The following is a 57671-nucleotide window of genomic DNA, read 5'->3' as shown; positions in this document are numbered from 1 at the left end:
TCGTGGTGATCTTATTTCACAGCTCTACCAATTCAGTAGTGTATTGGAACAAGAGTATGAAGAAAATGAAGCCATCATCAAAGTAGAAATCAATGCTGCTGATTATGAAAAGTACGGTTATCGCTTACAAGAATATGAAATAAAGTGACAAAATTACGACAATTGTATAATAGACTTCCCTTCATCCTACCGTTACGTGTAAAATATGAAGCGCGAAAGTTTATATTTTAAACACTAATATTGTTGATATTGAATATAAAGTGAGCTTTGATATCATTATGAATAATTAGATATGAAATTTGTGGAAGCCCGCCAGCGCTTAATACGGCGGGCTATCACTATGGGGAGAGACAACGTATGGCAGTTTTTGATACACAGATTCAAGCGTGGTCAGAACAAGCACAACAAATGATTGGATCGGCGATCCAAGCGGTAGATCATATCGTAGATGCCAACCAATGGAAAGTTATAGAAGCTTTTCAAAAATATCGGGTTAGTGATTATCACTTTGCAGGTTCGACAGGCTATGCGTACAATGATAGAGGTAGGGAAGTTCTAGAAAGTGTGTATGCTGAAGTATTTGGTAGTGAAGCTGCTTTAGTTAGACCTCATTTTGCTTCTGGAACGCATACGATAGCTACAGCAATGTTCGGTATTTTACGTCCGGGCGATGAACTACTTTACATTACAGGTAGACCTTATGATACGTTACATAAAGTCATTGGCAAGCCGGGAGATGGTACAGGGTCTTTAGCTGATTTTGGAATTACTTATCAAGAAGCAGCATTGGATGAATTAGGACAAGTGGATTGGGACACCGTTCAATCACTGGTGCATAATAAAACCAAAATGATTGGGATTCAGCGCTCACGTGGCTACGATTGGCGTGCTTCTTTTACTATAGAAGAGATTGCAGATATGGTTGTTCAGATTCGTAAGATTTGTCCGCAAGCCGTTATTTTTGTAGATAACTGTTATGGTGAATTTACAGAGACTCGTGAACCGACTGATGTTGGAGTCGATCTCATGGCAGGTTCGTTGATCAAAAATCCAGGTGGTGGCTTAGCTGAAACAGGTGGTTATATCTGTGGCAAGCAAAAGTATGTTGATCTGGCAGCTTATCGTCTGACTGCACCCGGTATTGGCGGCGAAGTAGGCGCAATGCTGGGTACGACTCGCAGTATATATCAGGGATTGTATATGGCGCCTACGATTGTAGGACAAGCCGTTAAAGGGAGTATCTATGCCGCAGCGATGTTTGAATTGGCTGGCTTTAACAGCAAACCTGCATGGCAAGAGAAACGTACCGATCTTATTCAAGCCGTTTCTTTTAAAGACGAACATCAATTGATCGCTTTTGTACAAGGGATTCAACGTGCAGCAGCTGTAGATAGTCATGTCGTGCCGGAACCATGGGATATGCCAGGATATGATCATCCCGTTATTATGGCGGCAGGAACCTTTATTCAAGGGGGTAGCTTAGAATTGTCAGCAGATGCTCCAATTCGTGCTCCTTATATCGGATATATGCAAGGTGGACTGACCTTTTCTCATGTGAAGCTAGGGGTACTTATGGCGTTACAGACAATGCATGAGCGTGGATTATTATAAAACAACTTATATTGATATCATGTAAAAAAGAGACATGTTATTCAAGAAGTTTGTAAAATATAGTGTCTGCAAAGTGCTATTATCATGGAGATGTTAGTGTTTTATAAAATTATTGTAAGTTAAGTTAACATGTTATTGACGCTTTATATCAGGATATGTACAATAGGTAACAGAATAGTGAATAGATTAGTGGAAGGTTGATGAATATATGGGTGATGAAATTCGGAGAAATATGGCGCTGTTCCCTATAGGGATTGTTATGAAATTGACGGATTTGTCGGCAAGACAGATTCGCTATTATGAACAGCATAATTTGATCGTACCTGCACGTACTTCAGGTAATCAGCGTTTATTTTCTTTTAACGATGTAGAACGGTTACTTGAAATTAAAGCTTTAATTGAAAAAGGCGTGAATATCGCTGGGATCAAGCAAGTGATGAATCCGGTATCGAAAGAATCGGAAGAAGCAACTGTGATCACAGCCGATACAGAAGAACGTCGTAGGGAATTGTCAGATTCCCAACTTCATCGTATGCTTAAGCAGCAGCTTGTCACAGGCAAACGCCCGGGACAAGTATCGCTTATCCAAGGGGAATTATCCCGATTCTTTAACAAAAAATAAATAGCGTAAAGAGGAGAGGGTAGCGTGAGTTACAAAAGTTATACAAGAGAAGACATTTCGCGCATAGCGAAAGAGGAAAATGTACGATTTATCCGTCTGCAATTCACCGATTTGATGGGCACAATCAAAAACGTGGAAATTCCAGTGAGTCAATTGGAAAAAGCATTGGATAACAAAATGATGTTTGATGGTTCTTCTATCGAAGGTTATGTACGTATTGAAGAATCAGATATGTATCTGTATCCTGATCTAGACACTTGGGTTATTTTCCCTTGGGTGACTGAAAATCGTGTAGCTCGTCTGATTTGTGATGTATACATGCCAGATGGTACACCATTCGCAGGAGATCCGCGTGGTATTTTGAAACGCAATCTAAAAGAAGCAGATGCACTTGGTTTTACAGCAATGAACGTTGGACCAGAACCTGAATTTTTCTTGTTCCGTACCGATGCGAATGGTAATCCTACAGACGAATTGAATGACCAAGGTGGATATTTTGACTTGGCTCCAATGGATCTAGGAGAAAACTGCCGTCGTGAGATCGTTATTACTCTTGAAGAAATGGGCTTTGAAGTTGAAGCATCTCATCATGAAGTAGCTCCAGGACAGCATGAGATTGATTTCAAATATACCAATGCTCTTCAAGCAGCAGATCAAATTCAAACGTTCAAATTAGTTGTTAAAACGATCGCTCGTCAACATGGACTACATGCTACATTTATGCCTAAGCCTTTGTTTGGTATGAATGGATCAGGTATGCACTGTCACCAATCGTTGTTCCAAGGTGATGTTAATGCCTTTTATGAAGAAAGTGATGAGTTGGGCTTAAGCCAAACTGCACGTTATTACATGGCAGGTATTCTGAAGCATGCTCGTTCTATGGCAGCGATCACGAATCCTACAGTTAACTCTTACAAACGTCTTGTGCCTGGTTATGAAGCACCTTGCTATGTAGCTTGGTCAGCAAGTAACCGTAGCCCGATGATCCGTATCCCGGCTTCACGCGGTCTAAGCACACGTATCGAAGTACGTAATCCAGATCCAACAGCTAACCCTTACCTAGTATTAGCGGTAATGTTGAAAGCAGGTCTTGATGGTATCGAGCGTAAGTTGAACTTGCCGAAGCCAGTAGATCGTAATATCTATGTAATGTCTGAAGACGAGCGTATTGACGAAGGTATTCCTAGTCTTCCAGGCGACTTGAAAGAAGCATTACACGAATTATTGCGTGACGAGATCGTTGTCTCTGCACTAGGCGAACATGCTCTTGCTCATTTCTATGAATTAAAAGAAATTGAATGGGATATGTATCGGACTCAAGTGCACCAATGGGAACGTGACCAATACTTGACGATGTATTAAGATAAGTAAGCCCTTGGCGCTCTAAGCGTTAAGGGCTTTTTTTATTTTGTGTAAGAATAAATTATGTTAACCATTTTCATGCAATGCCCACAAAACACCCACAAAATGATAGGTCTCACCTCACTCAACAAGTCGGTAATTGACACTCTTCCTACGTTTTTTTGAGTTTACTCATTTGTGGAAAACCAATAACCTTAGAGTATAAGTTATAACTTGTATCAAAAGGATACCACGGTGGCCACCGTATTTTGAAAGCGCTCTATTTGATGATTAGATTTCAAAATACAACTAGAAAAGGTGATGACATTTGAAAAAGTTAGCTGTTTTATTGAGTGGAGCATTATTACTTACTGTTTTTCCTGTTACCCCTGCGCCAGCTACTGCTGCCGTACCTGCATCATTTACTGTAGATTTGGCTAATCAATATAGACCGGTGACCCATGTGGCTTCGGGTTCATTGTATGGATTAGCAGAAGAAGGTAGACCGGCTGATCATCTTATTGCTCCCACAAAGCCTAAAATGTTTACACAAATGGCTCCAAATGGAGGACAATTGCCGAATGGAGAAACAACACCTATCGGTGATGCCTTAAAAGTCGCTCTGATTGCTGAACGGAATGGAGCACAAGTGACGATACGAATGCCAGATATTTATCCAAATTTCCCTTATAAATGGGTAGGTTGGGACGATTGGTATAAGAAAGTAGATAGTATCGTAGATGCTAGATTGAAGTCAGGTGCAAAGAACATATACGGCTATGAATTATGGAATGAACCAGATGGAACATGGAATACAGCAGCCGCAGGATCATTTAATGAAGGTTGGAAAAAAACATATCTACGCGTCAAAGCTAAAGACAAAAATACTAAAATTATAGGGCCAAGTATTACTAATTATAACGAAAGTTGGCTGAGAGACTTTTTAACTTATGCACGAGATAACAATGTATTGCCAGATATTATATCCTGGCATGAATTGGGAGCACCTGAAGGAGAATATCTAGATGGACCTGCACCACAGTACATTTCGAATCATATGAAAGCTTATCGTGCTTTGGAAACAGAGCTAGGGATTAAGCATGTGCCTATTAGCATTAATGAATATGGTGTAGTTTCAGAACAAGCAGTTCCAGGCAATATGTTGCGGTATATCGCTGAATTTGAACGTTCTGATGTAGATACAGCTAATATTGCATTTTGGTTCCGTCCAGGTCGTCTCAGTAACCTAATTACAGATACAGGTGCTGCCAATGGAGCATGGTGGATGTATAAATGGTATGGTGATATGTCTGGTCAGATGGCGATGACTACACCTGCTAATCCAACAGCTTTAGATTTGGATGGTATTGCCAGTGTAGATCATACGAAGCAAGAAGCAGATGTAGTATTGGGTGGGGGAAATGGCAATCGTAATGTAGTCGTCAAAGGATTCCAAGCGCTCCCTTACTTCTCTGGTACAGCTCATGTCAAAGTAGAAAGTACACCGTGGTATGGAGTAGATACCGCAGTAAGTCAACCAACAAATGAATTTGAAGGTAACTTTACGATCAAAAATGGTCAGATCTCGGTACCCGTAAGCAATTTGAAAGAATCTTCTGCTTATCGATTGGTGATTACTCCAGGAAATCAATCTTCTATTAGCCGATATGAAGCTGAAAATGCAGATGTTCATGGAGCCAATGTATTTAATAATGTTAATGCTTCAGATAGCAAATATGTAGGTCAAATAGACAACCCAGATAGCTATGTTCAATTTAAAGTAAATGTTCCAGCAGCAGGTAATTATCGCCTGAATATTGGGTATGCCAACGGAACTCAAGCTGTATCTACGCAGCAATTAACTGTAAATAATCAAGCGAACACAACTGTTCAATATCCAACAACAGGTGGTTGGTTATCTGAAGGAAATAGTAATACAGCTCAGACTCAAATTTCTTTGCAAGCAGGAAGTAATGTATTGAAACTTAATAAAGGCACAGTAGGTTCTGCGGAGCTAGATTATATTCAATTGCAGCCTGTAGGTGATTTTAAAGTAAGAGTCGAAGCAGAAGATGCCAAAATCAATGATGCTAGAGTGGCAAGAAGTTCATTTGCTTCTAATCGCCAGTTTGTAGGAAATATAGATAATCCAAATAGTTCGGTGACTTTCTCTGTATATGCTCCAAAAGGTGGAACGTATAAGATGGAAGTAGGTTATGGTAATGGAACAACAGGCGATTCTACGCAAAATATATCTGTTAATAATCAAGCATCCACTACCATTACGTATCCAAAAACAGGAGGATGGATCGCTAATATTCCGAATATAGGAACACGCAAAGTCATCACTGTTCCTGTAACGTTGAAACAAGGCGAAAATACGATTGCATTCAATAAAGGTACAGGATATGCAGAACTGGATTATATTGAAGTTAAATAGTCTAATCTTACATTGATAAAAAACGTGCTTCCCATATTCGAATGTAGAATAAGGGTGAGCACGTTTTTGTCTGTAAGTTATATTTATTTTTTCTATAAGTTATATTTATTCTGTTAAAAGATGCTTTGGAATAGGAATATCAGGGTCTACGGTTACAGTATTCATGTAGGTATTGGTATAAGTGTCACGGAACTGAGTAGGCGTCATCCCAACATAATTTTTAAACAACTTCATCAAGTACTTTTCATCCCGAAAATGCAATTGATACGCAATCTCTTTGATCGACGCATTGCTGGTGCATAATAACTCTTTGACCAGACTTAACTTGAGTGTATTAATATAACGGATCGTACTCATTCCTAGATTTTTCTTAAATAAACGAGTTAAATGATCGGCGTTAAAACAAAATGTATCTGCTACTTTCTGTACAGTGAGATCATGATAAATATTGACTCGAATCCATTCTAAAATCTGCATAAATTTCTGATTGTATTCTTTGTGTAGAAGCTCATTATGAATAAGAGGTTGCAAGTACTTGTCAGTCAGTTCAATCATCAGTTCAGTTACTAGATAATCTACTGCGTACGTGCTGTAGTAAGAAGTATTAGACGTATCCAAAATCTGCTTCATCAAGATAATAGGTTTATCGAGATACGGTAGTGAGAAGAAATCAGGTAAGCATACATAACGATTAATCTCATTTTTCTGTTCTGTCAGTAGGGTACTAAATAGATGACTGATAAACTCATCGCCTGATTCTGTTTGAGTTAGATCACGAGGGAAGAAGTGTAGCCAGAAGAAGCTAGCCCCTGCTTTGGAAGCGGTATAACCAAAGTATTCTACGTCAGGCTTAATAAGTAATACATCGCCGTGCTTGATTTCATACTGTGTGTCTCCTACTTGAAGGTAGATCACTTCTTTTAAGCCAATAATCACTTCATAATCTTTTTCTAGCTTCATTCGTTTATGTTTCCAACCTTCATCGCTTACAAACTGCCCACATTTAAAATAAGCAAGCGGCCGTTCAATGTTTATTTTGGAGATCGGTTTTACTAACATATGTAAACACTCCTTATTCAAAAGTCAGTTTTGGATATTAAAAGTCGGATTTGTATACTTATTTCATGTGTTTGCTAAATACTTTGTACTTTGAGGGTAGTATAGCACAACTATGTATACAAATACCTAATTTTTTAAATATAATATAAAGTCGGAAATAGATACCTTTCCTACGAAATCATAAGTTTATCTTACATACGTAAGCGCTTACTATTAGAGAAGGAAATCGTTGTTATTTGATTTGACTCAGGAGGCTATATTATGGAATCTACTTCCCAATCTTCGCCAGAGCATCAGTCTACTCTTCTAGATGATAAAGTTCCTTTTCATCGTAGAATCAGTTATGCGCTCACAGATACAGGCGGTAATTTGTTGTACAGCATTATAGGTGCCTACTTACTTTATTTCTATACCGATGTGTTTGGTTTATCTGTAGGCATAGCAGGAACATTATTATTAGTTACTCGGTTAGTCGATGCGGTAGATGCTCCGCTTTGGGGCATTATCGTAGACCGAACAAAATCCAAATATGGACAAAGTCGACCTTACTTTTTGTGGTTATGTTTTCCATTTGCTGTGTTTACCATATTGACGTTTACAACGCCCAATTTGGATGGAACATCGAAAGTGATCTATGCGGCAGTCACTTATATTTTAGCAGGGATAGCCTATACCGGAATTTCAACGCCGATCACTTCTATTTTACCTAACTTAAGTAGAAATCCAGATGAACGAGTTGTTTTGAATTCGTTTCGAATGGTGGGCGGAAATGTAGGTAACTTTGCAGCCGTAACATTTACTTTACCGTTAGTGGCTTTTTTCGGAGCAGGTAATGATCAGAAAGGCTTTTTTTGGACGCTGTGTGTATTTGGAATCGTTTCTATTATTATGTTTTTGATCGCTTTTGCAGATCTTAAAGAAATAAATACAGAAAAAATCAAAACGATTCCTTTCAAATCAAGCTTTAAAGCAATGAAAGGCAACTGGCCATGGATTATTTTAGTGATTGCTAATCTATTGTTTTGGATTGCATTAACGATTCGTACATCTACACTGGTTTATTATTTTGAATACAATATTGGTCATAAAGAGTTGGTTCCTTTAATCAACGGAATTTCGATTATTCAAGTGATTGGTATGATTATGATTCCGTTTATTGTAAAGGTTTCGAATAAATATTCAACGATGATTTTTGGATTTATATTAGCAGTCTGTGGACAAGTGGTTCTCTTTTTTGCAGGGGATCATATTAGCATATTGATTGTAGGCTGGATTGTAGCTTGTATAGGTTCAGGAATTGCTTGTTCTATGCCGTTTGCTATGTTGTCAGACACAGTAGATTATGGCGAGTGGAAATCAGGTCTACGTGGAAGTGGCATATTGACAGCGATAGGTAGTGCTTTTTGTATCAAAGCAGGATCAGGACTAGGTGGATTTATTCCTACACAATTTATGTCCTCGTTTGGGTATGTACCGAATGTGGCTCAAAGTACACAATCATTATCCGGTATTCAGTTCGTCTTTATCTGGTTACCCGCTATCGTATTTGCTTTAGGTATTATTCCGATGTTATTTTACCGACGCTTTGAAAAAAATGAAGGTTATATCCGCAGACAATTATTAATTAAAGAACATCATACTAATACGTAAATACAAAATGATGGATAGGTCGATCACTATAAATACTGTACAACATGAGAGGAGACATACGATGTCTTTACAATTAAAATCACTTACGATTACCGATCCATTCTGGTCTCATTATCGAGAACTTGTACGTACAGAAATGATTCCTTACCAATGGAATGTATTGAACGATAATGCGAATATTACGATTGAAAAAGAAAGAAACGATAATAGTATTCCTTCTGAAAAAAGTCATGCGATAGAGAATTTCAAAATTGCTGCTGGATTGAAGCAAGGTCATCATTATGGTTGGGTTTTCCAAGATAGTGATGTGTACAAATGGCTTGAAGCGGTTGCTTACTCTTTATCGATTCATGCGGATACAGAGTTACAAGAATTAGCAGATGGCGTGATAGATCTGATTGCTTTAGCACAAGAGGAAGATGGATACCTCAATACGTATTTCTCAATCGAAGAACCAGAGCGTAGATTTAAAAAATTAGCAGAAAGTCATGAATTGTATTGTGCAGGTCATTTTATTGAAGCAGCTGTTGCTTATTATGAATCGACTCACAATGAAAAAGCATTAACGATCGCTTGTCGATTAGCAGACTGTATAGATGCTCATTTTGGCAAAGAAGAACATCAGATTCAAGGCTATGATGGTCATGAAGAAATAGAGCTAGCATTAACCAAACTGTATTCATTGACTGGAGAGCAACGTTATCTGGAGCTTAGCCGTTATTTTCTGTATGAGCGTGGAACGGATACAACATTTTTTGCCAGACAACAAGCAGCAGATAATGGTCACAAAGCTGTAATTGAAGGTATGAATCATCGTCCTTTGGAGTACTATCAAGCACATCAACCGATTTTAGAACAGCAGACCGCAGAAGGTCATGCCGTAAGATTAGTCTATATGTGTACTGCTATGGCAGATGTTGCTTTATTAGCAGGGGATAACGCGATGTTAGAAGCTTGTCGTCGTCTTTGGAAAAATATAATCAACAAGCGCATGTATATTACAGGAGGAATAGGATCAACAGTAGATGGAGAAGCATTTACACTCGATTATGATTTACCTAATGATACGATGTATTGTGAGACTTGTGCTTCGATCGGATTAATCTTTTTTGCCTTTAATATGCTCAAAAATGAAGCGAGATCTGAATATGCAGATGTGCTAGAACGTGCCTTATACAATACTGCTATTGGTGGTATGGCACTGGATGGTAAGCATTTCTTTTATGTCAATCCGCTAGAAGTGCATCCAGAAAGTAGCCGTCATGATCCGGGGAAAAGTCATGTGAAATTTACAAGACCAGAATGGTTCGGTTGTGCTTGTTGTCCGCCGAATCTAGCTCGCTTATTAACATCACTTCACAAATATATTTATACTGTTCAAGCAGACACAAATACGATATACACTCATTTATTTATGACCCATACAACAGAGTTAGAGATCAATGATCATCCTGTGCAATTGGAGCAAATTACTAATTTGCCATGGGAAGGTGATGTTTCTATAGTCACACAGATGAAGCAATCCACTTCGTTTACATTAGCCATTAGATTGCCATACTGGGCTGAACATTATTCTTTATTGTTAAATGGTAATCCTATAGATGCAGACCCCATCAACGGATATATACACATTGATCGAATCTGGCATAGTAATGACAAGCTAGAATTGAAGTTACCGATGGAGATTAAAGAATATACCGCTCATCCATTAGTACGGGCGGATATAGGCAAAGTTGCTATAGGTCGAGGGCCATTTATATATTGTGCAGAAGAGGTTGATAATGGAGAGCATTTGCATTTGGTTCAGTTAACGCAAGATCAGACATATGAGTATGAATTTGATGAACAATTATTAGGTGGAGTAGGCACGATTAAAGTAGAAGCTCGAAAAAGAAATATAGAACCAGAGTGGGAAGATGTATTATATGCTTCTAAAGCTCCTCAAACGTATAAGTCTACAGCGTTACGTCTAATTCCTTATTACTGCTGGGCGAACCGACAAATAGGCGAAATGCGTGTATGGCTTAATAAAGCTTAATAAACATTCAGAAAGGAGAATACACAATGAAATCCAAAATGAAAATTGATCCCCAAAAATTTGCATACACTGTGATTTCAAGTTATTCATCAGATAAAGAGAATGCAGAAGCGATTGCCAAAGATCATCTGAGCGTATTTTTGAATGCTTATTTTGTAGCAGAAAAATTCAATATATTAGAATCTCAATTAGCAGAAAAAGCAGAAAGTAAAGATTTCAAAGCATTATTAGCTAAATTAATGGATACTAAGCTTTTTGGATAAGGTAGAACAAGATATTAGTTGGAAAAATATAATAGTAAGAGGAAATAAAAGGTATTCATTCTCTCAGATTAGGTTATGATGAAAGGGTAATTTAACTTATGAGAGAGGTGAGGTTATGGGTTGGATTGAGTCTGCGGCAATACGTGCGCGAGAAGAGAAAGTAGAGAAGGAAAAAGCTCATACCTATTCTTTAGAAATCCACGAACATTTTTTGGAACACTGCGAAGATTTATGGATGAAGTTTTCTACGATTTTAGAAGAGATCCAAGAAAATTTCAAAGAAGATTGTAGTGTTCAAAAAAAAGATGGAACTCAATTAGTCATTACAATCGCTCTCGTTGTTATTACGATCAATGCCGTGAAAAAAAATCTGACTGAGCACTATCATGGAGAAGCTTATATAGAATATAGTTGCTCACACAATCCAGGAAAACCTCAACTTGCTGTAGAATCATTATATTTAAATCCAATCGATCATCCTGTGTGGATGTATAAAATGGAGCAGAATGGAAAAGAAGTAGATGTTCCTTTTAGTGAGATCGAAGCTGAAGATGTTATTAAAACGGCTCTATGGAAATATATACAATAAATATGTAATAGTAATAAACTACAAAAAAGACCACTACCGATTAAGATAGTGGTCTTTTCTTATGATACATATGATTTAGTGCAGATTACGGAACAAACCTACAACTTTACCCAAAATCGTAACATGCGTCAGACGTAGTGGCTGATACATAGGATTTTCAGGTTGTAGACGAATATGGTCTTTTTCTTTGTAAAAAGTTTTGACCGTTGCTTCATCGTCTTCTGTCATAGCGACAACAATATCGCCATTATCAGCGGTTTGTTGTTGACGTACGATCACGTAATCACCATTATAAATCCCTGCTTCAATCATACTGTCTCCAACTACAGAAAGCATAAATACTTGTCCTTCACCTGTAAAATTCTGTGGTAGAGGGAAGTAATCTTCAATATGTTCTGTAGCTGTAATCGGAACACCGGCGGTTACTTTTCCAATAATAGGAACACGAGATACCGTTTGAGCGAAAAGAATATTACTTTCAGACTCTTCTTGACCCAACAACTCGATGGCACGAGGTTTGGTCGGGTCGCGTCGAATCAGTCCTTTTTTCTCCAAACGATCCAGATGACCATGTACAGTAGAACTAGAAGCAAGACCTACAGCTTCACCAATTTCACGTACAGATGGCGGGTAACCTTTAAGTTTGACTTCATTTCGGATAAATTCCAAAATGGCCTGTTGGCGACTTGAAACTTTTGACATACCTTATCAACCCCAATGCTAGTAACGTTTGGCAAAATTATAACATAGAACTACCGTTCGTACAAACATAAGTTCTAAAATTTGTATATTTATTTGTTATTTGCTTATTTTCGTAGTCTATTCATCATCTAAATAGCATTATCTATAGTCCAAAAGTTGCGATAAAAAACACGAACGAAAGTTCGTAAAAAACTATTGAGTAAAACATATGTTCGTGTTATAGTGAATTTGAGAAAACAAGAACAAATGTTTGGAGCGTGATGACAATGTTAAAATATACTACATATCGTAGCATCCACAATCAGTCTGAAGAGGATGAACAACAGATTGATACATCAGGATCAGATATACATCATACATCAACAGGTTATTCGGAAAAACAAGCACAACAAGAAGCTATTCATGCTACACGAGCGGACAAAGATGTAGTTGTGGATGAATGGACTTACGTACCTACCGTACAGAAGATCCGTAAGCCGATTCAACCAAAAGGCAAAAAGACGTTACGTCAAAAAACACTTCATCTTATCCAAAGCACAGCGCAAAAAGTAAAATGGAAATCAGGCGGACGTTTGATGGTATGTTTTGTTTTTGCAGGCGTATTGTTATACGGTGGAGTTATTCATAATTTCGTAGTTGCAGACAAAGTAGAAGGCCCTACACAAAAAGTAGTGGTACATGCAGGGGACAGTCTATGGAGTATTGCGAAAGAATACAAATCTGTACAGACAGATACACGAGATTATATTGCTCAGATTCGTAGTGAGAATCAATTGGATTCAAGCGAAATCCAAGCAGGAGATGTGTTGGTTATTCCTTACGATTAATACACTATACTAAACTTAATATATACATGACTTATGGATACATGTATCGCAGGTAGTTTGTGTATGGGATAACGTCATCCGTTTATGAATATTGTGATCGAACGATCAATATCGTCAAAGTTTGTTGAGATCTATAGATCTTGACAAGCTTTTTTTTACATGTCAAAGTTAGTGGGGCAAAAAGCACACCGATCACATGGAGGTTAATTATGGATATCGATACACTGATTACACGCATCAATGAATTAGCTCGCAAAAAGAAAAGTTCAGGTCTTACAGCAGAAGAAACGATAGAGCGTGATGAATTACGTGCTGTTTATTTGAATAATATTCGTAGTAATTTCCGTCAACAATTAGATACAATTGAATTTGTAGAAGATACTGAACCATCGGATAACACCAAAAATAGTCAGAAATAAGAACATATAATAGCTTCAATCTACAAAAGAAAAATGAACGATAGTAAGGGTGCTCTAGCCGATCTGGAACAGAGCATCCTATTTTGCTATAGAAATTTGGGGCTTGTTCTGGCATGATAAGATAGAAGGAAGTCTTCTGCTTTTATTGTAAGGCTTACATTATCTATTAGGGGGAAACAAAGTATGTCCCGTTCCTGGGAAAGGCAAGTTCGACGTAACTCAAAGCAAGTCAATGCTACACGTAGAAAACAAGGTCAGACTTCTATCGGTGGCAAAACCAGTATTTCCGAATATACGGCATATAAAGGAAGAAATATTGTTTTTCCAGCTGCTCTAGTGATATTGGGAATTATTTATGCTGTTATGGGTATTATGTATCCAACAGCTGATGGATTTAGTGCGATCTTTATCATTACTGTCGCATTGTATATCTTACTGGGTGTTATGCTTTATTTCCGCAAACCGTACTTGAAAATTGGTAGAGATTCACTGATTACAACCAAATTTAATCGTGATCGTCTGATTTCTTCATCTCAAGTGAAAAGTATCCGTCTTCAAAAAGGATATGTTGTTATTGAACATAGCTCCAAAGGTGGAAGCTGGGTATTCTCTCGTACTCTAAACCGTTATGATACAGATGCAATGAGCGAGCATTTGCGTACATTTGCAGCACAACACAAAATTACGATTCAAGAAAAAGCGTAAGCTTTTTGGAGAATGATTGGCATATAGCATCTATATCTGAGCAAGCCATCTAGTTCTAGTATAGTCAAAGTAATCATTATCGTTGAGGAGGTACAGGCAGTGAGTATTGAAGCCGTGTTGTTTGATCTAGATGATACGTTATTATGGGATGAACGCAGTATAGAAGAAGCTTTTGCAGAGACTTGTCGTGTGGCTCAGGAAGCGACAGGGGTAGATCCTATCGCTTTGGAAGAAGCTGTACGTAGAGAAGCAAGAGCACTTTATGAATCCTATGAGACTTTTCCATTTACACAATGGATAGGAATTAATCCGTTTGAAGGCTTGTGGGCTCAATTTTCCGCAGGTGAACAACCAGAATTCCGTCAATTGCAAGCAATTGCACCGACTTATCGCAAAGAATCATGGCGTAACGGTCTAAGTGCAATGGGGATCGAAGATGAAGCTTTGGCACTACAACTGTCTGATCGATTCGTTCAAGAACGACGTAACCGTCCTCATATCTACGAAGAAACATTTCAGATTTTGGATGAATTACAAGGTAAAGTGAAGCTATTGTTACTGACCAACGGTTGCCCTGCTTTGCAACAAGAAAAGTTAGACGGTGTGCCCAAATTAGCTCCTTATTTTGATCAGGTGGTTGTATCGGGTGCATTTGGCAAAGGGAAACCGAATGCTGAGATCTTTGAGCATGCGCTTGGTTTGTTGGGAGTACAACCTGATCATGCACTGATGATCGGGGATAAGCTTACTACAGATATCAAAGGCGCACTTGCAGCAGGTATTAAGTCTGTCTGGGTGAATCGTAATGGTAAAGTCAATGATAGTGAGATCAAGCCTGATTATGAAATTAAAAGCTTAACTGAGATCCATCAGATTACAGCTCAGTTGGTGTAATAGACTGATCGGTTACGTACTAATAGTATCAAACACATCACAAAAATCCCTTACCCGATCAAAGCGGTAAGGGATTTTGTATGTGTATACTTATGCTTTTTGGAAAGAGCTATCTTCAAACGGAACAGCAATCCAACCGTCTGTTTCGACAAACAAACGAACAGCTACAATTTTACGATTGTCAACAAGTGTAAAGAAGTGAGGTGTATTCTCAGGTACAGAAATAACATCGCCTGGTTCTAACTCAACATCGAAATATCCATGCTCAGGGCTTTTGATAATAAAAATACCGTTCCCCGATACGATCGCACGAATTTCATCTTCTGTATGTGTATGAATCTCTTCGAATTTAGCTAACTTCGCTTCAAGATCAGGTGTAGACTCAGATAATGTAATCACGTCCCAAGTACGGTAACCACGACGTGCTGAAAGGTCTTTGATTTCTTCAGCATACGTATCCAAAACCGCTTGTTTTTGCTCATCTGTTAAAGTGAAGTTATCTTGCAATTCAGGAGCTAATTTGGAAGCATCCCATTTTTCATATACCACTTCATGTTTGTTCAAAAACTCCAGAACCTTGTCATCTCCAGCAATTCGTTCGTTGGTATTTCTAATTCTGATTTCAGCCATCGGATTACCCTTCTTTCAATGTTTTTATGTTGTATTATAAAAGAAAAAGCATTTTTTGTCGATACTTTCATAGAAACTTCATCCTGTGTGTAGATAAAGTTGGTCCCTCTCATTATAAGCATAATATATCGATACATGACAAATAAGATTCTTTTCTAGTTAAAAGGTTTCTGTTAAACTAAAGCCTAACGTTTTGCGGGGAGGATCGAATAGATGAAGAAGCCTGACCTACAAGAAAGACTTGAACAGCGTATTCTGATTTTGGATGGCGCTATGGGTACTATGATTCAACAAAGAGATTTAACAGCTGATGATTTTGGGAGCGATGATCTGGACGGTTGTAATGAAATATTGGTTTTAACACGTCCCGATGTTATTCAAGAAATCCATGAACAATATTTAGCTGCAGGTGCAGATTTGATCGAAACGAATACATTTGGTGCAACATCAGTCGTTTTAGCTGAATATGATATTCAGGATCAAGCACGAGAATTGAATCTAGCAGCAGTAAAGCTTGCCAAAGCTGCTGTTGATAAATACAGCACTGCTGAACGCCCACGCTATGTTGTAGGCGCTATGGGACCCACTACCAAAACATTATCGGTTACTGGCGGAGTGACTTTTGATGAGCTGGTGGATAGTTATCAGGAACAGGCTGTTGCTTTGATAGAAGGCGGTTCAGATGTACTTCTATTAGAAACCTCGCAAGATACATTGAACGTGAAAGCAGGGAGTATCGGTATCCGTAATGCGTTTGAACAGACCGGTATTCATCTCCCTCTAATGATATCCGGTACAATTGAGCCCATGGGTACGACACTTGCCGGACAGAACATAGAATCTTTTTATATTTCTTTAGAACATTTGAATCCGATTTCAGTAGGTCTAAATTGCGCGACAGGGCCTGAATTTATGCGTGATCATATTCGTTCTTTATCTGAAATGGCAGGAGCCGCAGTAAGTTGTTATCCTAATGCAGGTTTGCCGGATGAAAATGGGAATTATCATGAATCTCCAGAATCACTAGGGCGCAAAATGGCAGCTTTTGCTGAACAAGGTTGGCTCAATATCGCAGGTGGCTGTTGCGGAACAACACCAGAACATATTCGAGTGATGGATGAATTATTATCCCAGTATCCACCTCGTCCTATGATCGGCACACATCCGCCTGCTTTATCTGGAATCGAACCTGTTTATATTGAACAAGATAATCGTCCTTATATGGTTGGTGAGCGTACCAATGTGCTGGGGTCACGTAAGTTCAAACGACTGATTGTAGAAGGCAAATACGAAGAAGCTTCTGAGATTGCTCGTGCTCAAGTTAAAAATGGTGCACAAGTGATAGATATTTGTGTACAGGATCCCGATCGAGATGAAACCTATGATATGGAGAAATTTTTAGATTTGGTTGTCAAAAAAGTAAAAGCTCCATTAATGATCGATACAACCGATGTTGCGGTGATTGATATTGCTCTTCGTTATTCGCAAGGTAAAGCGATTATCAATTCGATCAATTTAGAAGATGGTGAAGAAAAGTTCGAAGATGTCACACCACTGATTCATAAATACGGCGCTGCTGTAGTGGTAGGTACAATTGACGAACGAGGACAGGCAATAACCGCGCAAGATAAATTAGAAGTAGCTAAGCGTTCACAACAATTGCTTGTTAATAAATATGGGCTCAAAACAGAAGATTTGATTTTTGATCCGCTTGTTTTTCCAGTGGGTACAGGAGACGAACAATATATCGGCTCTGCTAAAGAAACGATTGATGGGATTCGCTTAATTAAGCAACAGGTTCCAGGCTGTCATACGATTCTAGGTATCAGTAATATATCGTTCGGATTACCTGAAGCAGGACGGGAAGTACTGAACTCTGTATTTTTATATGAATGTACCAAAGCAGGATTAGACTATGCGATTGTGAATACGGAGAAATTAGAGCGATATGCTTCTATTCCTGATCATGAGCGTCATCTTGCAGAAGAATTACTTTACAACACCAATGATGCAACACTGGCTGAATTTGTTGCTGCTTTTCGGAATAAGAAGGTAGAAAAGAAAGTTCTCGATTCTAATCTTACTGTTGAAGAACGATTGGCTTCTTATGTAGTTGAAGGAACCAAAGAAGGCTTACTTCCAGATTTGGAAAAGGCACTTCAAAAGTATTCCTCGCTAGAAGTTATTAATGGTCCGCTTATGGCTGGTATGGAAGAAGTCGGACGATTGTTTAATAACAATGAACTGATTGTAGCTGAAGTGTTGCAAAGTGCTGAAGTGATGAAAGCATCTGTTGCTTATCTGGAACAATTTATGGAGAAAAATGAATCGTCTGTAAAAGGTAAGATTTTGCTGGCAACTGTTAAAGGCGATGTACATGATATCGGTAAAAATTTAGTAGAGATCATTTTATCCAATAATGGTTATAAAATTATTAATCTAGGCATTAAAGTACCACCTGAACGTATTATCGAAGCATACCGTAATGAAAAAGCAGATGCTATCGGGCTATCAGGGCTATTGGTCAAATCAGCTCAACAAATGATCACCACAGCTCAAGATCTGCGAAGTGCAGGTATTGCGATTCCGATTCTAGTCGGTGGAGCTGCCTTAACTCGTAAATTTACCAAAAACCGTATACGACCTGAATATGATGGATTGGTATTATACGCCAAAGATGCAATGGATGGTCTTGATATAGCCAACCGTCTGATGAATCCTGAAAAACGGGCAGTGATCGAAGCTGAAGTTGCCGCTGAAAATGAGATTGATACAGCAGTAGCGGTAGAAGTTGCGCCATTACCTGTACTGACTCGTGCGGTAAAATCAGATATTGATCCTAATGTACAGATCTATATTCCGCCTGATCTAGATCGTCATGTATTGCGTAATTATCCGCTTGGTCATATTTTGCCGTATGTGAATATGCAGATGCTTCTAGGACATCATTTAGGGCTTAAAGGTTCTGTAGAGCAATTGTTAGCGAAGGAAGATCCGAAAGCAGTACAGCTCAAATCGGTAGTAGACGAAATATTGCAAAAAGCATTGACCGAGCATATTATTCAGGCTCACGGTATGTATCGCTTTTTCCCTGCTCAATCCAGTGGAAATGATGTCATCGTCTATGATCCAGAAGATCACAGCCGAATCTTGCATACATTTACTTTCCCTCGCCAACAAGTCGAGCCTTATCTCTGTCTCGCTGACTTTTTGAAGTCTGTAGAAAGTGGTATGATGGATTATGTAGGATTTATGGTAGTCACTGCCGGTCAGGGGATTAGTGCACTTGCTTCAGAGTGGAAAGACAAAGGCGATTATCTACGTTCCCATGTTCTTCAGGCTGTAGCTCTAGAGACCGCAGAAGGACTTGCAGAACGTGTTCATCATATGATGCGTGATAGTTGGGGATTCTCTGATCCAGCCACCATGACGATGAAGCAACGCTTAGGCGCACGTTATCAAGGGATTCGGGTATCATTTGGTTATCCTGCTTGCCCTGATTTGGAAGATCAAGGTCCTTTATTTGCTTTATTAAAACCTGAAGATATCGGTGTTGAATTAACCGAAGGATTTATGATGGAGCCAGAAGCTTCAGTATCAGCGATGGTATTCAGCCATCCACAAGCTCGTTATTTTAATGTCGATAAGGCGTAACTATAGATTGAGTTGTATCATCTGTTATTATTGCAGAATCCTCCGACCCATCGGGGGATTTTTGTTACGGAACTTGGCGAACACAGAAGGAAGGTAGAGAGAGATGGAATTGTATTTTTTGGGAACCAATGCAGGGGTCCCTACACTTCAGCGTAATGTGACCTCTATTGGATTGCGAATGTATGAAGAACGCCGTGCCTTATGGTTATTTGATTGTGGAGAAGGTACTCAGCATCAAGTATTACGTTCTTTACTCAAATTAAGTAAATTAGAAAAGATTTTTATTACTCATTTACATGGTGATCATTTATTCGGTCTTCCGGGATTATTATCCAGTCGTGCTTATCAAGGAGGAGTGACTCCGCTGACAGTGTATGGTCCTGTAGGATTAGAACGATATATTCGTACCACACTCGAACTCAGTCAATCACGTATTGAATATGAGTTGAATATTGTGGAACACGAAGGCGGCGTAGTCTTTGAAGACGAAATGTTTCGCGTAGAGTCTGCATTATTAGAGCATCGTATTGATAGTTACGGGTATCGTATTATTGAAAAAGATCGCCCGGGACAATTGAATTTTGAAATATTAAAACATCATGGGATTAAGCCAGGACCTCTCTACGGGCAGTTGAAAAACGGAGGTAGTATCCAGTTAGCAGATGGACAAACATTACACTCTCATCAAGTCGTAGGAAAACCGAAAAAAGGAAAAATAATTACGATTCTAGGAGACACAAGACCTTGTCCTAATGTAAGTCTGCTGGCGCAAGATGCAGATGTATTGGTGCATGAAGCTACTTTCTTGCAAGATATGGAAGAAACTGCTCATAATTATTATCATAGTACTACATTACAAGCGGCACATGCAGCTAAAGAAGCGAATGCACACGAATTGATTTTGACTCATTTCAGCTCCCGTTATAAAGATCGTGAGCAACTTGAGCCTTTGCTTCAAGAAGCCAAAAGTGTGTTTGAAAATACTTTGTTAGCAGAAGAACATGTACTATTTCCGATCACTTCTAAGTCGGTTTGAAGTATTTTTGTTGCGGCAATATAAGGATACCGTTTGCCTTATGCCGCAACTTTTTTTACAATGAAGATTGTGAGTGATAGAAAGGGTGTCTATATGACAACAAATCGTAAAGGATTGCTAATTGATCTGGATGGTACATTGTATCATGGTGATACCGTGATCGAAGGAGCAAGTGCTTGGATAGAAGATTTACAGTCGAAGCAGATTCCTTATTTATTTGTTACCAATAACTCTTCACGTACGCCGCAAGGAGTCGCAGATCATCTGACTCATCTAGGCATACCTGCTAGTGCTGAACAAGTATGTACTTCGGCTATGGCAGCGGCTCATTATATTGCAGAGCAGTCACCTACTTCCAGTGTATATGTCATTGGAGAAGATGGATTGAAGCAAGCCGTAACAGCACACGGATTACAATTAACAGAGGAACAACCGGATTATGTCCTTCAAGGGATTGATCGTCAATTTACATATGAAAAGCTGACCAAGGCATTACGCCTGATCGCAAGTGGAGCTCAGTTTATTCTGACGAACCCCGATCTTCAGCTTCCTTCACATGATGGTTTGTTGCCAGGAGCAGGTACGATTGGCGCATCCATTGCTGCCGCTACAGGTGTAGAACCTGTTGTGATAGGTAAACCATCAGCTATCTTGATGGAATATGCATTAGAACGCTTAGGACTACCTGCAAGCGATGCGATTGTAGTAGGTGATAATCTATTAACAGATATTGCTGCTGGTGCGGCAGCGGGTTGTGTAACAGTACTGGTCTTAAGCGGTATTACAACAACAGTGAATATGTCTATACATGAAGCCAAAGCAGGGGTCAAAGCAGATATCATATGTCAGAATCTTGCCGAAGTCAGTTCGGCACTTGGATTCCAGTCATTATCCCATTAATTGATATAGAGAGAGGAAGAATTCTTATGCCAGAATTGCCAGAATTAGAAAACTATAAAGTGCAATTAAGCAATTACATTTTAAATGTACCGATTACTCAAATTGAGGTTAAGCGTGCCAAAGCTGTTAATCTCGAATCCGAACAAGTAAATCGTCAAATTGTAGGCGAACGAATTGCTTTTATCGAACGTCGCGGCAAATATTTAAATTTGCATACCAACAATGGACAACGTCTGCTTTTAAGTATTGCAGCAGGTGGTTCTTTATTTTATGGCAAAACAAAAGACAATACAGATCGTGTATCTGATGTTGAAATTCAATTCGAAGATCACAATTCTCTTTACTTTACCGGTGCACGTCAAGGGATGTTCTATGTGTATACTGCCAAAGAAGCAGGCGCTAAATTAAAAGATTTAGGTCCTGAAGCAACCGATCGCAAATTAACGGAAGAACAGTTCATCAAATTATATAAAGGTCGTCGCAGTTCTCTTAAAACGGCATTGACCAATCAAAATCTAGTAGCAGGTATTGGAAGCTACTATGCGGATGAGATCGCATTTACAGCTGGATTATTACCATCTGCCAAAGTACAAGAACTAGAAGATGAAGCATTATCTCGTCTTTATGTCGCTATGCAGACTGTACTAGAAGAAGCGATTCAAACAGGTGGACATCTTGCGGGTCAACCTTTAACAGTAACGGATTCGTTAACAGGTGGATTCCATGAACTTCGTCGTGTATATGAGCGTGAAGGTGAACCTTCTGTACGTTCTGCCAAAGACTTAATTGTCAAAACCGAAGTCTCAGGTAAAAAAGCATATTACTGTCCAGCTACACAATTTGAAAAATAAAATCAAGCCATAGGAACCGAGGAGGCAGTATTTATGATCAATCTTTATTTGGATGATTATCGTCCTTGCCCCAAAGGTTTTGCTCTAGCGAGAGACGGAGAAGAATGTCTGATGATGCTCAGAGAGAGCGAAGTTCATATTCTTTCGCTAGATCATGAGCTTGGTTTTGGGCAAATGGATGGAACAGATGTAGTCAAAGCGATGGTGCATGAAGGTCTATTTGCTAATGAAATTTATTTGCATACTTCAAGTATGTCAGGTCGCAAGCGAATGTATGAACTGTTGTATCAAGCGAAGCCTGAACATGTGATTCTGCATGATGGTGCTATGCCTGCGGAACTTCTGAGTGATATCGCTAACCAAGCTTCACAAGGGCAAGGGTGATGGTTATGATCGAAGAACTGACAGAACAACAAGCGCTAGCTATGGCGACCACATCAGGACAAGCAGTAGCTATATATGCGTATACACCGCTTTGTGGTACTTGTAAAATGGGGCGACGGATGTTGGAAATTACGTTACCTCTTTTGCCAGAACAAACGGTATATGCTTTAAATGTTAACTTTGCACCTACATTTGTACAAGCTTACGAAATTAGCAGTATACCGTGTCTGATTGTATTTGAAGCGTGGAGAGAAAAAACTCCACGTTTTTTATACCGTATGGAATCTGTTCCACGTATACTTGAACATATCCGTAGTGCAATCGCATAAATTATTGGAGGCTGAACATTAACTCATGAATGACCAAGAAAACAATACGCAAGAACAAGAGCAACAAAGCGATTCTCGCTGGATCGGAACAGCTAATCACGGTTTTGCTCCTTATGCACAAGAAGAATTAAAAAGAGCTTTCGGAGCTGTAAAAAGTTCTGTTTTAGTTGCTTCTGAAGTGCTTTTATTAACTTTACCTGTAGCTAGTGAGCAAGTGGTACAACGTTTATTAGCAGAACCGCCTATGTTCTTACGTCATATTCAACCGGTTCATTATGATCTGGTATTGGATCAGATCGATGCAGCGCAACATCCATTTGATGTATTAGCCGATTTACTATTGAAACGTGATGAATTGAAAGGTATTCGTCTAGCTGTGCATATTCGCAAAACAGCTGATGCTGCACCAGAAGAAAATGCGTCTGAATTACGTCATCTACTCGAACAACGTCTAATGGGCTTGCAGTCTGATTTTGCAGTACAGGATGCAGACAAAGTAGTCTCTGTATTTTGGACAGCAGAACGATTGTATGCAGGCATTTCGGTGCCAACAGATAATCTGTCGGATTGGAATGGTGGAGCTGTTCGTTTCCAACGAGAAGAAGGTCAGATTTCGCGTGCCAAATTCAAATTACTTGAAGCAGAACGTGTATTTGGAATCGACTTTACTGCGTTTCGTTCTGCGGTTGATGTAGGTGCTGCGCCGGGAGGCTGGACTTCTTTTCTACTGGACAAAGGATTGCAAGTGACAGCAGTAGATCCAGCTAAAATGGATCCTTCTCTACAAAATATTCCTAATCTTAAAGTAGTCAAAAAAAATGCAGCTGATGTCAAATTCAAACCGAATGAATTCGATCTACTGGTTTGTGATATGAGCTGGAGCCCTAAGTTAACAGCTAAATTGGTTATTGGTATGTTAGATGCTGTTGTGCCGGGCGGAACTGTGATTGTTACAGTGAAGTTAATGAACAAAAAGCCACTGGCTTTGATCAAAGAAGTCATCAGCACCTTTGAAGAAGCGCGTATGCAGGTTCAACGTGCGAAGCAATTATTTCATAACCGTGACGAGATTACGCTCTATATGGTCAAATACTGATAAAATAGGGTTGGTCAGATCATTGGATATATCAATATAAAGATCAATGTGGAGAAGGATGTGTACTTATGCAAAACGCAATTTATCGTTATTTACCGGATATGGAGCATTTTGTAGAACAGATTCGCGCGATTCCTGAAGCAGAAATTGATTTTAAACCAGCACCAGAAGCATGGAGCATTCATGAGATCGTTGTTCATCTATTTGATGTAGAAATTATGCTTCAATCCCGATTGAAATCAGTCTTGGCTGAAGAAAATCCTGTGATTAGAGCATTTGATCAAGATCTATGGGCACAAAATCTAAAGTATAGTTCACTTAATATGGAACATCACCTGCAAGCATTGATCGCAATGCGTAGGGCTTTTGCACCTGTTTTGGAGCAGATTCGTGATGAAGATTGGGAACGTACAGGTGAGCATACAGAAGATGGAACACTGTCTGCACGTATGATTGCAGAGAAACTTTGTGTATCTCATTTAGAATTGCATGTCAAACAAGTGCAACGTAATCGAGACGCTTATGCTGCTCAAAAATGATCATATTGAACTATGTAGGAAAATAGTCTTATAAAAAGTCTTTACAAATCCCGACTTTATCATTTATAATAAATTCAAATTGAAGTGCAACGGACAGGGAAAGCATCCCGTCCACTGAAACAACTAATCCTAACAGGGTTATTTTCAGTGTGGCGGAAGCTTTCCCTTTTTTGTTGCATTTTTTGATATGGAGACGATATGACTGAATAACAAACTGTAATCAAGGAGGTATATCTATGATTCATTCATCCAAATTAGCATATGGCATGGTACTAGGAGATCGCTATCGGATTGAGCAAAAGTTAGGCAGTGGTGGTATGAGTCATGTCTATCTAGCTCATGACTTGAAGTTACCTGGACGATCTTGGGCGATCAAAGAAAGTGTCTCTGCGCCATCACAATTTGTAAATGTAGCCGATGAAGCACAGATGTTAATTACATTGAGTCATCCTTCTTTACCGAGAATTGTAGATTTTTTTGAGCCTGATGCTGAAGGATTTACATACTTAGTTATGGATTATATTGAAGGTATTACATTGGATCAACAATTCAAAAAACATCCTGAATATATTACAGCATCTTTTATTATGCGCTGTGCAGATCAATTGTGCGAAGTACTAGAGTATTTACATGATCGTGAACCACCGATTGTTTTTCGAGATATGAAGCCTTCTAATGTGATGGTCACACCGATGCAAGATATGAGGTTGATCGATTTCGGAATTGCACGCAACTTTAAGCCAGAAGAAACAGAAGATACAGTGAAATTAGGAACGGTTGGATTCGCTGCACCCGAACAATATGGTAGTGGACAAACGGATAGTCGTTCTGATTTGTATGGATTAGGAGCATTAATTCTGTATCTAGCTACAGGAGGTCATTATAGCGAATGGATGCCCGGTATGGAGAAATTTATTCGTAGCGATCTTCCTCGTGGAATTATCCCTGTATTACGCAAAATGCTACAACAGCGTCCCATCGATCGTTTTCAAAATGCTACTGAAGCTCGTGAAGCAATACGAAGAGCGGTGCAAGAAAATATAGTGCCTATCTATCCGAATTCACTTTCTAGCGCTGTAAATATGCAACAAGCGACGATGGTAGTGGCTGTAATTGGCACAGCATCAGGTACAGGAACAACACATACAGCTATAGCAATCGCCCATTATCTTGCCCGTCATGGAGGCGGCGTTGCTCTAGCAGAAATGAATGGAGTACCTGGAACATTTGCAAGAATTCAATCGGTTGCAGGAGGAAGCTCCAACCCGCTTGATCGTAAATTTCAAATACAACATGTAGATTATTGGCGAGAATCAGCACGTGCAGAAGTAGTGAATTTGTTGGGTGGAAGTTATCGCTTTCTCGTACTTGATCTCGGTTGCTACAAAGACAATGAGCGCTTAGAAGAGTTTTTAAGAGCCGATATTCCGATTGTAGTAGGATCGGGAGCTGAATGGCGTTATCAAGATATTTTGAAGTTTGCAGAACAATTGCAACGTCATCCGCAAAACAAATGGCATTATTGTTTACCTTTGGCTACACAAGAAGTGACACAGCGGATAAGCAAAGAGATGGAGACTCAGCAAGTCTATGCGTTACCATGGCAACCTGATCCTTTTGATCAACATGCGCAGATGGATACCGCTCTACAAACTATTTTCAATAGTATTATCCCAGCACCTATCAAAAGAAAAAAATTTCGCTTTAGTCTACGTTAAAAAGCAGAAATGAAGGAGATTATAACATTGTCTAAAATCAGACAACGCACCAAGCATTTAATATATGCAGGTTTATGCGGAGCAGGGGCGATTGGTCTTTGTTTTGCAGGATATGTGATTTACTCTAGTATTCAGTTCAAGCATGATCAGAATGAACTTAGAGCACGCTATGAACAGCAGATACGCACATTAGAAGAAGGCACAGAACGTGTAACTGTATTTGTACCTTCACAAGAAGTAACAGCAGGCAAAGAAATCACTAAAAAAGATCTAGTTAGCATCAATTTGCCTAAGCAATCTTTGCCAGATCATCTCTTACCTACAGTCAATGAGTTAGTCGGTAAAACAACTAAAATTAATTTAACCCGTAATATGCCGATCACCACTTCGATGATCTATGAAGAACAGCCGACTACAGATGATATGCGTAATCGTGAACTAAACACCATCTTAATGCCTACAGATATCAAAAAGGGAGATACGATTGATATTAGGATTCAATTTCCTACCGGGCAAGATTATATTGTGTTAACCAAAAAGAAATTAAATAATTTAGATTATCCAACCATATGGACCACTTTAAAAGAAGACGAAATGTTAGCATTATCCAGTGCAACCGTAGATGCGTTATTGCATAAAGCATCATTGTACGCTGTTAGTTATGTAGAACCAGAATTACAAAAAGAAGCTATTCCTACGTACCCTTCTAACGCTGAAGTATTAAATTTAATGAAAGCAGATCCTAATATCGTAGGCACAGCAGAACGTTATTTATTAGACAATGTACGGAAGCAATTAGAATTAGATCTTAAAGCTCTATCCGATGAACAACGACTCAATATTGCACAGTCTGCTCAATCGGCAGCAGAATCTGCTGTATCTACAAGACAATCCTACAATCAGTCAGGTGGAGCAAGTTCATATAACAACAATTCTAATCAGGAAATGAATACATCTAACAACGAACAGACAACTACAGATAATAGTTCTACCAATACTGAGAATTCGATATATAAAAACAACGCATCTGAAGCCTTTACATCCCAATAGATCGAAACTAGAAACGATACCCTTTACAAAAAGAAAGGATTGAGCAGTTTGAAAACCTGGATATTTACAGGATTGTGCGATAAGCGAGATTTAATGTTATCCCTTTGTGCCTTGATGACCTCAGCCGGGCAAAAAGTATTATTAATCGATGCGACTTTAGAACATCGTTATCGCTACTACAGTGGCAATTCGGATTATAGACAGACTATTACTGAATTTGCCGGATTTGATTTAGCAACAGGGTTTGAAGCTTTTGAACATATTAATACACAGTTATCCCATACAGGTGAAGATTGTATGCACTACGATTATATTCTTTGTGATGTAGAACAGACTACTTTTTATAATCGTGAGCAATGGATTAGTGCCGAGGAACATGTCTGGGTAAGCGATTATGATCGATTGACAATCGACAAAAGTATTAACTGGTTCGAACAGTGGTATCAACAGATGCAAGCTCAAGATACAGCCACTTTTGTCCCTTCATTTCATTTAACGTTTATTCATACAATAGATTGTTCATTAGAATCGCAATATATCCGCAGTCATTTAGATCATTTACCGATTGCTTGGAATACAGAGATTGTTACTATTCCATGGACAGAATCGGATATGGCTCTAAAGTTAGAAAATGAATATGCAGAAAAGTTACGTATTCGTCCATTATCCCGTTTGTTCAAAAAAGGATTGTGTGAACTTACAGGTCAGATCAGCGGAATGGAAAATAAAGAAATTAAAAAAGCGCTTAAACAAGCAGAAAGGAAAAGAGCATGAGTACAGTAATGTTTTGGAGTCCGCAAGCAGGTCATGGTAAAACATCTTCACATACCGCATTAGTTACATTAACAGCAGCACTACAATATCGCTTACGCATATTGGTCTGCCATAATCAAGCTCAAGGCGAAAGTATAGAGAGCGGATTAATGGCGCATGGTACTCTCGTATCTACTGCTTATCAGGAATCAGATATTGGTATTGATAGTGTGCGTCGATTGTTATCTTCACGCAAGCTGAACAAAAATAATATCTCAGATTACACGATTCCTTTATTAAAAGATCGATTAGACCTACTACCGGGTACAATGATTCAATCCAACCAGACAGTGCCAGATAAAGATTCCGATTGGCAGGATATTTTGAATATTGCGAATGAGTATTATGATCTTGTGATTGTAGATATAGGTTCAGGTATGGATAAAGTGGAATTGTTGAAGTATGCAGATGGTGTAGTCGTCAATATGAGCCAGAATATCAATCATTTAGAATCCTTTTTTACTACTAGCAAGCAATGGGCATCGATTCATCAGCAACCATGGACAACAGTCTTGGGTGCTTATGACCCGGATTCCAAATGCACGATATCCAATATTCGTCGTAAATACAGTTTGAAGCAAAATATATTCGCTATTGAAAATGATGCTCAATTTAGAGATGCATGGAATGTACAGACGTTACTTCCTTTTGTTCGTCGGAATCTAGGAGTGGCTCAGCCGCGTAAATATGTGGAACTCTTTAAGCAAGCGACTATGTTGACAGAACATGTACTCGAACAGTTAAATGAAGGACATGATTATAAGCGGCTTGGAGAGGGGAAGCTTCATGCTATTTGAAAATGGAATCAATATGACTTTGATTATTATCGTTCTGCTGATTCTGGGTGTACTTTTGTTTGCACGCCATCGTCGTGCAGCCCTTGCAGGTAATGATATCGCTATCAATCATAGTCAGGAGCATACATTGTCTGCATTGATTCAATATGTTAAAGATCAATTGCATGATATGAGCCATAGTCGTTTATCAGATTATGGTCTGAATGAAGAAGAGTATAGACGTAGAATTGCAAAGCGTACCGAATTACGTCAAGCGTTAAAAGGCTGTATTTCTGGAGATGTAATGGATAAGCGCTATGTCAAAGATTTTATTGCAGGTCTTTTACACAAAGGATACGGGCTAAATGAAACCAATATCAATCAGATTATTCCGTTTGATCAAGAAGAACGATTAACAACAGGTGAACAGTTCGATATTTTGTTATATCGCTATATTAGCGAATATGGACGTGATGGATTATCGATGCTGATTGATACATATGATCTAGCAGCGCCTAAATTAATTGAAACCGATGGAGATAGCTTATCTTATGCTATAACAGATCATGATATTCAGCAGATTTTTAGACAGGAATATCGTCCGTTAACTTTTGAAGAAAAGTTAGATATTGTAACGCAAAAAGTCTATCAGCATTACAAAGGATTTTCTGTTATTGATGAAATTAGAGATCAACGAGTGGATGGAGTAAGTGGCGGGGTCAGTGGTGTATTGGAAGACTCAGGGCAACTGACACCACGGTATATGCCTAATCCTAAAGATGAAGTTGTTGAACCACCTGCTAAAGGATGGGAAAGCGTATGGCTATTTTATAAAGGTAAATCTATTCACTTATCTTTTTTAAGCTTTGGGTCTGTGCGCGAATTGAAACGGGTCTGTCAAAATATCTATAAATACAATCATCCAGGGCAATTGTCTGAAGCTAATGGATACAAAGTAAATGAAATGAAAGATGGTTCACGGATCGTCGTTGTACGTCCTCCTTTTGCAGAATCATGGGCATTTTTTGTACGTAAATTTGATGTGCAAAATGCTACTTTAGAACAATTGATTCGTGGCGATCAATCGGTAATGGCGATTGAAATGCTGGTTTACTTGATGAAAGGAGCACGAATCACATCGATAACAGGTGCTCAAGGTTCTGGTAAAACAACATTGTTGATGGCACTGGTGAAGCATATCTACGCTTCGTATACATTGCGTGTACAAGAAATGGCGTCAGAACTTCATTTACGTGAAATCTATAGTCGACGTAATATTCTGAGCTTCCGTGAAACTGAAAATGTATCTGGTCAACAAGGTCTGGATGTGCAGAAAAAAACAGATGGCACAGTGAATATTCTGGGAGAAGTTGCTACCGATGAAGTCGCTGCGTGGATGATCCAGATGGCACAGGTGGCCAGCTTATTCACTATTTTTACTCATCATGCCAAAACATTTCGTGATCTGATCTATTCGCTTCGTAACTCATTGCTCAAAACAGGGGTTTTCCAAAATGAAGTGATCGCTGAAGAGCAAGTCGTTAGTGTCATTAACTTTGATATTCATTTGAAAAGAGATGCAGAAGGACAACGTTATATTGAACGTATCACTGAATGTGTACCTGTAGCAGATCTAAGTGAAGAAGAAGGTCATAACCAGCGATATACGTTTATTGCACGTAATATTATTGAATACCATGATGGTGTATATGTAGCTGTTCATCCGTTATCTACAAAAAATAAGATCGAAATGCAAGAGCAAATGACAACGCAAGATCGTGTTTCGTTTGAACGTTTTGTACATACGTATTGGGGGCAAGCGGTATGAGTATCAAGCATTTGCTTATCGCTGTATTGATTATATGTGCAGTTGGAATGGCAGTTGTTATCATACTTTACCGGATACAGCATAATCGTAGCCGTCATTTAACAGCAATGATGCCTTCTGAGAAAAATCATGATCTGCGCAAAAGATGGCAAGCATGGCATTATCAGACGCTACAGCAATCGTATATGGTAGCAATGAAAGTTCCATTATTAGGAAGTTATGTGCTTCGGATCCGTAAACGGCTTACCAGTATTCATGCTTATGAAGAATGGGAATTACGTCGTCGTACGATGGCAGTAACATGGATGATTATAGGTATACTAGGTGGATCGATAGTGATCCTTATGATCCGTAATCCTGACCCTTTGTTCTTTATTATGCTTTGTATTGCTGCTGTAGTGCTCAATGGCATGTTTATCGAAGCTTATGCAGGTCGATTAGAACGAAGACTGCTGCGTCAAATGGTCGATTTGCTAGCAGATGTCAGACATCATTATCACCGTCATGGAATGGTGGATGAATCTCTATATGAAGCGTCAGAATATGCCGCTCCTGAGATTGCGCTCCATGCGAATTTGATCGTAGAAGCATTAACCGACCAACATCCAGAAGAACGATTAGAACAGTATTATGAGACAGCTCCTAACCGCTTTCTGAAAGCTTTTGCCGGTATATCCGGTATGGTGATGGAATATGGGGATAAAGTAAGGCAAGACGGTTCTATGTATCTTAGAGGACTCAGTAATCTCACTAAAGAGATTCATTTAGAGATTTTACGAAGAGATAAGCTGGATTATCTGCTTAAAAGTCTAAACATTATTGTGCTTGTGCCGATCTTTTTTACCAATCCAATCGAACAATGGGCACGTAGTAATTTTCCAGCAATGGATGATTTTTATACCAGTAAATTAGGATTTATCGCACGTATTTTTATTTTCATCTTGATTCTCATTAGTTATCTGTTACTTCAAAAATTACAAACTTACGATGAGACAACGTATCGAGCTGGGAAAGATTATCGTTCCTGGGAACAAGCATTGTTGAAATGGAAATGGTTTAGCAAAATTGTTTTTCTAGCATCAGCAGGAGAAAATCCACTTCATAAGTATCGTTTAGACAAATTATTGAATGATGTAAATGCCAGAATTACAGTGGAGTGGTTACAAGTACGCAGATTAGTACTTTGCATTTTATGTTTCGTCGTTACTTTATCAGCAGGAATGATTCTACATCATCAATCCAAAGAAATGATTCTATATGCACCTGTCAAAAACGATATGTTATTTGGCTCTATGTCTATAGATGAACAAAAAAACGCGCAGGAATTAGCTGATTTGGATCGTCAAATTATGCTTTCTGTCGGATTGTCTAGTCAAGTGACTTATGAGCAGATTGCAATACAGGTGAACAACTCTGGCAAGTTTCGAGATCAAGAGCAGATCAATACCACAACGGATCGCATTTTGCTCAAGCTCAAAGCATATGATAGTGAATATTTTCGCTGGTGGGAGTTGCTGATTGCCCTTATGATGGCTTTGATTGCTTATCAAGTCCCTGTATGGATGCTGTATTTCCAGAAAAAAGCACGAAGTATGGATATGAAGCACGAAGTATATCAATTTCATACCGTGATCTCCATGCTCAGTGGAATGGATCGTATGTCTGTCGAAGTGATTTTGGAATGGATGAATCGATTCGCCGTTATCTTCAAATTACCGTTACAGAAATGCTTACTTCATTATGAACATGGACCTGAAGATGCATTGGAACAGCTCAAAGATGAAGTCTCTTTTCCTGAATTCGGTAAGCTAGTCGACAAACTTCATCTAGCCGTAGATAAAATTCCGATTCCACAAGCATTTGATGATCTAGAAAGTGATATGTCTTATTACTTTGAACAGCGTCGTCAAGAATATGAAAAAATGATCGAAACGAAAGCAACATGGGGAAAAATGATTGGCTTTACGCCTATGTATGCTTTGATATTCCTTTATCTGGTATTGCCGTTAATCGGTATGAGCTTTAGCCAGATGGAAGTGTATTATGATCAGATTCAGAAAATATAGCTATTCATAAACTATTAACGTATAAACTACAAAACCAATAACGGGGGATTTTACAATGAATAATGCTTCAACTGCTTTGAAAGTAGCCGCAGGAATATTTTTAACGATTGCTTTGATTACGATTGTTGTTATTTTATTTATTTCTGCTCAGGAAGCTACCAAGACTGCACAAAATAACTTTGCGGATATCCAAACTGAATTATCTCAAGCTTCTTATACAGTATATGATGGTACAACTATAAGTGGTTCTCAAGTAACGAATGCTTTGCGTAAGTTCAGCGGCAAAGAACAGTTTGGTGTTCAGGTAACAACGGGTAAAAACAAAGGGTCTAACGGACAATGGTATGGCAATACGTTAAATACAAGCGGAGAATTAACTTCAGATTCGTATGGATCCGTAACCGCTAAAGCTAATGGGGATATGAATAATACAATGGCCGAATCAAGTGCCGAGTATGTTAATCCAAGTGGTAAATTCAAAGCAGCGATTATCAAAGATCGTTCTAATGTAGTTCGCGGTCTTGTTTTCACACAACAGTAAGGAATGATCTATGGATAATAGTACAAAAAGTATGCTATGGCTGGCTGTTCAATTATTTTTGTTTGGAACAGCTTGCCTAGCAGCGCTTTACTTGAGCGGTGGAATGCAGAAAGTCACTCAATTATCAGAACCAGTGATGCAGGGTCAAAAACAAAGTGTTCAGCAGTATATTGGCATTTCAGAACCGCTGACATATACAGGCGCACAGGTCAGGCAGTCGATAGCTCAGATTCAAGAGATCGGTGTCGATATGCAAATAGATCATTCTCTTTATCCTCATCATATACAACCTGAACCATCTGCATTACTGAAAATAGACGTACAGCGTACGTATCAGGTCACTTACCAGACGGATCAGCAAGGGAATATAGTGACTATTCAATTTAGCTAAGAAGGATCAAGGAGAACGCTATGAATTCGATGTCCAAAGTATTTGCCGCTTTTCTTGCGGTAGCTTTATTATATGTATTTCCGACGATGCAGGCGGCAGAGCGTCAAGACGATCTTTCTCAGATGATGGTTTATAATGCAGTTGTTCAATTTACCGATGCTGTACGTACCAAAGGATACGTGACTCCAACAATGTACAATGATTTTACACGTGAAATGAACGCTACAGGGAATCAGTACACTATTCAATTAGAACATTTGCACAAAACGTATCATCCTGAATATACAGATTCTGCGAATCCGAATACGTTTGAAAATAAATTTAATACTGTATATGAAGGGTATTATGAGAATGCGATACTTCCTGTATTGTATCCAGAAAATAGTATGGCTAAAGATGATCCAAGCAGACAATATCGTTTACAAAATGGCGATTATTTCACCGTAAAAGTAGAAAGTACCAATCGAACCATGGCAGCGATCTTACGTGGGATGCTGGGGATTGAAGGAAATCAGAATCGTTCTGCTGTACTTGCACGTTATGGAGGCATGGTGCTCAATGAAGATTACTGATTTTGCAATTTTATTCGTAATTATTTTCTTTCCATTATTTTGGCTAAGTGGACTACATACCGATGAACAGTCACAAGCATCCAGTCTACAGATTTCGTACACTACAGCACTTCGGACTGCTTCTCAAGACGCAGGTCAGGTTATGAGTACTAATGAACAGCAACAATATGAAGCAGGATATTCTTCTGAGAAGTTTTTTCGAGCAGACAAAGAACTAGCTTTACAGACATTTCTGAATACACTTTATTTGAACTTTGGTATTCGTGGTAATGAATCGGCTCAGCAAAACCTTTTGCATTATATTCCTGCTATTGTTGTGATAGATTATGATGGGTATTATATTTATGCCACCGAAAATTACATAGGTGCAGATGGATCATCCAATGCCAGACACACATGGCATCCCAAAAAGCCGTATGCGTATTCAGATGCGCAAGGTAACAGTATACAATTTACATTAGATCATACTGTTCATGTGACAGAAGCAAATACCGGCAAAGTATTAGATGGACAAGCAGAGCAGTTAGCTAATGAGACAGATATCGCACTTTTAGACCAAATGGATACCTTTGAGCAAGTTAGACGTACAGCTATAGTGAGTTCGATACAAAAAGATTTGGCTTATTATATCAACAAACACAATGAATATGCGTCTCATTACGGGATTTCTTATACATTTACGTTACCAACGATCTCGCAAGAGGAATGGAATAATAGTATCAATGATATCGGTATTTTATCTTTTTTACAGGGGATTCCTACAGGTAGCGGTTATTATAACAATTATGCGCTAGGTGGAGGACGATTAGTGAAAAAGACTTCTTGGTTAGGAACAGTCGATCCTGATTCAGGTATTAAATATGCATATCCTAATGGCTGTAAGTTACCTGCGCCTGCTCAAGATTTATTCACCGATGCCAAAGAAGCAGCGAAATCAGGATATTTTATACATGATTGTCGTAATCCTTTAATACATTAATCATTTACTAACTGGAGAGCATTATCTTTTTGACAATAAATAAGAATCGTTCAAGCCAATGGCTACCTATTTACAAGCTTTATTAATCATTTTTATTCATTTATTCGTAATAAATTCACTTACAACGGTGTTCAAATTTATTCAAAAAGTAGTAAATGTATTTGCTTGATCAGAAAATGAATGTAAAAAAATGAAAATTTTCAGTTCTAGACAGCTTCTGCTTATGTTACAATACACTCTGTAGCAATTTTGTAACGGTGCATATTTAAAAAAGAGATATTTAATATAGACAGGAGCATTATTTAACATGAGTTTGTTATCAGTAGAAAATGTAACGCATAATTTTGGAGACCGGACATTATTTCGGGATGTATCTTTTCGTCTGCTTGCTGGAGAGCATGTAGGCTTAGTCGGTGCGAATGGCGCTGGCAAATCAACACTAATGAATATTATGACAGGTAAACTGTTAAAAGATAGCGGTAAAGTCGAATGGGCTCCGCGTGTACGTTATGGTTATTTGGATCAGCATACGAAGTTAACTGAAGGAAAAACAGTACGCGATGTACTTAAAGATGCTTTTCTTCCTTTACTGGAATTAGAACAACAACTAAACGAAGTCACTAACCAGATGGCAGATGCTTCACCTGAACAATTGGAAGTATTGTTGGAGCAAATGGGTGATATCCAAGAGCAATTAGAAATTGGAGATTTCTATTTACTAGATACCAAAGTTGAAGATATGGCTTATGGTCTGGGTCTGAATGTAATCGGACTTGATAAAGATGTAACAGCATTAAGTGGTGGACAACGTACCAAAGTATTACTTGCCAAATTACTACTTGAAAAGCCTAATGTATTGTTATTAGATGAGCCTACCAACTATCTGGATGTAGAACACATTCAATGGTTAACGCGTTATTTACAAGACTATCCGCATGCTTTTGTATTGATTTCGCATGATACGGATTTCATGAATCAAGTTGTTAATGTTATTTATCATTTGGAATTTGCCAAATTAAATCGGTATACAGCTGATTATGCTAAGTTTTTGGAAATGGCAGATATTCAAAAGCATCAACATATTGAAGCATTTGAAAAACAGCAAGATTTTATCAAAAAACAAGAAGAATTTATTCAAAAAAATAAAGCACGTGCATCGACATCAGGACGTGCGAAAAGTCGTGAAAAGCAATTAAATCGGATCGAGCGAATCGACAAACCGGAAGAATTTGCAAAGCCGACATTTAATTTCAAAGAAGCACGTGCAAGTAGTAAAACGGTATTTGAAGGTAAAGACTTCGAGATCGGTTATACTCATGCTTTATTGCCTAAAATGACTATGAATATTGAACGTGGCGAGAAAATTGCTATCGTAGGCTGTAATGGTGTAGGTAAATCAACTTTGCTCAAAACAATTCTAGGTAAACTTCAACCGGTTAGTGGTAAAACGTATCTTGGCGATTATTTACATTCGGCTTATTTTGAACAAGAAGTACGCCCGGATCAATTGACACCGATTGATGAAGTATGGAATGAATTTTCGCATTTGAGTCAAAATGAAGTTCGAGGTCACCTAGCACGTTGTGGATTGAAAAATGAGCATATTACACGTCCTATGCGTATGTTAAGTGGTGGAGAGCAAGCGAAAGTACGCTTATGCAAACTTTTATTACGTGAAAGCAACTGGGTATTGTTCGATGAGCCTACCAATCACTTGGATGTTCATGCTAAAAACGAACTGAAACGTGCTTTAAAAGCATACAAAGGTACGATCTTGCTTGTTTCTCATGAACCTGAATTTTATGAAGATTGGGTCACTAAAATTTGGGATGTTGAGCAATGGTCTGAAGCTAAAGCAAAATAATAGATGTATAAATAAAGCTAACAATATCATTTATGTATAATAATTTTGGATGTATATTTGCTTTTGATTTACATTATTTGTATATTATATTTCTATAATGATTTGCTTTATCGAAATCTGTTTGCTAAGATGAATAACAAATCGAATAGCTTGAATGCACTAGGGGGGCCGCTTGAGGCTGAGATGAAAGTAGATATTGCTTTCGGACCCTTTGTACCTGATCTGGATCATACCAGCGTAGGGAAGTGGTAGCAGAGTTACGGAAATGTTAGATCATATTGTATGTACGATTAAGTCATTGACTGTATGGAGTAGAAATTATTTTATACAGAATTAGCTTATGACGATTGTCGATATGTTGTCCGTTATTCTAATAATAATCTTGTTTGATCTTAGACAAGAATCATTATTTTCTAAGTTTATACTAGCCACTTCTTTATTCATAAGAAGTGGCTTTTTTGCGTTCACTTATACATATTTTGAGGGAAGGAGAGCATATATCTTATGGAGCTTCATGCCATCAGTACAGGTCAACGATCGATCGATCAGCTTGTGAAGATAGCTTCCCAGATCTATTCATGGACGACCGCTATTCATATTCGTGAAAAAAAGTGGTCTGATTCTCAGATCATTAATGCTGTCCAGCAGTTGATTCATACAGGAGTGCCACGATCCAAAATCAGGATCAATAGCCGACCTCAATTAGCAGTGGATCTGAATATAGGTGGTGTGCATTTGAGTGAACATATGTCTTATATAACTACAGATGATCCTCTTTCAAGATGGAAAGTCGGGCGATCTGTTCATAGCATAGAGCAAGCATTACAAGCTCAAGATGAAGGGGTCGATTATCTTTTTTATGGACATATTTATGCGACTACTTCTAAGCCAGATCTGAGTCCACGAGGATTGGATCAATTAGAAAAGCTTTGTCATGCTGTATCTATACCTGTGATTGCTATAGGTGGTATTCAACCCGAACATTGCCAAGACATTCATCAAGCAGGTGCTACAGGAATAGCTGTCATGTCGGGTATTTTTGAGGCGGAACATCCACAGCATGTCTGTCAGTTATATAACGAAAGTATTCAACAAGTTACTTTTACCGATCTACAATCACAATCATTAGGAAAGAAGTGAATCGGCGGATGGTTCATCTATCGAATGGTAAGACTAATCATTATGACGTGATCGTTGTAGGCGCTGGCGTTATCGGGGCTGCGCTTGCTTATGAACTGGCACAGCAAGGAGTCAAAGTCGCTTTGCTGGAAAAAAATCAACCCGCTTCTGGTGCGTCAGGGGCAGCAGGTGGAATGTTAGCGGCTCATTCAGAACATTTCGCTCATCAAGAGTTGTATCAATTGGCATTATACAGTCAATCGCTCTATAGCAAGCTGGCTACTGATCTATTGGAGCAGACAGGGATTGATATTGGACTGCGAACAGAAGGATTTTTGCTACCCATGACTGCTGTTCCTACACATACTGATTCCCAAGTAGATCGCAAAGAGTGGTGGAGTCCTTCACATTTAGCACAAGTGGAGCCATATATTTATGCTCCTTCTGGCATGATCTACAATCCAGATGAACCGCAATTAATTCCAGCTTTGCTCAATCAAGCCCTTGTTCAAGCAGCGATTCAATATCATGTTGATTTTTATCCAGAGACTGAAGTATATCGCTTACTACATTCGCAAAAGAAAGATCATATTACAGGTGTAATCACTAACCAAGGGGAGATCTATGCTGAACAAGTAGTTTTAACAACAGGCTTGTGTACACAACAATTGTTAGCAACAGAGCAGTATCATTTGCCTTTTGTGCCGGTCAAAGGAGAATTAATCGAAGTTAGTACGCCTTCTCAGTATCTTGGACATACGATCTATGGAAAAGGCATTTATATGATTCCCAAAAGCGATCATCGAATCTGGATCGGAGCTACGAGTAAACCAGAACGTACAGATACAACAGTAGATATTTCTGCAATTGCTCAGTTGTTGTCTGGAGCGGAGCAATTTCTACCTGCGGTGGGATCAGCTACGTTTGAACGTTGTTGGTCAGGCATACGACCTGGAACACCGGATGAATTACCTTACTTGGGGCAAATTCAACCGCTCGCTGGATTATGGACAGCATCCGGTCATTATCGCAATGGAATGTTGTTGGCTGCTGGCACAGCAAAATGGATAGCAGAGGCACTCATAAACAATCATACAGTTCATATTCCCGATTGTTTTTCACCAGAACGAGCTTTACGAAAGTCGAAATCTCTATCAACTAAATCTTTATCCACAATCGAAGGAGTGTCTACATGGAATTAATAATTAATGGCAATCGGAAATATGTAGAACCTGAATACAATACCGTATCCAAACTACTAGAATCATTATCTCTCGGTCAAAAAACAGTCATTGTAGAGCATAATCAACAAATTTTGCAAAAAGAAGAACATCCGCATATTACACTGGCAGACAAAGATATATTAGAGATTGTACATTTTGTAGGAGGTGGCTGATTTGTTAACGATAGGTACACATACATTTACATCACGGCTATTATTAGGAACAGGGAAATTTACAGATTTACAGATTCAGAATCAAGCTGTTGAAGCTTCAGGTACAGAAGTGCTAACTTTTGCTGTCAGACGATTGAATTTAGATCAAGTGAATGAACCGAACTTTCTGGAAATGTTAGATCTCAAAAAATACAAATTACTCCCAAATACCGCAGGAGCCAAAACAGCAGAAGAAGCGATCCGTATCGCTCGCTTAGCAAAAGCTTCTGGATTATGTGATATGATAAAAGTAGAAGTTATCGGAGATGATACGTTGCTTTTACCTGACCCTTTGGAGACGGTCAAAGCTTGCGAAGTCTTGCTAGCAGAAGGATTTATTGTGCTGCCGTATATCTCTGATGATTACATGTTAGCCAAACGTCTACAGCAACTTGGTGTACATGCGATTATGCCGGGTGCTTCACCGATCGGTTCGGGTAAAGGAATACTCAATCCATCTGCTTTACAATGGATTATCGATCAAGCGACTGTACCTGTGATTGTAGATGCAGGTATACGTTCTCCTAAAGATGCTGCTTATGCAATGGAATTAGGTGCGGATGCAGTACTGCTAAATAGTGCAGTCTCAGGTGCAACCAATCCTGTCCAAATGGCAACAGCAATGAAGCTGGGGGTAGAAGCAGGTCGATTAGGAAGGGAAGCAGGCATGATTCCTGTACGTGAGTATGCTGTGGCAAGTAGCCCAGCAGAAGGGATGATTACCACTTGAACGTGAATACTACCAACATAGAGCAACAACCTGAACAACAAAATCGGTACTCCAGACAAGAACGATTTGCTCCATTAGGGCAAAAAGGTCAGCAACATTTAGCAGAAGCTACTGTACTTATTGTAGGCGCTGGAGCTTTAGGGTCGAGTTCAGCAGAAACGTTAGTGCGAGCAGGCGTAGGTAAAGTCATTATTGCAGACCGTGATTATGTGGAATGGAGCAACTTGCAACGGCAACAACTTTTTACAGAGCAAGATGCTCAAGAGCGTATGCCCAAAGCGATCGCTGCTCAACGTCGTCTACAACAGATCAATTCTGAAGTAGATATACAAGCACATATTGCAGATGTTACTGCTGATGAAATGAAAGATCTAGCTAAAGGTGTAGATCTTATTATGGATGCAACCGATAACTTTGAGACAAGACTTATGATTAATGACATTTCACAAAAATATAATATTCCGTGGATATATGGTGGTTGTGTAGGTAGCTATGGTATTACATTTACGATTATTCCGGGAGTTACTCCTTGTCTGCAATGCTTAATGGAATCTGCACCACTTGGCGGAGATACATGTGATACTTCAGGTATTATTCCTCCAGCTGTGCAGATGGTAGTTGCTCATCAATGTACAGAAGCGATTAAGTTACTTAGTGGCAATGCAGATCAATTGCGAGGTACTTTACTATCTTTTGACCTATGGAACAATGAACAAGTTTCGATCAAAATGAGTAGCGCACGCAAACCTCATTGTCCTTCGTGTGGTAGCGAACCTACGTATCCTTATTTGACAAAAGCCGGTCAAAGTAAAACCGAAGTATTATGCGGTAGAGACACGGTACAGATTCGTCCTGCACAAAAAGTAACCGTAGACTTGCAAGAAACTGCTCAGCGCTTAGCCAAATTGGAAGAACATCAAGTCAGTGTTACTCCTTTTTTGGTATCTATGACGATGCAAAGTGGACAACGTCTTGTTATTTTCCGTGATGGACGTGTAATGGTGCACGGTACTAAAGATATTGCAGAAGCGCGTACTTTATATCACAGATATTTTGGTTAAAAAGGAGAGGATCATATTGACTGATATTCACAATGAATCAACTTGGCCTGTCTGGGCAACAGAAGCTATTGAAATTGCTCAACCTGATCCACAATGGGTAGAACAGGGGCAGATGTACAAAAATGAATTAACGATATTATTAACTCCGTTTGTGATAAATGATATTCAACATTTTGGTAGTACAGCGATACCACATCTACCAGCCAAACCTATTATTGATATGATGGCAATCACAGATTCTTTTGATTCATTACCAGCGATCATTTCTGTATTGGAAAAAGAAAACTGGAATTATGTACCGCCTGAATTGGATGGTAAAGAACATCGTAGATTTTTTGTGAAAGTAATCAATGATAAGCGTGTTGCTCATTTGCATATCGTATTGCAACAAGGAGAGCAATGGAAAAATCAACTGCTGTTTCGTGATCGCTTAATCGCACATCCAGAATGGGCAGAGCAATATGCTCAATTAAAGCAAAAGCTGGCTATAGATAACAAAGATGATCGAGAAGCCTATACGCAAGCTAAAACAGATTTTGTACAAAAAGTACTAAGTCATCATTAAGAACGGTCTCATTAACTTAATCTTATTATGCGTACAAGAAAGCTTATCATGACTAGACAGATTCTATAGCGATCAATAACTTTACAGAGGTATACAAAAATCCATGTACAAAGAGAATATCCTCTTCATACATGGATTTTTGTATGTAATACTATGAACTGATCATAAGCACGATTACAACCTATATGATTAAAATAGAGCGATTAATCTCTACTTTGAATAATAAGTAGTAAACCACCTTCAATACTCACTGTACCTTCTTCATTAATCAAATGATTACTAATACCACGGGATTGGCCCATACGTAAAGTAGCATGTTCTAACGGATATTGAAATCCGGTGAGATTAATACCGGTCACCTCAGAAGTAATAGGCAACAATGAAATATAAGGGAAGCCACGATTTTCGATAACCGCTTGAGTACTGGTAAGTGAAATATAATTATTCATATCCATAATGCTACAATTCACTTGATGCTGAACAGCACGGACTAGCAGTTGTACATTGGCTAACGTATGATCAAATCGTGTACCAAGTGCTCCCAAAATTAAAATTTCCCGAATATGACGTTCCATCGCAATTTCAAAAGCAGCTTCAGTATCAGACCAATCTTTTTCCACCGAGTCATAGACAATCAACTGATCACTATTAGCTTTGATATTCTCTAGATCATGTTCACGATTGGTCAATGAGTCGAAATCCCCTACAGCGACATGAGGGTGAATACCGTGTTCAATTAAAAATAATGCTCCACGATCTGCACCGATAATCAAATCGTCTTCTTGAATCTGTTGTACAAAATCAGGATGTAATTGACCACCCGAGAAAATAATAGCACGCTTCATCGACATGAATCAGCCCTCGTTTCATCAAATAAAAGAAGATATATTGAAATTGTAGTTGCATAACTTTCTATCACACAGATACAATAGAAAAGACGAGCAATCAAACGAATTATAGATTTTTTTGGATGTGAAAGCGTAAACATCAATATAACTCGTTTGAAAGTTCGATTTCTACTGTAAGTAATAAAGAGCTACAAATTTTAGATTTCTGGTAAAAAGTATTTTAATGCAGCAGGAAGTTCTTTTTGCCAGAAGCCCCACAAATGTTTACCATCTTTTTCGCTATATTGTACAGTGGCTCCACGTTCTTGTAAAAGGTCACGAGTCTCACGGTTTAATTGTACAAAATCGTAAATACCTGTATCGCTCTCAAAATCAGTTTCTTGCAGACCTACAATCATATATACATTCAAATCTGTAAGATTTTGAGCTTGTGCGATAATATCCTGACTTTGCTTATAGTAAGCACCGGATAGACTAATCACCTGCTGGAACAGTTCAGGATATAACAGGGACAGATGGATCGAAACGCTGCCGCCAAGGGAGTCACCTGCCAAAATACGCTGATCTGGCGTACGTCGTACAGGATATTTTTGTTCAATATAAGGAATGATTTCTTCAGCAAAACAAGTGGTGTACTTTTCGAAGCGATCACCAAATGGAGCATATTCTTGTGTTCGAATCTTCGTATTTACTTCTACACCTACAATAATAAAAGGTTCGATATTTTCATCAAGAATTAATTGGTTGGCATACGTAGCAATGCGACCAAAGTTGAAAAACTCTTCACCATCCTGACAATACACGACAGGGTAACTTAATACTTCATTATAGCCTGGCGGCAAGTAAATCCGTAATGTACGACTTTCACCAAGATGGCTGCTTTCGATCTGTTCTTTCAGTATTGTTCGTTTAAGATAACGGGAATCTGTCACAGTGATCACCTTTTTCGGGAATATTTTTTGCATTGCGTATCACAATGCGTTAAGATTGTTTCGTGCGGTCGTGAAGTCTTTGAATACCAAGATCGTAAAACTGTTATACAAATATTAACCTGCTGTTATACATACAATAATACACATATCTACTAAATTTCAATGTATGTTTTGACGAATGGAGTAGAACAGGTGTATAATAATTCTATAACAGCGGGACATGATATTCAAATTTTTTATTGAGGTGAATAAAATGAGCAAGGTTCCTTATGAAGTTTATACGGAGGACGTGGAAGCTCTTTCCGTTCTTTCTCCTGAAGGCAAAATCGTCAACAAAGATTTATTACCTGATCTTAACGATGATCAATTGAAAGAAATTATGTATCGTATGGTCTTCACACGTAGTTGGGATGATCGTGCAGTTAACTTAGGTCGTCAAGGTCGTCTTGGTTTCTATGCACCAGTATCTGGTCAAGAAGCTACAATGGTTGGTAGCGAATTCGCTTTGCAAAAAGAAGATTTCGTATGCCCGGGTTACCGTGATATTCCTCAGTTGGTATGGCACGGATTACCACTTTATCAAGCATTCTTGTACTCTCGTGGACATCAACACGGTGGACAAATTCCTGATGGCGTTAACGTTTTGATGCCGCAAATCATCATTGGTGCACAAATCTTGCATGCAATGGGTATTGCTATGGCTTACAAATTGAAAAAACAAAAGCAAGTTGTTATTGCTTACACAGGTGATGGTGGTTCTTCTGAAGGCGACTTCTATGAAGGTCTTAACTATGCTGGTGTATACAAATTGCCTGTTATTTTCTTTGTACAAAATAATGGTTATGCTATTACAACTCCTTTTGCAAAACAAACAGCTGCATTGTCTATCGCTCACAAAGCGGTGGCAGCAGGTATCAAAGGCGTAAAAGTAGACGGTATGGACGTTCTTGCTGTTATCAAAGCGGTCCAAGATGCTGCTGAACGCGGACGTAATGGTGAAGGTGCTACATTGATCGAAGCGGTTACTTATCGTTTCCGTCCTCACTCCATGTCAGATGATACAAGTAAATATCGTACTAAAGACGAAGAAGGTATCTGGAGTGAAAAAGATCCAATCGCTCGTCTTGCTAAATACTTGGCTGAAAAAGGTCTCTGGACTGATGAAGATACAGAGCGCGTAAGAGAAGAAGCTAAAGCTAAAGTAAATGAAGAAATCAAAAAAGCAGAGAAAACAGAGAAAATGACTGTTTCTGGCTTGATTGATAGCATGTTTGAACAAACACCTCAACACTTGGAAGAGCAAAAAGCTGATTTCGAATAAGAGGTTTCTAACAATAGAGCGTTAATCTAGATCCTTGATGCGTGAACATGAACAGTGAAATGTTTAAGGAGGAAATGAAGCAAATGGCACAAATGAATATGAAAGAAGCGATCCGTGATGCGCTTCGCGTTGAATTGAAAAATGATCCTAATGTGATCCTTTTCGGAGAAGACGTAGGTCATGTTGGCGGCGTATTCCGCGCAACAGAAGGTTTGCAAGCAGAATTTGGTGAAGATCGTGTATTTGATACACCTCTTGCTGAGTCAGCTATCGGTGGTTTGGCAGTAGGTTTGGGTATCCAAGGATTCCGTCCTATCGCTGAGATCCAATTCGTAGGTTTTATTTTTGAAGCACTTGACCAAATGGTTGTTCAAGCAGCTCGTATGCGTTTCCGTTCTGGTGGCAAATACAATTCTCCAATCGTTTTCCGTACACCTTTCGGTGGCGGTGTAAAAGCGGCAGAATTGCATACTGACTCACTAGAAGGTTTACTTGCACAAACTCCTGGTATCAAAGTGGTTATTCCGTCTAACCCTTATGATGCTAAAGGACTTATGATTGCTTCTATCCGTGATAATGATCCTGTCTTCTTTATGGAACATTTGAACTTGTACCATGCATTCCGTGCAGAAGTACCAGAAGAAGCTTATACAGTAGAATTGGGTAAAGCAAACGTAGTACGTGAAGGTTCTGATGTAACAATCATCGCTTACGGCATGATGGTTCATACAGCAACTAAAGCGGCTGATCAATTGGCTGAAGAAGGAATCAAAGCAGAAATCATTGACCTTCGTACAGTAAGCCCGATTGATATTGATACAATCGTAGCTTCTATCCAAAAAACAAACCGTGCAATTGTTGTTCAAGAAGCACAAAAAAGTGCTGGCGTAGCAGCAGAAGTTATTGCACAAATCAATGAAAAAGCAATCTTGCACTTGGAAGCTCCAGTACTGCGTGTAGCAGGACCGGATACTGTTTATCCATTTGCACAAATTGAAGATTCTTGGTTGCCATCACCTAAACGCGTGATCGACGCTGTTAAAAAAGTAGTACAATTCTAAAATAGTTTTTATTGTCAAAAGGCGGGTACATGAGCATATTCATTCAGTTTGATGATCGTCCTTTGGATACTCGTTAAATCGAAGAATATAATTTTGCGGACGCCTTTTGGCTTTGAAATATGCACTAAATAGATTATGTAAAGAGATATTGCTGAATGATAGGAGTGGAATCAATTGTTCAGCAATCTAAATAGGGAGGTTTTGCAAGTGGCAAAATTTATTTATAAATTTCCAGAGCTTGGTGAAGGTTTGCATGAAGGCGAAATCATCAAAATGCATATCAAACCAGGTGATAAAGTAACAGACGATAGCATCATTATGGAAGTACAAAATGATAAAGCAGTAGTTGAAGTACCTTGTCCGGTTGACGGAACAGTACTTGAAGTATTGACTAAAGATGGTCAAGTTTGTCATGTAGGCGAAACGGTAGCAATTATCGAAGCTGAAGGTGACATTCCAGATCAAGACGAAGAAGAAACAGCTCCAGAACAAAAGAGCGGTCAAGAACAAGAATCCGTTCAAGGCGGAGTAGACACAACTTCTTCTCCTGCTTCTGATAGCCCTGCTGATGCAAAAGAAGGCAAAGAAACAAATGCTTCTACACCAGCAGCACCTAACAAAGATGTTTTAGCTACTCCAAGCGTTCGTAAATTTGCTCGTGAGCAAGGTGTTGATCTAGCGCAAGTTAGTGGCACTGGCAACAACGGTAAAATTACACGTGAAGATGTAGAATCTTTCAAACAAGGTGGCGGACAAGTTTCTTCCCAAACTGCAGAAGTAGCAGCAGAAGAGAAAACATCTGCTCCAGTTGCACCAGCGGCAGCTCCTACAGCTATCGCAACAGGTGGAGACGAAGAGCGCGTACCATTCAAAGGTATTCGTAAAGCGATCTCTAACGCTATGGTTAAATCTGCATACACAGCTCCACACGTAACGATTATGGACGAAGTAGACGTTACAGAATTGGTTGCTTTCCGTACGCGTATGAAACCACTTGCTGAGAAAAAAGGCATCAAAGTAACTTACTTGCCATTCATTGTAAAAGCACTAGTTGCTGCTACACGTGAATTCCCAGCATTGAACGCTTCTATCGACGAAGCTTCTAACGAAATTGTATACAAAAAACATTATGATGTAGGTATTGCTACAGACACAGATAACGGTCTAATCGTTCCTGTTGTTAAAGATGCAGATCGTAAGAGTATCTTCATGATCGCAAGCACAATCAATGATTTGGCTGTACGTGGTCGCGAAGGTAAATTGTCTGCTAATGAAATGCGTGGAAGCACAATTTCAATCTCTAACATTGGTTCTGCTGGCGGTATGTTCTTTACTCCAATCATCAACTTCCCAGAAGTTGCTATCTTGGGAACTGGACGTATCAGCGAGAAAGCTGTTGTTAAAAATGGCGAAATCGTAGCAGCACCTGTAATGGCTCTATCCCTAAGCTTTGACCACCGTATTATCGATGGTGCAACAGCACAGAACTTTATGAACTTTATCAAATCACTTCTCGCTAATCCCGAGTTGCTGGTTATGGAGGTGTAATCAATGGTAGTAGGCGATGCTTCACTCGATATTGATACTTTAGTTATTGGTGCAGGACCTGGTGGATATGTAGCTGCTATTCGTGCAGCTCAATTGGGTCAAAAAGTTTTGATCGTAGATAAATCCGAACTAGGCGGCGTCTGTTTGAACCGTGGTTGTATTCCTTCTAAAGCGCTAATCTCTGCCGCTCATCAATTTGAAGCTGCACAACATGGCGAAGCTTTTGGTATTACAGCTGAAAATGTTAAAGTGGATTTCTCCAAAACTCAAGAATTCAAATCAGGCGTTGTTAAAAAAATGACTTCTGGTGTAGCTGGATTGTTGAAAGGTAACAAAGTGGAAGTATTCCAAGGCGAGTGCATGTTCATTAACCAAAATGAAGCACGTGTATTCAACGATCATGAATCTCCTCGTTACCGTTTCAAAAACTGTATTATTGCAACAGGTTCTCGTCCAATCGAACTTAAACCATTCCCATTCGGTGGACGCATTCTTTCTTCTACAGAAGCATTGAATTTACCTGAAATTCCGAAAAGCATGGTTGTTATCGGCGGTGGTTACATCGGCGCTGAGCTTAGCCAAATGTATGCTAAATTTGGTACTAAAATTACAATCATCGAAGGTCTGGATACAGTATTGCCAGGCTTCGATAAAGATATGACTAGCCTTGTTGCTAAAAACATGAAGAAATCCGGTATGGAAATCTTCACGAACGCGAAAGCGGAAAGCGCAGAGCAAACAGATAAAGACGTAACTGTTAAATTCAGCGTTGGTGGCGAATCTAAAGAAGTTACAGCAGATTACTTGCTAGTAACCGTTGGTCGTCGTCCTAACACTGATGGTGAGTTGGGTCTAGATCTTATTGAAATGGAATTGGACGAGCGTGGATTGATCAAAATTGATCACCAAGGACGTACAAATATTCCTCACATCTTTGCTATCGGTGATATCGTTGCTGGTCCTGCTCTAGCACACAAAGCTTCTTATGAAGCTAAAGTTGTTGCTGAAGTTATTGCTGGTGAATCATCTGTAATCGACTATAAATGTGTTCCGGCTGTTGTATTTACAGATCCAGAATGCTCTAGCGTTGGTTACACTGAGACTGAAGCAAAAGAAAAAGGATACAAAGTATCTGCTGGTAAATTCCCTTATGCAGGTAACGGTCGCGCAACTTCTTTGAACAACACAGAAGGTTTCGTGAAAATCGTAGCAGACGAAGAAACAGGTCTTGTTCTTGGTTCTCAAATCGTAGGTTTGGAAGCTTCTAACATGATCGCTGAAATGGGTCTTGCAATCGAAATGGGCGCAACTCTTGAAGATTTGGCATTGACTATCCATGCGCATCCAACATTGGGTGAAATCGTGATGGAAGCTGCTGAATTGGTTATGGGTCATCCTATCCATGTTATCGCTCCACGCAAAAAATAATAAATAAACATCAGTGTTATGCATAATCATTAAGTTTATCTATAGGATTGTGCTAACATGAGTGGTTACTCCAAGCCGTCAGAATATACTTCTGGCGGCTTTTTGCTGTTCATAAATATCCGTGTATTGTTGTTGATAAATCTGTGTATATCAAAGATAGATTATAAAAATAATTGACAATAGGTGTATCCATCAGTATATAATACTTTAATAGTAATAATTACGATTAAAGTGTGATGGGGGAAATTTTAATGATAAACAATCAACAGTCCAGAATTCCAGTAACTGTATTAAGCGGTTATTTAGGTTCAGGTAAAACAACCGTTCTCAATCATATTCTCAATAATCGAGAAGGTTTAAAAGTAGCTGTAATCGTGAATGATATGAGTGAAGTGAATATCGATGCTAACCTGATCAAATCAGGCAGTACATTATCACGAACCGAAGAAAAATTGGTTGAAATTTCGAATGGATGTATCTGTTGTACACTACGAGATGATCTATTATTAGAAGTGAAGCAGTTAGCAGAAGAAGGAAGATTTGATTATATACTTATTGAATCGTCAGGAATTAGTGAACCTATTCCTGTAGCTCAAACATTTAGCTATGCAGATGACTCGCTAGCTTTTGATTTAACGACACTTACACGTTTGGATTGTTTAGTTACAGTAGTCGATAGTAATCGCTTCTGGCATGATTATGAGTCGGGTGAAACATTATTAGAACGAGGAGAAGCTGTAGGTGAAGATGATACACGCGATGTAGTAGATCTATTGATTGATCAGATAGAGACTTGTGATGTTTTGATTTTGAATAAATGTGATCTGGTTACCGAATCTGAGTTAAATAAATTAGAAGCAGTTATTCATAAGCTTCAACCAAGTGCACGCATTATTCGTACAACAAAAGGAGAGGTTGATCCTAAAGAGATTCTAAACACTCAATTATTTGATATGGAAAAAGCAGCCACTTCAGCAGGGTGGATGCAGGAATTGCAAAAAGATCATCATACTCCTGAAAGTGAAGAATATGGTATTCAATCATTTGTTTATCGCCGTAGACGTCCGTTTGAACCGCAACGATTATACGATTTTATGGAAGAATGGCCTGAACAGATTGTACGGGCAAAAGGTCTGGTCTGGCTAGCTACAGGTGAAGATGTTGCAGCTACATTAGGTCAAGCAGGCCCATCAGTGCAATTTGGACCCGCTGGTAACTGGGTAGCAGCATTACCTCAGCAAGAACGCCAGCAGATTCTGGAGGAAGAACCTGAACTATTGGAGCAATGGGATCAAGAGTGGGGAGATCGTATGACAGAAGTTGTTTTTATTGGTATAGGGTTGAATCAAAAACAGATAGAGTCTAATTTGGATCAATGTCTACTTACTGATTATGAAATGCAACAGGATTGGTCAACATTTTATAATCCTTTACCATGGTTACAACCGGAAGAGAATCATGTGAATGAAGCGATACAACATTTACTGGGGTAATCGTAGTAGAAATGTAACTCAAAGATTCAACGCATTTTCTTTTCAAAAATTAAGCGTACTCAATATAAATATTGAACAATCTATGATATAATAGAAAAGGCTGTTGGACATCAAATCTGTGTGTTATTGAACAGATTGAGAAAAGATTTAACATATCATTTAGTGAATATGGTGTTTTTCTGAAAATTGAAGTTGAACATTTCTCACAATTAGGGTACATTAGTATAGTTGAATATTTTTGTCTATTAATTAGTGAAGTGAGGTGAATTCACATGCGCGTTATCGTAACTATGGCATGCACAGAGACTGGCGACCGTAATTATACTACAACCAAGAACAAAAGAAATCATCCAGAACGTCTTGAGTTGAAAAAATATTGCCCACGTCTAAAAAAATACACGATCCATCGTGAAACTCGTTAATATTTATTAACGTCTAAACGTTCGCCCATCTGTTTATGCAGATGGGTGTTTGTGTTTTTAGGTACCTTTTTATTGTTATCTATTTTATTAATATCTATGAGTTGTATATTGATCTGATTTTTACTATCATAATAAGAAGCTAGATTTGATACGGATATGAGTACATTCTATCTTGCACGTTTAGCGAAGTCTTATAATGAGGTGAATTATGAAAGCATATTTAGAGCTATTACAAGATATTTTAGATGAAGGCGTGGAGAAATCAGATCGCACAGGAACAGGAACGACTTCTGTTTTCGGTAGACAAATGCGTATCGATTTACAAAAAGGATTCCCTTTATTAACAACGAAGAGGTTACATACTCGTTCGATTATACATGAATTGTTATGGTTTCTCAGTGGTAGTACTAATATCAAATATTTACAGGATAATGGCGTTACGATCTGGGATGAATGGGCAGATGCAGAAGGCAATCTAGGACGCGTATACGGAGCACAATGGAGAACATGGCGTGGACCGGGTGGCGAAGTGATTGACCAGATTACATCGGTGATCGAAAGTATCAAGCACAATCCGGACTCACGTCGTCATATCGTGAATGCTTGGAATGCGGCAGAAGTGGATTCAATGGCTTTACCACCGTGTCATTATGCTTTCCAATTTTATGTAGCGAATGGCAAATTATCTTGTATGTTCCAGATGCGTTCGGTCGATACATTCCTTGGATTGCCGTTCAATTTGGCTTCGTATGCGCTTCTCACTCATATGGTGGCTCAGCAGTGTGATCTTAAAGTTGGAGATCTAGTATGGACAGGCGGAGACGTTCATATCTATGCTAATCATATGGAGCAAGCGAAATTACAGCTGACAAGAGAGCCGTATCCATTGCCACAGCTTCGTCTAGCTCGCAAGCCGGAGTCTATTTTTGATTATCATTTTGATGATTTTGTTTTTGAAAATTATGAATATCATCCAGGTATCAAAGCACCGATCTCGGTTTAAGCGTAGATCAGCTATAGAATGATGAGCTTTTGATATCTATAAGACGATATATCATTTGAATAGAACTCTTATTATCTTTTCTGTAACGAGAAAAGATAGTAAGAGTTTTTTGTATATAAAGGGTGTATTTGTAAAAGGTTATCGTAAAATTCTAGGTAAGAGTACAAAGTGATCAAATAAGTGATCAAATTTATAAATAAGGAACCAAAGAACATTTTATATATTGCTTTTTTACAAATGATTGAGTATAGAAGCCAATGAATAGTTCGGGATTGGATAATAATGTGATGCCAATGATTCATTTTGATGATATGATACAGTATAAATTGGTCTGAATAGTATTCTGGATAAATGGAGGATGCACAAGCGATGACAATTACAATGATATGGGCACAAGCAAGTAACGGAGTGATTGGAAAAGATAATGATTTGCCATGGCGATTGCCTCGTGATATGGCTTATTTTAAACAACAAACCCAGCATAAGACAGTCGTTATGGGTCGTAAAACGTGGGAATCGTTTGGTGGGAAGCCACTACCTAATCGTCGCAATATTATTATTACACGTAGTCAGGAGTTTACAGCTACAGATGCTGAAGTAGTTTATTCTGTAGAAGAAGCGATACAACTGGCAGGACAAGACAATGAATTGATGGTGATTGGTGGCTCCACGATCTATGAGCAGTTTTTGCAGTATGCAGATCGTCTGCTGATTACAAAAATTGATCATGATTTTGCAGGAGATACTTATTTTCCAGAAGTGGATTGGTCTCAGTGGCAACAAGCCTCAATCACTAAAGGTATTCGCGATGAGAAAAATGATTACGATTATCGATTTGAAGAATATTTGCATATTTAATCATTTTATGAGATATTTATGCGAAAATAAAAAATGAGTTATCTTTACAAGTATACGTATAGCATAGGAATGAGTACTTATTTTCAGCTTAAATGTTAGCAAACAGTCTAAATATAAGCTTGAAAAAGTAGGAAAATAACAGAAATATGCTTGCAAGATGTTTCATCACGGTGTAATCTCTATGTAAAAAGTACAAACAATCATGCGCATAATCCATTTGGTATTCATTTGTGTGAATGATAATCTAGAAAATAAACTTATTGTAAGTAAAATGTAGAATTCCAAAGATTGTAGATGTATCCAAGGTAAGCTAAATACAGAAAGAAACCAGCTTTGAATATCATACAATATCTGTAACACAGGCTCAGCAGTGACAGAACGGATGGGGGAAATGTTAAAATGTCTACACCAACTGGATTCATGGAATACAAAAGACAAATTCCCGCGGATCGCAATCCGCTTGAACGCGTAAAAGATTGGCAAGAGTTCCACAAACATATGGCAGAAGATGAGCTTCGTACACAAGGAGCTAGATGTATGGATTGTGGAACGCCTTACTGTCACACAGGAATGGATATGGCAGGTGGAACTTTTGGTTGTCCGGTTCATAACTTGATTCCTGAATGGAATAACTTGGTGTATCGTGGATTGTGGAGAGAAGCATTAGAGCGTCTACACAAAACAAATAATTTTCCTGAATTTACAGGGCGTATCTGTCCAGCACCGTGCGAAGGCTCTTGTACGGTAGGTCTGATCGGACAACCGGTAACGATCAAAACGATTGAAGAAGCGATTATCGAAAAAGGTTTTGAAGAAGGTTGGGTTGTTCCACAACCACCTGAAAAACGTACAGGTCGTCGTGTAGCGGTTATCGGATCAGGTCCAGCCGGTCTGGCATGTGCAGCACAATTAAACAAAGCAGGTCATTCGGTAACCGTCTATGAGCGTTCTGATCGTGTCGGTGGATTATTGACTTATGGTATTCCAACGATGAAATTAGATAAAGGTATTGTTCAACGTCGTGTGGATCTCTTGATAGCAGAAGGTATTGAATTTATTACAGGTACTGAAATCGGGAAAGATATTCCTGCACAACAATTAGTTGATGAGTATGATGCAGTGATACTTTGCGGCGGTGCAACGAAACCGCGTGAATTCAATATTGAAGGTAGTGAACTTAATGGCGTTGTCTATGCAATGGATTTCCTAAACGGTTCAATCAAAAGTTTCCTTGATAGCAATCTTGAAGATGGTAATTACTTATCCGCTCAAGATAAAAACGTGATTGTAATCGGTGGCGGTGATACAGGTTCTGACTGTGTGGCTACTTCTGTCCGTCATGGTTGCAGTACAGTAACTCAGTTCGGTACTCATGATAAAGCACCACTCGAACGTGATCCAATTAGCAATCCTTGGCCACAGTTCCCTAATGTATACACACTGGATTATGCACAAGAAGAAGCAAAAGCGATATTTGGTAGTGATCCACGCGAATTCTCAATCATGACGACTAAATTTGTTGGAGACGAAAATGGTAACTTGAAAGAGTTACACACGATTCAAATTCAACGGATTGTAGATGAAACAGGTCGCAAAATCTATCAACCTATCCTGGGTACTGAAAAAGTATTCCCTGCGGAACTTGCGCTTATTGCTATCGGATTTGATGGTCCTGAACAAACATTGCCTGAACAGCTGGGTCTGGCAACAGATCGCTGGACAAATGTTAAAGCACGTTATGGTAAATACAATACCAATGTAGAGAAAGTATTTGCTGCTGGTGATATGCGTCGTGGTCAAAGTCTAGTGGTATGGGCGATCAATGAAGGACGCGAAGCTGCGCGTGAAGTGGATAAATATTTGATGGGTTCTACAGTTCTGGTCTAATTAGAATCGATAAAGTGATATGTACTATTAGCATGGTCACAATCGATTAATATCGTCGTTATAGATCATAATAAAAGCTAGGGTGTGCCAAAGATATTGCTGGCGTACCCTAGCTTTTATTGTATTTAACTTGCTAATCTTGATTTCAAATATCGGTCTAAGCTCAAAAGAGAAGTCTAAAACTTCAATCGAAATTTCAATAAGGCTATGGTATAATAAATAGCAATAGCAAGTACGTGGGCAAGGGGGCTACACTCCAGGGTGTGGTCCCTTTTTGCCGCTAAGATGCAATCCATTCCCGGAAAGGAATGAACGAAATGAAAATATTAATCGTAGCAGAAAAACCAGATATGGGACGGAATATTGCTGCTGTGATGGAGCCTAAAGCACGCAATCACCGTACATATCTGGAAGGGGAACAATATATTATTACATGGGCAATCGGTCATTTAATAGGGCTAGCCGAACCGGATGCGTATGATCCCAAATATAAAAAGTGGAACTTCGGCGATCTGCCTATTATTCCAGAACAATTCAAAATAGTACCTAACCCAAGAACCAAAGATCAATTGAATACGATCGGAGAATTAGCCAAGCGCTGTGACCGCATTGTAAACGCCTGTGATGCCGGACGGGAAGGGCAACATATATTTGCGTTAATCCAGCGTCAATTGAAGCTTACACAGCCTGTCAAGCGCTTATGGATATCTGATCTGACACCAGAAAGTATTCGCAAAGGGTTTGTTGAATTAAAAGATGGACAAGAATTTGACAATTTAACTCGTGCAGCCAGAGCACGTAGTGAAGCAGACTGGTTGATCGGTATGAATGCTTCGCGTGCATTTACGATCAAGCATAATAATCTATTATCTGTTGGACGTGTACAGACGCCTGTATTAGCGCTAATCTATGATCGGCAAAAAGAAATCGAAGCGTTTGATTCGCAAACGTTTTATGAAGTACGCGCTACGTTTAAGCAAGCAGATAAAAGTTACACTGGAGTCTGGCAAGGCGATCGTATTACTGATCAAGCTAAGGGACAAGCGATTGTAGATAAAGTAAAAGGTAAAGAAGGTCGTATCACCAAATACGATATTCGTGAAAGTAAAGAGTATCCATACAAATTGTATGATCTAACGTTGTTACAACGGGATGCGAATGCCAAGTTTGGTTACTCTGCTAAAAAAACATTGGATACCGCGCAAGCTCTATATGAAAAACATAAAGTGATCAGCTATCCACGTACCAATTCTAATTATGTAACAGAGCAGAATATTGATGGGATGCATAAAGTGCTCGGTATGCTCAAAAATACAACGTATGAACAATTAGCAGAAGGCGCAGAAGGTAAACGAGTGCATATAAACAATAAAGCAGTCTGTAATCCATCCAAAGTAGAAGATCACCATGCTATTTTGCCGACATTAAAAAAGCCGGGCACCCTTAGCAAAGAAGAACAGCAATTGTATGATCTGATTGTACGTCGTTTTCTAGCTCAATTTTATCCACCTGCTGAATACAAGCATCATACTGTAATGACAACGGTAGAACAGGAAACATTCAAAACAGCGGTAAAAGAACTACTATTTCTAGGTTGGAAAGCCACATTGCCGGATAAAGATAAATCCAAATCTTCAAGCAAGTCTGCAAGCAAAGGTGAAAATGGTAAAGAAGAAGAACCTGAAGAAGAAGTTCAAGAGCCATTTGTCATCAATGATCAGCAATCTGTGCAATGTAGCAAAGCAGAAGTGAAAGAGAAAGCAACTCAACCGCCCAAGCACTATACCGAAGGTACATTGCTCAAAGCGATGGAAAGTGCGGGGAAGCAGATTGAAAATGAAGAATTGCGTGATGCGATGAAAGAATCGGGTCTGGGTACACCTGCAACGCGAGCGGCAACGATTGAACGATTAAAGCAAGTTGGATATATCAACACACAAGGCAAAAAGATGGAGTTAACATTGAAAGGTCGAGCCGCTATTGAATTGATTCGTGCTGCTGGAGTGGAACTACTGACTTCTCCAGAAATGACAGGTCAATGGGAACGTCGACTGAACCAGATTTCACGTGGAGAAGCAGACTCTGATCGGTTTTTGGAAAGTGTTAAGAAATTTGCCGCTTCTGTGATTGAAAAAGTAAAAACACAGACCCCTGCGATTGCTGGGCGATTTGGCGATGATTCCCGTTCTAACAGTAAAGGTAAACGTTCATCAACATCGACAAAGACGGCTTCAAGCAAAGGAAGTACAGGTACAACCAATCGTAGTAAAAGTAGTACTGCTAACCAAGCCACTACCAAGTCACCGTCTAATAAAACTCCATCAACAGCACGTTCAGCGACAGCAACTGTATCGATGGGAGCAGCTGGAGAACATACCGCACTAGGGACATGCCCTAATGCTAATTGTGGTGGACAAATTATTGAAGGACGCAAAGGGTACGGTTGCTCGCATTTCAAAAAAGGATGTACTTTTGTGATCTGGAAAGAATTTGCCGGTAAAAAAATATCGGTATCTATGCTCAAAACGTTATTGCAAAAAGGTGAGACTCAAGCACTTGCTTTCAAAAAAGGCAATGAAACACATAAAGGACGGATCAAGTTAGTGGATCAAGAATCAGGCAAATTAATCGTAGAAGCTGTGAAATAAATCTAAGATTTATTTTGTAGGAATAAGCTATGTACACATAAAAAAACGGACCGGGAGTTAACCCGAAGTCCGTTTCTTTTGCTGTTGAGTTAAACTGTCATGAATAACTTGAGGTACTTCAATCAATTGCGATAT

At 38.9% G+C, this 57671-nt stretch carries 54 protein-coding genes and 1 riboswitch (2 of these 55 cut by a window edge); of the genes, 48 read left to right on the top strand and 6 right to left on the bottom strand.

Annotated elements, in window-relative coordinates:
* From hflX to PO903_RS18260, 5 genes are all read left to right on the top strand, one after another.
* A protein-coding gene (gene hflX, locus PO903_RS18280) for a GTPase HflX (protein ID WP_137221520.1) crosses the window boundary here: on the top strand, positions 1-148 show its 3' end. The gene continues 1139 nt to the left of window position 1, outside the view; 148 of the gene's 1287 nt are visible here — the last part of the coding sequence; its start codon lies off the left edge, out of view; it ends in the stop codon at positions 146-148.
* A 209-nt stretch (positions 149-357) separates the two neighbouring features.
* Positions 358-1611: a methionine gamma-lyase family protein gene (locus PO903_RS18275; protein WP_069326004.1), complete on the top strand. Its 1254-nt coding sequence runs from the start codon at positions 358-360 to the stop codon at positions 1609-1611.
* A gap of 208 nt (positions 1612-1819) precedes the next feature.
* Complete coding sequence (locus tag PO903_RS18270) at positions 1820-2233, top strand: MerR family transcriptional regulator (RefSeq protein ID WP_017812459.1); 414 nt, start codon at positions 1820-1822, stop codon at positions 2231-2233.
* A 24-nt stretch (positions 2234-2257) separates the two neighbouring features.
* The gene (glnA, locus tag PO903_RS18265; protein WP_069326003.1) at positions 2258-3595 is read left to right on the top strand and encodes a type I glutamate--ammonia ligase; all 1338 of its coding nucleotides are present in this window, start codon (positions 2258-2260) and stop codon (positions 3593-3595) included.
* Between the two features lie 307 nt (positions 3596-3902).
* Complete coding sequence (locus PO903_RS18260; RefSeq protein WP_273594209.1) at positions 3903-6014, top strand: CBM35 domain-containing protein; 2112 nt, start codon at positions 3903-3905, stop codon at positions 6012-6014.
* Positions 6015-6119: 105 nt separating this feature from the next.
* On the opposite strand, the gene PO903_RS18255 is transcribed toward PO903_RS18260, so the two are convergent.
* On the bottom strand, positions 6120-7073 hold the full coding sequence (locus PO903_RS18255) for an AraC family transcriptional regulator (RefSeq protein WP_137221524.1): 954 nt from the start codon (positions 7071-7073) through the stop codon (positions 6120-6122).
* Positions 7074-7334: 261 nt separating this feature from the next.
* Here PO903_RS18255 and PO903_RS18250 point away from each other — a divergent pair, with 261 nt between their 5' ends.
* The 4 genes from PO903_RS18250 (at position 7335) to PO903_RS18235 (ending at position 11613) form a co-directional block, all read left to right on the top strand.
* On the top strand, positions 7335-8723 hold the full coding sequence (locus tag PO903_RS18250) for a glycoside-pentoside-hexuronide (GPH):cation symporter (RefSeq protein ID WP_069326001.1): 1389 nt from the start codon (positions 7335-7337) through the stop codon (positions 8721-8723).
* Positions 8724-8784: 61 nt separating this feature from the next.
* A complete protein-coding gene (locus tag PO903_RS18245) occupies positions 8785-10761 on the top strand; it encodes a glycoside hydrolase family 127 protein (RefSeq protein WP_273594208.1) in 1977 nt (658 codons plus the stop codon).
* A 26-nt stretch (positions 10762-10787) separates the two neighbouring features.
* Positions 10788-11024 (top strand): hypothetical protein, encoded by a 237-nt coding sequence (locus PO903_RS18240; protein ID WP_069325999.1) that lies wholly within the window; start codon positions 10788-10790, stop codon positions 11022-11024.
* Between the two features lie 115 nt (positions 11025-11139).
* A complete protein-coding gene (locus tag PO903_RS18235; protein WP_137221530.1) occupies positions 11140-11613 on the top strand; it encodes a hypothetical protein in 474 nt (157 codons plus the stop codon).
* Between the two features lie 75 nt (positions 11614-11688).
* Here the strand turns inward: PO903_RS18235 and lexA are convergent, their stop codons facing one another.
* Positions 11689-12315, bottom strand: a complete 627-nt coding sequence (gene lexA / locus PO903_RS18230) for a transcriptional repressor LexA (RefSeq protein WP_069325997.1) — start codon at positions 12313-12315, stop codon at positions 11689-11691.
* A gap of 266 nt (positions 12316-12581) precedes the next feature.
* Between lexA and yneA the strand changes: the two genes are divergently transcribed.
* The 4 genes from yneA to PO903_RS18210 all read left to right on the top strand — a co-directional run bounded on the left by yneA (position 12582) and on the right by PO903_RS18210 (position 15160).
* A complete protein-coding gene (gene yneA / locus PO903_RS18225) occupies positions 12582-13142 on the top strand; it encodes a cell division suppressor protein YneA (protein ID WP_161594212.1) in 561 nt (186 codons plus the stop codon).
* Positions 13143-13351: 209 nt separating this feature from the next.
* A complete protein-coding gene (locus PO903_RS18220) occupies positions 13352-13561 on the top strand; it encodes a DUF896 domain-containing protein (RefSeq protein ID WP_069325995.1) in 210 nt (69 codons plus the stop codon).
* Between the two features lie 183 nt (positions 13562-13744).
* Positions 13745-14266, top strand: coding sequence for a hypothetical protein (locus PO903_RS18215; RefSeq protein ID WP_069325994.1), 522 nt, complete (start codon positions 13745-13747; stop codon positions 14264-14266).
* A 99-nt stretch (positions 14267-14365) separates the two neighbouring features.
* Positions 14366-15160: an HAD family hydrolase gene (locus PO903_RS18210; RefSeq protein ID WP_273594207.1), complete on the top strand. Its 795-nt coding sequence runs from the start codon at positions 14366-14368 to the stop codon at positions 15158-15160.
* Positions 15161-15250: 90 nt separating this feature from the next.
* Here PO903_RS18210 and mtnD read toward each other — a convergent pair whose 3' ends face one another.
* Complete coding sequence (mtnD, locus tag PO903_RS18205) at positions 15251-15790, bottom strand: acireductone dioxygenase (protein WP_069325992.1); 540 nt, start codon at positions 15788-15790, stop codon at positions 15251-15253.
* 213 nt (positions 15791-16003) lie between these two features.
* On the opposite strand from mtnD, the gene metH reads away from it, so the two are divergent.
* From metH to PO903_RS18080, 25 genes are all read left to right on the top strand, one after another.
* Positions 16004-19444 (top strand): methionine synthase, encoded by a 3441-nt coding sequence (gene metH / locus PO903_RS18200; RefSeq protein WP_273594206.1) that lies wholly within the window; start codon positions 16004-16006, stop codon positions 19442-19444.
* Between the two features lie 103 nt (positions 19445-19547).
* A complete protein-coding gene (gene rnz / locus PO903_RS18195; protein WP_069325990.1) occupies positions 19548-20480 on the top strand; it encodes a ribonuclease Z in 933 nt (310 codons plus the stop codon).
* A gap of 93 nt (positions 20481-20573) precedes the next feature.
* Entirely contained in the window at positions 20574-21380 is an 807-nt protein-coding gene (gene nucF, locus PO903_RS18190; protein ID WP_273594205.1) for a 5' nucleotidase NucF, read from the top strand.
* 26 nt (positions 21381-21406) lie between these two features.
* Complete coding sequence (locus PO903_RS18185) at positions 21407-22231, top strand: Fpg/Nei family DNA glycosylase (protein ID WP_273594204.1); 825 nt, start codon at positions 21407-21409, stop codon at positions 22229-22231.
* Positions 22232-22264: 33 nt separating this feature from the next.
* The gene (locus PO903_RS18180) at positions 22265-22615 is read left to right on the top strand and encodes a cyclic-phosphate processing receiver domain-containing protein (RefSeq protein ID WP_069325987.1); all 351 of its coding nucleotides are present in this window, start codon (positions 22265-22267) and stop codon (positions 22613-22615) included.
* Between the two features lie 5 nt (positions 22616-22620).
* Positions 22621-22944 (top strand): thioredoxin family protein, encoded by a 324-nt coding sequence (locus tag PO903_RS18175; protein ID WP_161594213.1) that lies wholly within the window; start codon positions 22621-22623, stop codon positions 22942-22944.
* Positions 22945-22969: 25 nt separating this feature from the next.
* Positions 22970-24040 (top strand): SAM-dependent methyltransferase, encoded by a 1071-nt coding sequence (locus PO903_RS18170; protein ID WP_273594203.1) that lies wholly within the window; start codon positions 22970-22972, stop codon positions 24038-24040.
* Between the two features lie 68 nt (positions 24041-24108).
* Entirely contained in the window at positions 24109-24579 is a 471-nt protein-coding gene (locus PO903_RS18165) for a DinB family protein (RefSeq protein ID WP_137221545.1), read from the top strand.
* A gap of 236 nt (positions 24580-24815) precedes the next feature.
* On the top strand, positions 24816-26297 hold the full coding sequence (locus PO903_RS18160; RefSeq protein WP_273594202.1) for a serine/threonine protein kinase: 1482 nt from the start codon (positions 24816-24818) through the stop codon (positions 26295-26297).
* 27 nt (positions 26298-26324) lie between these two features.
* On the top strand, positions 26325-27347 hold the full coding sequence (locus PO903_RS18155) for an SAF domain-containing protein (RefSeq protein WP_069325983.1): 1023 nt from the start codon (positions 26325-26327) through the stop codon (positions 27345-27347).
* 48 nt (positions 27348-27395) lie between these two features.
* Entirely contained in the window at positions 27396-28121 is a 726-nt protein-coding gene (locus PO903_RS18150) for a hypothetical protein (RefSeq protein ID WP_273594201.1), read from the top strand.
* A complete protein-coding gene (locus tag PO903_RS18145) occupies positions 28118-28957 on the top strand; it encodes a hypothetical protein (RefSeq protein WP_273594200.1) in 840 nt (279 codons plus the stop codon). Before PO903_RS18150 ends, PO903_RS18145 begins: the two co-directional genes overlap by 4 nt.
* Positions 28947-30764 (top strand): P-loop NTPase family protein, encoded by a 1818-nt coding sequence (locus PO903_RS18140; protein WP_273594199.1) that lies wholly within the window; start codon positions 28947-28949, stop codon positions 30762-30764. Before PO903_RS18145 ends, PO903_RS18140 begins: the two co-directional genes overlap by 11 nt.
* A complete protein-coding gene (locus tag PO903_RS18135; protein WP_273594198.1) occupies positions 30761-32830 on the top strand; it encodes a hypothetical protein in 2070 nt (689 codons plus the stop codon). Before PO903_RS18140 ends, PO903_RS18135 begins: the two co-directional genes overlap by 4 nt.
* A 55-nt stretch (positions 32831-32885) precedes the next feature.
* Positions 32886-33371, top strand: coding sequence for an ABC transporter permease (locus tag PO903_RS18130; protein ID WP_069325978.1), 486 nt, complete (start codon positions 32886-32888; stop codon positions 33369-33371).
* Between the two features lie 10 nt (positions 33372-33381).
* The gene (locus PO903_RS18125; RefSeq protein ID WP_273594197.1) at positions 33382-33762 is read left to right on the top strand and encodes a hypothetical protein; all 381 of its coding nucleotides are present in this window, start codon (positions 33382-33384) and stop codon (positions 33760-33762) included.
* Positions 33763-33782: 20 nt separating this feature from the next.
* Positions 33783-34334: a hypothetical protein gene (locus tag PO903_RS18120; protein ID WP_273594196.1), complete on the top strand. Its 552-nt coding sequence runs from the start codon at positions 33783-33785 to the stop codon at positions 34332-34334.
* The gene (locus tag PO903_RS18115; protein ID WP_273594195.1) at positions 34321-35313 is read left to right on the top strand and encodes a hypothetical protein; all 993 of its coding nucleotides are present in this window, start codon (positions 34321-34323) and stop codon (positions 35311-35313) included. The genes PO903_RS18120 and PO903_RS18115 overlap by 14 nt, the downstream gene beginning before the upstream one ends.
* Positions 35314-35620: 307 nt before the next feature.
* Positions 35621-37177: an ABC-F family ATP-binding cassette domain-containing protein gene (locus PO903_RS18110; protein WP_069325974.1), complete on the top strand. Its 1557-nt coding sequence runs from the start codon at positions 35621-35623 to the stop codon at positions 37175-37177.
* A 151-nt stretch (positions 37178-37328) separates the two neighbouring features.
* Positions 37329-37438: riboswitch (TPP riboswitch) on the top strand.
* Between the two features lie 243 nt (positions 37439-37681).
* Positions 37682-38317: a thiamine phosphate synthase gene (locus tag PO903_RS18105; RefSeq protein ID WP_273594194.1), complete on the top strand. Its 636-nt coding sequence runs from the start codon at positions 37682-37684 to the stop codon at positions 38315-38317.
* An 8-nt stretch (positions 38318-38325) separates the two neighbouring features.
* Entirely contained in the window at positions 38326-39498 is a 1173-nt protein-coding gene (gene thiO, locus PO903_RS18100; protein WP_273594193.1) for a glycine oxidase ThiO, read from the top strand.
* Positions 39489-39692 (top strand): sulfur carrier protein ThiS, encoded by a 204-nt coding sequence (gene thiS, locus PO903_RS18095; protein ID WP_137221568.1) that lies wholly within the window; start codon positions 39489-39491, stop codon positions 39690-39692. The genes thiO and thiS overlap by 10 nt, the downstream gene beginning before the upstream one ends.
* A gap of 1 nt (position 39693) precedes the next feature.
* Positions 39694-40461, top strand: a complete 768-nt coding sequence (locus PO903_RS18090; protein WP_069325970.1) for a thiazole synthase — start codon at positions 39694-39696, stop codon at positions 40459-40461.
* Between the two features lie 2 nt (positions 40462-40463).
* On the top strand, positions 40464-41522 hold the full coding sequence (locus tag PO903_RS18085) for a MoeB/ThiF family adenylyltransferase (RefSeq protein WP_273594684.1): 1059 nt from the start codon (positions 40464-40466) through the stop codon (positions 41520-41522).
* 16 nt (positions 41523-41538) lie between these two features.
* Positions 41539-42087 (top strand): GrpB family protein, encoded by a 549-nt coding sequence (locus PO903_RS18080; protein ID WP_273594192.1) that lies wholly within the window; start codon positions 41539-41541, stop codon positions 42085-42087.
* 203 nt (positions 42088-42290) lie between these two features.
* Here the strand turns inward: PO903_RS18080 and PO903_RS18075 are convergent, their stop codons facing one another.
* Positions 42291-42938: a thiamine diphosphokinase gene (locus PO903_RS18075; RefSeq protein WP_069325968.1), complete on the bottom strand. Its 648-nt coding sequence runs from the start codon at positions 42936-42938 to the stop codon at positions 42291-42293.
* Positions 42939-43132: 194 nt separating this feature from the next.
* Positions 43133-43867, bottom strand: a complete 735-nt coding sequence (locus PO903_RS18070; RefSeq protein ID WP_069325967.1) for an alpha/beta hydrolase — start codon at positions 43865-43867, stop codon at positions 43133-43135.
* 253 nt (positions 43868-44120) lie between these two features.
* Here PO903_RS18070 and pdhA point away from each other — a divergent pair, with 253 nt between their 5' ends.
* The 10 genes from pdhA (at position 44121) to PO903_RS18020 (ending at position 57536) form a co-directional block, all read left to right on the top strand.
* Entirely contained in the window at positions 44121-45188 is a 1068-nt protein-coding gene (pdhA, locus tag PO903_RS18065; protein ID WP_069325966.1) for a pyruvate dehydrogenase (acetyl-transferring) E1 component subunit alpha, read from the top strand.
* 83 nt (positions 45189-45271) lie between these two features.
* The gene (locus tag PO903_RS18060; RefSeq protein WP_069325965.1) at positions 45272-46249 is read left to right on the top strand and encodes an alpha-ketoacid dehydrogenase subunit beta; all 978 of its coding nucleotides are present in this window, start codon (positions 45272-45274) and stop codon (positions 46247-46249) included.
* A gap of 207 nt (positions 46250-46456) precedes the next feature.
* Positions 46457-47797 (top strand): dihydrolipoamide acetyltransferase family protein, encoded by a 1341-nt coding sequence (locus PO903_RS18055; RefSeq protein WP_069325964.1) that lies wholly within the window; start codon positions 46457-46459, stop codon positions 47795-47797.
* 3 nt (positions 47798-47800) lie between these two features.
* Positions 47801-49225, top strand: coding sequence for a dihydrolipoyl dehydrogenase (lpdA, locus tag PO903_RS18050; protein ID WP_069325963.1), 1425 nt, complete (start codon positions 47801-47803; stop codon positions 49223-49225).
* A gap of 251 nt (positions 49226-49476) precedes the next feature.
* Positions 49477-50718 (top strand): GTP-binding protein, encoded by a 1242-nt coding sequence (locus PO903_RS18045; protein ID WP_273594191.1) that lies wholly within the window; start codon positions 49477-49479, stop codon positions 50716-50718.
* Between the two features lie 272 nt (positions 50719-50990).
* Complete coding sequence (rpmG, locus tag PO903_RS18040) at positions 50991-51140, top strand: 50S ribosomal protein L33 (RefSeq protein WP_083243303.1); 150 nt, start codon at positions 50991-50993, stop codon at positions 51138-51140.
* 208 nt (positions 51141-51348) lie between these two features.
* Positions 51349-52143: a thymidylate synthase gene (gene thyA / locus PO903_RS18035; RefSeq protein WP_273594190.1), complete on the top strand. Its 795-nt coding sequence runs from the start codon at positions 51349-51351 to the stop codon at positions 52141-52143.
* Between the two features lie 369 nt (positions 52144-52512).
* The gene (locus tag PO903_RS18030; RefSeq protein ID WP_273594189.1) at positions 52513-53001 is read left to right on the top strand and encodes a dihydrofolate reductase; all 489 of its coding nucleotides are present in this window, start codon (positions 52513-52515) and stop codon (positions 52999-53001) included.
* A gap of 399 nt (positions 53002-53400) precedes the next feature.
* Positions 53401-54888 (top strand): glutamate synthase subunit beta, encoded by a 1488-nt coding sequence (locus PO903_RS18025; protein ID WP_273594188.1) that lies wholly within the window; start codon positions 53401-53403, stop codon positions 54886-54888.
* Between the two features lie 317 nt (positions 54889-55205).
* A complete protein-coding gene (locus PO903_RS18020; RefSeq protein ID WP_273594187.1) occupies positions 55206-57536 on the top strand; it encodes a type IA DNA topoisomerase in 2331 nt (776 codons plus the stop codon).
* Between the two features lie 57 nt (positions 57537-57593).
* Here the strand turns inward: PO903_RS18020 and PO903_RS18015 are convergent, their stop codons facing one another.
* Positions 57594-57671, bottom strand: partial view of an HAD family hydrolase gene (locus PO903_RS18015; RefSeq protein WP_069325957.1) — the end only. 690 nt of this gene lie beyond the right edge of the window; the window shows 78 of its 768 coding nt (coding positions 691-768); its start codon lies off the right edge, out of view; its stop codon occupies positions 57594-57596.

The sequence above is a fragment of the Paenibacillus sp. PK4536 genome (assembly GCF_028594455.2).
GTDB lineage: Bacteria > Bacillota > Bacilli > Paenibacillales > Paenibacillaceae > Saccharibacillus > Saccharibacillus nuruki.
This window is presented reverse-complemented; position numbering and strand designations above follow the sequence as displayed.

Excerpts from the sequence above, each read along its gene's own strand:
- PO903_RS18275 (WP_069326004.1), top strand. The coding sequence starts at position 358 with ATGGCAGTTTTTGATACACAGATTCAAGCGTGGTCAGAACAAGCACAA.
- PO903_RS18270 (WP_017812459.1), top strand. The coding sequence starts at position 1,820 with ATGGGTGATGAAATTCGGAGAAATATGGCGCTGTTCCCTATAGGGATT.
- PO903_RS18255 (WP_137221524.1), bottom strand. The coding sequence starts at position 7,073 with ATGTTAGTAAAACCGATCTCCAAAATAAACATTGAACGGCCGCTTGCT.
- PO903_RS18250 (WP_069326001.1), top strand. The coding sequence starts at position 7,335 with ATGGAATCTACTTCCCAATCTTCGCCAGAGCATCAGTCTACTCTTCTA.
- PO903_RS18245 (WP_273594208.1), top strand. The coding sequence starts at position 8,785 with ATGTCTTTACAATTAAAATCACTTACGATTACCGATCCATTCTGGTCT.
- PO903_RS18240 (WP_069325999.1), top strand. The coding sequence starts at position 10,788 with ATGAAATCCAAAATGAAAATTGATCCCCAAAAATTTGCATACACTGTG.
- PO903_RS18235 (WP_137221530.1), top strand. The coding sequence starts at position 11,140 with ATGGGTTGGATTGAGTCTGCGGCAATACGTGCGCGAGAAGAGAAAGTA.
- lexA (WP_069325997.1), bottom strand. The coding sequence starts at position 12,315 with ATGTCAAAAGTTTCAAGTCGCCAACAGGCCATTTTGGAATTTATCCGA.
- yneA (WP_161594212.1), top strand. The coding sequence starts at position 12,582 with ATGTTAAAATATACTACATATCGTAGCATCCACAATCAGTCTGAAGAG.
- PO903_RS18220 (WP_069325995.1), top strand. The coding sequence starts at position 13,352 with ATGGATATCGATACACTGATTACACGCATCAATGAATTAGCTCGCAAA.
- PO903_RS18215 (WP_069325994.1), top strand. The coding sequence starts at position 13,745 with ATGTCCCGTTCCTGGGAAAGGCAAGTTCGACGTAACTCAAAGCAAGTC.
- mtnD (WP_069325992.1), bottom strand. The coding sequence starts at position 15,790 with ATGGCTGAAATCAGAATTAGAAATACCAACGAACGAATTGCTGGAGAT.
- metH (WP_273594206.1), top strand. The coding sequence starts at position 16,004 with ATGAAGAAGCCTGACCTACAAGAAAGACTTGAACAGCGTATTCTGATT.
- rnz (WP_069325990.1), top strand. The coding sequence starts at position 19,548 with ATGGAATTGTATTTTTTGGGAACCAATGCAGGGGTCCCTACACTTCAG.
- nucF (WP_273594205.1), top strand. The coding sequence starts at position 20,574 with ATGACAACAAATCGTAAAGGATTGCTAATTGATCTGGATGGTACATTG.
- PO903_RS18185 (WP_273594204.1), top strand. The coding sequence starts at position 21,407 with ATGCCAGAATTGCCAGAATTAGAAAACTATAAAGTGCAATTAAGCAAT.
- PO903_RS18180 (WP_069325987.1), top strand. The coding sequence starts at position 22,265 with ATGATCAATCTTTATTTGGATGATTATCGTCCTTGCCCCAAAGGTTTT.
- PO903_RS18175 (WP_161594213.1), top strand. The coding sequence starts at position 22,621 with ATGATCGAAGAACTGACAGAACAACAAGCGCTAGCTATGGCGACCACA.
- PO903_RS18170 (WP_273594203.1), top strand. The coding sequence starts at position 22,970 with ATGAATGACCAAGAAAACAATACGCAAGAACAAGAGCAACAAAGCGAT.
- PO903_RS18165 (WP_137221545.1), top strand. The coding sequence starts at position 24,109 with ATGCAAAACGCAATTTATCGTTATTTACCGGATATGGAGCATTTTGTA.
- PO903_RS18160 (WP_273594202.1), top strand. The coding sequence starts at position 24,816 with ATGATTCATTCATCCAAATTAGCATATGGCATGGTACTAGGAGATCGC.
- PO903_RS18145 (WP_273594200.1), top strand. The coding sequence starts at position 28,118 with ATGAGTACAGTAATGTTTTGGAGTCCGCAAGCAGGTCATGGTAAAACA.
- PO903_RS18140 (WP_273594199.1), top strand. The coding sequence starts at position 28,947 with ATGCTATTTGAAAATGGAATCAATATGACTTTGATTATTATCGTTCTG.
- PO903_RS18135 (WP_273594198.1), top strand. The coding sequence starts at position 30,761 with ATGAGTATCAAGCATTTGCTTATCGCTGTATTGATTATATGTGCAGTT.
- PO903_RS18130 (WP_069325978.1), top strand. The coding sequence starts at position 32,886 with ATGAATAATGCTTCAACTGCTTTGAAAGTAGCCGCAGGAATATTTTTA.
- PO903_RS18125 (WP_273594197.1), top strand. The coding sequence starts at position 33,382 with ATGGATAATAGTACAAAAAGTATGCTATGGCTGGCTGTTCAATTATTT.
- PO903_RS18120 (WP_273594196.1), top strand. The coding sequence starts at position 33,783 with ATGAATTCGATGTCCAAAGTATTTGCCGCTTTTCTTGCGGTAGCTTTA.
- PO903_RS18115 (WP_273594195.1), top strand. The coding sequence starts at position 34,321 with ATGAAGATTACTGATTTTGCAATTTTATTCGTAATTATTTTCTTTCCA.
- PO903_RS18110 (WP_069325974.1), top strand. The coding sequence starts at position 35,621 with ATGAGTTTGTTATCAGTAGAAAATGTAACGCATAATTTTGGAGACCGG.
- PO903_RS18105 (WP_273594194.1), top strand. The coding sequence starts at position 37,682 with ATGGAGCTTCATGCCATCAGTACAGGTCAACGATCGATCGATCAGCTT.
- thiO (WP_273594193.1), top strand. The coding sequence starts at position 38,326 with ATGGTTCATCTATCGAATGGTAAGACTAATCATTATGACGTGATCGTT.
- thiS (WP_137221568.1), top strand. The coding sequence starts at position 39,489 with ATGGAATTAATAATTAATGGCAATCGGAAATATGTAGAACCTGAATAC.
- PO903_RS18075 (WP_069325968.1), bottom strand. The coding sequence starts at position 42,938 with ATGTCGATGAAGCGTGCTATTATTTTCTCGGGTGGTCAATTACATCCT.
- pdhA (WP_069325966.1), top strand. The coding sequence starts at position 44,121 with ATGAGCAAGGTTCCTTATGAAGTTTATACGGAGGACGTGGAAGCTCTT.
- PO903_RS18060 (WP_069325965.1), top strand. The coding sequence starts at position 45,272 with ATGGCACAAATGAATATGAAAGAAGCGATCCGTGATGCGCTTCGCGTT.
- lpdA (WP_069325963.1), top strand. The coding sequence starts at position 47,801 with ATGGTAGTAGGCGATGCTTCACTCGATATTGATACTTTAGTTATTGGT.
- PO903_RS18045 (WP_273594191.1), top strand. The coding sequence starts at position 49,477 with ATGATAAACAATCAACAGTCCAGAATTCCAGTAACTGTATTAAGCGGT.
- rpmG (WP_083243303.1), top strand. The coding sequence starts at position 50,991 with ATGCGCGTTATCGTAACTATGGCATGCACAGAGACTGGCGACCGTAAT.
- thyA (WP_273594190.1), top strand. The coding sequence starts at position 51,349 with ATGAAAGCATATTTAGAGCTATTACAAGATATTTTAGATGAAGGCGTG.
- PO903_RS18030 (WP_273594189.1), top strand. The coding sequence starts at position 52,513 with ATGACAATTACAATGATATGGGCACAAGCAAGTAACGGAGTGATTGGA.
- PO903_RS18025 (WP_273594188.1), top strand. The coding sequence starts at position 53,401 with ATGTCTACACCAACTGGATTCATGGAATACAAAAGACAAATTCCCGCG.
- PO903_RS18020 (WP_273594187.1), top strand. The coding sequence starts at position 55,206 with ATGAAAATATTAATCGTAGCAGAAAAACCAGATATGGGACGGAATATT.